At 65.4% G+C, this 55,774-nt stretch carries 52 protein-coding genes, 1 tRNA gene, 1 pseudogene and 1 riboswitch (2 of these 55 cut by a window edge); of the genes and pseudogenes, 26 read left to right on the top strand and 28 right to left on the bottom strand.

What is annotated here, in order from left to right:
• A protein-coding gene (locus tag AC3G88_RS24365; protein WP_488773910.1) for an SDR family oxidoreductase crosses the window boundary here: on the top strand, window positions 1-370 show its final stretch. It extends 389 nt beyond the left edge of the window; only the last 370 of its 759 coding nucleotides appear in the window; the start codon falls outside the window, past its left edge; the stop codon is at window positions 368-370.
• Between the two features lie 15 nt (window positions 371-385).
• On the opposite strand, the gene AC3G88_RS24370 is transcribed toward AC3G88_RS24365, so the two are convergent.
• Both AC3G88_RS24370 and AC3G88_RS24375 read right to left on the bottom strand, forming a co-directional pair.
• A complete protein-coding gene (locus AC3G88_RS24370) occupies window positions 386-877 on the bottom strand; it encodes an ankyrin repeat domain-containing protein (RefSeq protein ID WP_400393579.1) in 492 nt (163 codons plus the stop codon).
• A gap of 122 nt (window positions 878-999) precedes the next feature.
• The gene (locus AC3G88_RS24375; RefSeq protein ID WP_488773911.1) at window positions 1,000-2,445 is read right to left on the bottom strand and encodes a catalase; all 1,446 of its coding nucleotides are present in this window, start codon (window positions 2,443-2,445) and stop codon (window positions 1,000-1,002) included.
• Between the two features lie 338 nt (window positions 2,446-2,783).
• Here AC3G88_RS24375 and AC3G88_RS24380 point away from each other — a divergent pair, with 338 nt between their 5' ends.
• Window positions 2,784-2,957: a hypothetical protein gene (locus AC3G88_RS24380; RefSeq protein WP_488773912.1), complete on the top strand. Its 174-nt coding sequence runs from the start codon at window positions 2,784-2,786 to the stop codon at window positions 2,955-2,957.
• Here the strand turns inward: AC3G88_RS24380 and AC3G88_RS24385 are convergent.
• A complete protein-coding gene (locus AC3G88_RS24385; RefSeq protein WP_488773913.1) occupies window positions 2,927-4,099 on the bottom strand; it encodes a diguanylate cyclase domain-containing protein in 1,173 nt (390 codons plus the stop codon). The genes AC3G88_RS24380 and AC3G88_RS24385 overlap by 31 nt on opposite strands.
• A gap of 247 nt (window positions 4,100-4,346) precedes the next feature.
• On the opposite strand from AC3G88_RS24385, the gene AC3G88_RS24390 reads away from it, so the two are divergent.
• Both AC3G88_RS24390 and AC3G88_RS24395 read left to right on the top strand, forming a co-directional pair.
• Complete coding sequence (locus AC3G88_RS24390; RefSeq protein WP_153946971.1) at window positions 4,347-4,658, top strand: hypothetical protein; 312 nt, start codon at window positions 4,347-4,349, stop codon at window positions 4,656-4,658.
• Window positions 4,659-4,795: 137 nt separating this feature from the next.
• Window positions 4,796-5,461, top strand: coding sequence for an alpha/beta hydrolase (locus tag AC3G88_RS24395; RefSeq protein ID WP_153946972.1), 666 nt, complete (start codon window positions 4,796-4,798; stop codon window positions 5,459-5,461).
• 18 nt (window positions 5,462-5,479) lie between these two features.
• On the opposite strand, the gene AC3G88_RS24400 is transcribed toward AC3G88_RS24395, so the two are convergent.
• Window positions 5,480-6,271 (bottom strand): MipA/OmpV family protein, encoded by a 792-nt coding sequence (locus tag AC3G88_RS24400; RefSeq protein ID WP_488773983.1) that lies wholly within the window; start codon window positions 6,269-6,271, stop codon window positions 5,480-5,482.
• 333 nt (window positions 6,272-6,604) lie between these two features.
• Complete coding sequence (locus AC3G88_RS24405; RefSeq protein WP_488773914.1) at window positions 6,605-7,066, bottom strand: ion channel; 462 nt, start codon at window positions 7,064-7,066, stop codon at window positions 6,605-6,607.
• Window positions 7,067-7,246: 180 nt separating this feature from the next.
• Here AC3G88_RS24405 and AC3G88_RS24410 point away from each other — a divergent pair, with 180 nt between their 5' ends.
• A complete protein-coding gene (locus AC3G88_RS24410; RefSeq protein WP_488773915.1) occupies window positions 7,247-11,563 on the top strand; it encodes a response regulator in 4,317 nt (1,438 codons plus the stop codon).
• Window positions 11,564-11,753: 190 nt separating this feature from the next.
• Here AC3G88_RS24410 and AC3G88_RS24415 read toward each other — a convergent pair whose 3' ends face one another.
• On the bottom strand, window positions 11,754-12,173 hold the full coding sequence (locus tag AC3G88_RS24415) for a copper resistance protein CopQ (RefSeq protein WP_400396217.1): 420 nt from the start codon (window positions 12,171-12,173) through the stop codon (window positions 11,754-11,756).
• Window positions 12,174-12,567: 394 nt separating this feature from the next.
• Window positions 12,568-13,284, bottom strand: a complete 717-nt coding sequence (locus tag AC3G88_RS24420; RefSeq protein WP_488773916.1) for a CerR family C-terminal domain-containing protein — start codon at window positions 13,282-13,284, stop codon at window positions 12,568-12,570.
• 114 nt (window positions 13,285-13,398) lie between these two features.
• On the opposite strand from AC3G88_RS24420, the gene AC3G88_RS24425 reads away from it, so the two are divergent.
• The 5 genes from AC3G88_RS24425 to AC3G88_RS24445 all read left to right on the top strand — a co-directional run bounded on the left by AC3G88_RS24425 (window position 13,399) and on the right by AC3G88_RS24445 (window position 20,587).
• Window positions 13,399-14,547, top strand: a complete 1,149-nt coding sequence (locus AC3G88_RS24425) for an HlyD family secretion protein (RefSeq protein WP_488773917.1) — start codon at window positions 13,399-13,401, stop codon at window positions 14,545-14,547.
• Window positions 14,540-16,141: an MDR family MFS transporter gene (locus tag AC3G88_RS24430; RefSeq protein ID WP_488773918.1), complete on the top strand. Its 1,602-nt coding sequence runs from the start codon at window positions 14,540-14,542 to the stop codon at window positions 16,139-16,141. Before AC3G88_RS24425 ends, AC3G88_RS24430 begins: the two co-directional genes overlap by 8 nt.
• A 2-nt stretch (window positions 16,142-16,143) precedes the next feature.
• A complete protein-coding gene (locus AC3G88_RS24435; RefSeq protein WP_488773919.1) occupies window positions 16,144-17,682 on the top strand; it encodes an efflux transporter outer membrane subunit in 1,539 nt (512 codons plus the stop codon).
• Window positions 17,683-18,000: 318 nt separating this feature from the next.
• A complete protein-coding gene (locus AC3G88_RS24440) occupies window positions 18,001-18,867 on the top strand; it encodes a mechanosensitive ion channel domain-containing protein (protein WP_488773920.1) in 867 nt (288 codons plus the stop codon).
• Between the two features lie 73 nt (window positions 18,868-18,940).
• Window positions 18,941-20,587 (top strand): phospholipase D family protein, encoded by a 1,647-nt coding sequence (locus tag AC3G88_RS24445; protein ID WP_488773921.1) that lies wholly within the window; start codon window positions 18,941-18,943, stop codon window positions 20,585-20,587.
• Between the two features lie 30 nt (window positions 20,588-20,617).
• On the opposite strand, the gene AC3G88_RS24450 is transcribed toward AC3G88_RS24445, so the two are convergent.
• A complete protein-coding gene (locus AC3G88_RS24450) occupies window positions 20,618-21,013 on the bottom strand; it encodes a hypothetical protein (protein ID WP_488773922.1) in 396 nt (131 codons plus the stop codon).
• A gap of 220 nt (window positions 21,014-21,233) precedes the next feature.
• Between AC3G88_RS24450 and AC3G88_RS24455 the strand changes: the two genes are divergently transcribed.
• The gene (locus tag AC3G88_RS24455) at window positions 21,234-21,500 is read left to right on the top strand and encodes a DUF2917 domain-containing protein (RefSeq protein ID WP_153946981.1); all 267 of its coding nucleotides are present in this window, start codon (window positions 21,234-21,236) and stop codon (window positions 21,498-21,500) included.
• Here AC3G88_RS24455 and AC3G88_RS24460 read toward each other — a convergent pair.
• A complete protein-coding gene (locus tag AC3G88_RS24460) occupies window positions 21,457-22,398 on the bottom strand; it encodes a LysR substrate-binding domain-containing protein (protein ID WP_488773923.1) in 942 nt (313 codons plus the stop codon). The two genes, AC3G88_RS24455 and AC3G88_RS24460, sit on opposite strands and share 44 nt — an antisense overlap.
• 162 nt (window positions 22,399-22,560) lie before the next feature.
• Here AC3G88_RS24460 and AC3G88_RS24465 point away from each other — a divergent pair, with 162 nt between their 5' ends.
• The 3 genes from AC3G88_RS24465 to AC3G88_RS24475 all read left to right on the top strand — a co-directional run bounded on the left by AC3G88_RS24465 (window position 22,561) and on the right by AC3G88_RS24475 (window position 26,909).
• On the top strand, window positions 22,561-23,826 hold the full coding sequence (locus tag AC3G88_RS24465; protein ID WP_488773924.1) for an MFS transporter: 1,266 nt from the start codon (window positions 22,561-22,563) through the stop codon (window positions 23,824-23,826).
• A gap of 123 nt (window positions 23,827-23,949) precedes the next feature.
• Window positions 23,950-24,465 (top strand): hypothetical protein, encoded by a 516-nt coding sequence (locus tag AC3G88_RS24470; RefSeq protein WP_488773925.1) that lies wholly within the window; start codon window positions 23,950-23,952, stop codon window positions 24,463-24,465.
• Window positions 24,466-24,707: 242 nt separating this feature from the next.
• Window positions 24,708-26,909, top strand: a complete 2,202-nt coding sequence (locus AC3G88_RS24475; RefSeq protein WP_488773926.1) for a TonB-dependent siderophore receptor — start codon at window positions 24,708-24,710, stop codon at window positions 26,907-26,909.
• Window positions 26,910-26,947: 38 nt separating this feature from the next.
• Here AC3G88_RS24475 and AC3G88_RS24480 read toward each other — a convergent pair whose 3' ends face one another.
• Window positions 26,948-27,298: a hypothetical protein gene (locus AC3G88_RS24480; protein ID WP_488773927.1), complete on the bottom strand. Its 351-nt coding sequence runs from the start codon at window positions 27,296-27,298 to the stop codon at window positions 26,948-26,950.
• Window positions 27,299-27,350: 52 nt separating this feature from the next.
• The gene (locus AC3G88_RS24485) at window positions 27,351-28,307 is read right to left on the bottom strand and encodes a LysR family transcriptional regulator (RefSeq protein WP_153946987.1); all 957 of its coding nucleotides are present in this window, start codon (window positions 28,305-28,307) and stop codon (window positions 27,351-27,353) included.
• 152 nt (window positions 28,308-28,459) lie between these two features.
• Between AC3G88_RS24485 and AC3G88_RS24490 the strand changes: the two genes are divergently transcribed.
• Together AC3G88_RS24490 and AC3G88_RS24495 are read left to right on the top strand one after the other, a co-directional pair.
• A complete protein-coding gene (locus AC3G88_RS24490) occupies window positions 28,460-29,779 on the top strand; it encodes an MFS transporter (protein ID WP_488773928.1) in 1,320 nt (439 codons plus the stop codon).
• 25 nt (window positions 29,780-29,804) lie between these two features.
• On the top strand, window positions 29,805-31,301 hold the full coding sequence (locus tag AC3G88_RS24495) for a M81 family metallopeptidase (protein WP_488773929.1): 1,497 nt from the start codon (window positions 29,805-29,807) through the stop codon (window positions 31,299-31,301).
• 59 nt (window positions 31,302-31,360) lie between these two features.
• On the opposite strand, the gene AC3G88_RS24500 is transcribed toward AC3G88_RS24495, so the two are convergent.
• Window positions 31,361-31,828: a hypothetical protein gene (locus AC3G88_RS24500; RefSeq protein ID WP_488773930.1), complete on the bottom strand. Its 468-nt coding sequence runs from the start codon at window positions 31,826-31,828 to the stop codon at window positions 31,361-31,363.
• A 147-nt stretch (window positions 31,829-31,975) separates the two neighbouring features.
• Between AC3G88_RS24500 and AC3G88_RS24505 the strand changes: the two genes are divergently transcribed.
• Together AC3G88_RS24505 and AC3G88_RS24510 are read left to right on the top strand one after the other, a co-directional pair.
• Window positions 31,976-33,553 carry a diguanylate cyclase domain-containing protein gene (locus AC3G88_RS24505; RefSeq protein ID WP_488773931.1) on the top strand — a complete coding sequence of 526 codons (1,578 nt, stop codon included), beginning with the start codon at window positions 31,976-31,978 and terminating at the stop codon, window positions 33,551-33,553.
• Between the two features lie 91 nt (window positions 33,554-33,644).
• Window positions 33,645-33,731 (top strand) — tRNA-Leu (locus tag AC3G88_RS24510).
• 203 nt (window positions 33,732-33,934) lie between these two features.
• Here AC3G88_RS24510 and AC3G88_RS24515 read toward each other — a convergent pair.
• From AC3G88_RS24515 to AC3G88_RS24525, 3 genes are all read right to left on the bottom strand, one after another.
• Window positions 33,935-35,203 carry a D-amino acid dehydrogenase gene (locus AC3G88_RS24515; protein WP_488773932.1) on the bottom strand — a complete coding sequence of 423 codons (1,269 nt, stop codon included), beginning with the start codon at window positions 35,201-35,203 and terminating at the stop codon, window positions 33,935-33,937.
• A 163-nt stretch (window positions 35,204-35,366) separates the two neighbouring features.
• A riboswitch (glycine riboswitch) is annotated at window positions 35,367-35,465 on the bottom strand.
• A 59-nt stretch (window positions 35,466-35,524) separates the two neighbouring features.
• Window positions 35,525-36,736 (bottom strand): M20 aminoacylase family protein, encoded by a 1,212-nt coding sequence (locus AC3G88_RS24520; protein WP_488773933.1) that lies wholly within the window; start codon window positions 36,734-36,736, stop codon window positions 35,525-35,527.
• A gap of 53 nt (window positions 36,737-36,789) precedes the next feature.
• Entirely contained in the window at window positions 36,790-38,118 is a 1,329-nt protein-coding gene (locus tag AC3G88_RS24525) for an MFS transporter (protein ID WP_488773934.1), read from the bottom strand.
• Window positions 38,119-38,397: 279 nt separating this feature from the next.
• Between AC3G88_RS24525 and AC3G88_RS24530 the strand changes: the two genes are divergently transcribed.
• Window positions 38,398-39,312, top strand: a complete 915-nt coding sequence (locus tag AC3G88_RS24530) for a LysR family transcriptional regulator (RefSeq protein WP_153946994.1) — start codon at window positions 38,398-38,400, stop codon at window positions 39,310-39,312.
• 35 nt (window positions 39,313-39,347) lie between these two features.
• Here AC3G88_RS24530 and AC3G88_RS24535 read toward each other — a convergent pair whose 3' ends face one another.
• The 3 genes from AC3G88_RS24535 to AC3G88_RS24545 form a co-directional block, all read right to left on the bottom strand.
• Entirely contained in the window at window positions 39,348-40,028 is a 681-nt protein-coding gene (locus tag AC3G88_RS24535) for a type 1 glutamine amidotransferase domain-containing protein (protein WP_488773935.1), read from the bottom strand.
• A 105-nt stretch (window positions 40,029-40,133) separates the two neighbouring features.
• Window positions 40,134-40,694: a cytochrome b/b6 domain-containing protein gene (locus tag AC3G88_RS24540; protein WP_488773936.1), complete on the bottom strand. Its 561-nt coding sequence runs from the start codon at window positions 40,692-40,694 to the stop codon at window positions 40,134-40,136.
• A 2-nt stretch (window positions 40,695-40,696) separates the two neighbouring features.
• On the bottom strand, window positions 40,697-40,963 hold the full coding sequence (locus tag AC3G88_RS24545) for a PepSY domain-containing protein (protein ID WP_488773937.1): 267 nt from the start codon (window positions 40,961-40,963) through the stop codon (window positions 40,697-40,699).
• Between the two features lie 254 nt (window positions 40,964-41,217).
• On the opposite strand from AC3G88_RS24545, the gene AC3G88_RS24550 reads away from it, so the two are divergent.
• A complete protein-coding gene (locus tag AC3G88_RS24550; protein ID WP_488773938.1) occupies window positions 41,218-42,216 on the top strand; it encodes a LysR family transcriptional regulator in 999 nt (332 codons plus the stop codon).
• Between the two features lie 16 nt (window positions 42,217-42,232).
• On the opposite strand, the gene AC3G88_RS24555 is transcribed toward AC3G88_RS24550, so the two are convergent.
• From AC3G88_RS24555 to AC3G88_RS24570, 4 genes are all read right to left on the bottom strand, one after another.
• Entirely contained in the window at window positions 42,233-42,739 is a 507-nt protein-coding gene (locus AC3G88_RS24555) for a DUF6630 family protein (RefSeq protein ID WP_400396325.1), read from the bottom strand.
• A gap of 31 nt (window positions 42,740-42,770) precedes the next feature.
• Complete coding sequence (locus AC3G88_RS24560; RefSeq protein WP_488773939.1) at window positions 42,771-43,460, bottom strand: ArsR/SmtB family transcription factor; 690 nt, start codon at window positions 43,458-43,460, stop codon at window positions 42,771-42,773.
• A 735-nt stretch (window positions 43,461-44,195) separates the two neighbouring features.
• On the bottom strand, window positions 44,196-44,318 hold the full coding sequence (locus tag AC3G88_RS24565; protein WP_488773940.1) for an H-NS family nucleoid-associated regulatory protein: 123 nt from the start codon (window positions 44,316-44,318) through the stop codon (window positions 44,196-44,198).
• 254 nt (window positions 44,319-44,572) lie between these two features.
• Window positions 44,573-44,863 (bottom strand): helix-turn-helix domain-containing protein, encoded by a 291-nt coding sequence (locus tag AC3G88_RS24570; RefSeq protein ID WP_488773941.1) that lies wholly within the window; start codon window positions 44,861-44,863, stop codon window positions 44,573-44,575.
• Window positions 44,864-46,049: 1,186 nt separating this feature from the next.
• Here AC3G88_RS24570 and AC3G88_RS24575 point away from each other — a divergent pair.
• The 3 genes from AC3G88_RS24575 (at window position 46,050) to AC3G88_RS24585 (ending at window position 47,972) form a co-directional block, all read left to right on the top strand.
• On the top strand, window positions 46,050-46,397 hold the full coding sequence (locus AC3G88_RS24575) for a hypothetical protein (protein ID WP_488773942.1): 348 nt from the start codon (window positions 46,050-46,052) through the stop codon (window positions 46,395-46,397).
• Window positions 46,398-46,735: 338 nt separating this feature from the next.
• Window positions 46,736-47,224 (top strand): hypothetical protein, encoded by a 489-nt coding sequence (locus AC3G88_RS24580; protein WP_488894070.1) that lies wholly within the window; start codon window positions 46,736-46,738, stop codon window positions 47,222-47,224.
• A 418-nt stretch (window positions 47,225-47,642) separates the two neighbouring features.
• Window positions 47,643-47,972, top strand: coding sequence for a DUF2442 domain-containing protein (locus tag AC3G88_RS24585; protein ID WP_488773943.1), 330 nt, complete (start codon window positions 47,643-47,645; stop codon window positions 47,970-47,972).
• On the opposite strand, the gene AC3G88_RS24590 is transcribed toward AC3G88_RS24585, so the two are convergent.
• The gene (locus AC3G88_RS24590) at window positions 47,969-48,145 is read right to left on the bottom strand and encodes a hypothetical protein (RefSeq protein ID WP_488773944.1); all 177 of its coding nucleotides are present in this window, start codon (window positions 48,143-48,145) and stop codon (window positions 47,969-47,971) included. The two genes, AC3G88_RS24585 and AC3G88_RS24590, sit on opposite strands and share 4 nt — an antisense overlap.
• On the opposite strand from AC3G88_RS24590, the gene AC3G88_RS24595 reads away from it, so the two are divergent.
• A complete protein-coding gene (locus AC3G88_RS24595; RefSeq protein WP_488773986.1) occupies window positions 48,068-48,223 on the top strand; it encodes a hypothetical protein in 156 nt (51 codons plus the stop codon). The two genes, AC3G88_RS24590 and AC3G88_RS24595, sit on opposite strands and share 78 nt — an antisense overlap.
• Before the next feature lie 58 nt (window positions 48,224-48,281).
• Here AC3G88_RS24595 and AC3G88_RS24600 read toward each other — a convergent pair.
• A pseudogene (locus AC3G88_RS24600) lies at window positions 48,282-48,488 on the bottom strand (HAD domain-containing protein); the annotation flags it as partial.
• A gap of 330 nt (window positions 48,489-48,818) precedes the next feature.
• On the opposite strand from AC3G88_RS24600, the gene AC3G88_RS24605 reads away from it, so the two are divergent.
• Complete coding sequence (locus tag AC3G88_RS24605; RefSeq protein ID WP_488773945.1) at window positions 48,819-49,157, top strand: hypothetical protein; 339 nt, start codon at window positions 48,819-48,821, stop codon at window positions 49,155-49,157.
• Window positions 49,158-50,139: 982 nt separating this feature from the next.
• Here AC3G88_RS24605 and AC3G88_RS24610 read toward each other — a convergent pair.
• From AC3G88_RS24610 to AC3G88_RS24625, 4 genes are all read right to left on the bottom strand, one after another.
• The gene (locus AC3G88_RS24610; protein WP_488894071.1) at window positions 50,140-52,446 is read right to left on the bottom strand and encodes a xanthine dehydrogenase family protein molybdopterin-binding subunit; all 2,307 of its coding nucleotides are present in this window, start codon (window positions 52,444-52,446) and stop codon (window positions 50,140-50,142) included.
• The gene (locus AC3G88_RS24615) at window positions 52,443-52,925 is read right to left on the bottom strand and encodes a (2Fe-2S)-binding protein (RefSeq protein ID WP_488894072.1); all 483 of its coding nucleotides are present in this window, start codon (window positions 52,923-52,925) and stop codon (window positions 52,443-52,445) included. The genes AC3G88_RS24610 and AC3G88_RS24615 overlap by 4 nt, the downstream gene beginning before the upstream one ends.
• A 451-nt stretch (window positions 52,926-53,376) precedes the next feature.
• The gene (locus tag AC3G88_RS24620) at window positions 53,377-54,111 is read right to left on the bottom strand and encodes an SDR family oxidoreductase (RefSeq protein WP_488894073.1); all 735 of its coding nucleotides are present in this window, start codon (window positions 54,109-54,111) and stop codon (window positions 53,377-53,379) included.
• A 54-nt stretch (window positions 54,112-54,165) separates the two neighbouring features.
• Window positions 54,166-55,365, bottom strand: coding sequence for an arabinose transporter (locus AC3G88_RS24625; protein WP_488894074.1), 1,200 nt, complete (start codon window positions 55,363-55,365; stop codon window positions 54,166-54,168).
• 96 nt (window positions 55,366-55,461) lie between these two features.
• On the opposite strand from AC3G88_RS24625, the gene AC3G88_RS24630 reads away from it, so the two are divergent.
• Window positions 55,462-55,774: the beginning of a LysR family transcriptional regulator gene (locus tag AC3G88_RS24630; RefSeq protein ID WP_488894075.1), read on the top strand. The gene runs 581 nt beyond the window's last position; only the first 313 of its 894 coding nucleotides appear in the window; the start codon lies at window positions 55,462-55,464; its stop codon lies off the right edge, out of view.

Raw genomic sequence — 55,774 nt, forward strand, 5'->3', positions numbered from 1 at the left:
GGCGCAGGACCCGCGCGGCGGCCGGATCATCAACAACGGGTCGATCTCGGCCCATGCGCCGCGTCCGAACACGGTGCCCTATACCGCCACCAAGCACGCCATCACGGGGCTGACCAAGAGCCTGTCGCTCGATGGCCGTGCCTATGACATTGCCTGCGGCCAGATCGACATCGGCAACGCCGGCACCGACATGGCCAACCGTATGGCGCGCGGCGTGCCGCAGGCCAATGGCGAAATTCGTCCGGAACCGCTGATGGACGTGGCCCATATTGCCAGTTCGGTGCTGCACATGGCCAACCTGCCGCTCGACGCCAACGTGCAATTCATGACCGTGATGGCGACGAAGATGCCGTTTGTCGGGCGCGGCTGAGCGCGGATCGGCCGATCAGTGTGCCGGCCGGCCCGTGCGGCCGGCCATGAACGCGGCGGCGTCGGCCGCCGTCATGCCGCGCGCGTCGCGCGCTTCGGGATTGGCGCCGTGTTGCGTGAGCAGTTCGACGATTTCCGTACGCTGGAACATCGCCGCAACCATCAGCGCCGTGCGGCCGTCGGGCGAAGCGCCTTCGACGTCCGCGCCGTGTTCCAGCAGGATGCCGATGATCTCCCGGTAGCCCTTGTACGCGGCACCGGCAATCGGCGTCTGTCCCATCGCATTGCGTGTATCCGGCGACGCGCCGGCGGCCAGCAGCGTGCGGAGCGCATCGGCATGACCGTGATAGGCGGCCAGCATCACCAGGCTGTCGCCTTTTTCGTTGCGCAGGTTCGGCGGCATGCCGCGTTCGATCAGCGCCGCCAGCGCGGCCGCCTCGCCATTGCGTGCCAGGTCGAACACCTGGCCCAGCGCAGCGATCATGCGGGCTTCTTCATCGGCGGTCATGGTGGGGGCTTGGGTCTGGTCCATTTGATGCGCTCGTCTTGCTTTCGTGGAGAGGGCGGGACACGCCCGCCCTCTGCCCAGGGGGCCTCTCCCGTGGCGGGAGAGGCAAACACCGAGGGCGCTTATTTTGCTTCGATCTTCTCGATCGCCGCCGCGACACCGGCACCGTAGGCGGGGTCAGCCTGCGTGCAATGCAGGATATGGCGCTGCTGCACCGGCTTGGACACGCCCTGGATGGCGCGGGCGGTATTGTCGAACAGCGCCTGCTGCTGCGCCGGCGACATCAGGCGGAACAGGTCGCCCGCCTGCGAGAAGTAGTCGTCGTCCACGCGGTGATTCCAGTGGTCGGCGGCGCCTTCCACCGACAGCGGCGGCTCACGGAAGTCGGGCTGCTCGGTCCACTCGCCACGGGTGTTCGGCTCGTAGGCAATGGTGCCGCCTGCGTTGCCGTCGGTGCGGCCACGGCCGTCGCGGTGATAGCTGTTGACGTACCGGGCGGCCTTCGGCGCGTTCACCGGAATCAGGTGGTGGTTCACGCCCAGGCGGTAACGCTCGGCGTCGCCGTACGAGAACAGGCGGCCATGCAGCATCTTGTCCGGCGAGAAGCCGATGCCCGGGACGATCGTCGACGGCGCGAACGCGGCCTGTTCCACCTCGGCGAAATGGTTCTCCGGATTGCGGTTCAACTCCAGCACGCCCACTTCGATCAGCGGATAGTCCTTCTTGGACCAGATCTTGGTCAGGTCGAACGGGTTGTGGCGATACTTGCTGGCGTCGGCCTCGGGCATGATCTGCACGAACAGCTTCCAGCGCGGAAAGTCGCCGCGCTCGATGGCTTCGTACAGGTCGCGCTGATGGTATTCGCGGTCGCGGCCGGTGACTTCCGCCGCCTCGGCGTCGGTCAGGTTCTGGATGCCCTGCTGGGTCACGAAGTGGAACTTCACCCAGTGGCGCTGCATGTCCTTGCTAATGAAGCTGTACGCATGGCTGCCAAAGCCGTGCATATGGCGCCAGCTACGCGGAATGCCCCGGTCGCTCATGGTGATGGTGACCTGATGGAACGACTCGGGCAGGCTGGTCCAGAAATCCCAGTTGTTCTCGGCGCTACGCATGCCCGTGCGCGGATCGCGCTTCACGGCGTGGTTCAGGTCGGGGAACTTGAGCGGATCGCGCAGGAAGAAGACCGGCGTGTTGTTGCCCACCAGATCCCAGTTGCCTTCCTCGGTATAGAACTTGATGGCGAAGCCGCGAATATCGCGCTCGGCATCGGCCGCGCCGCGCTCGCCGGCCACCGACGAGAAACGCATGAAGAGTTCGGTCTTCTTGCCGATCTCCGAAAACAGGTTGGCGCGCGTGTACTGGGTGATGTCGTGCGTGACGGTGAAGGTGCCGTAGGCGCCCGAGCCCTTGGCGTGCATGCGACGCTCGGGAATGACTTCGCGGTCGAAGTGGGCGAGCTTTTCCAGGAACCAGACATCCTGGAGCAGGGCCGGGCCACGCGGGCCGGCGGTCTGGATGTTGTTGTTGTCGACGACGGGCGCGCCGAAAGCGGTCGTGAGCTTGTTCATGGGATTCCTTGATGCAGACGGCCGGGCCTCGTGGGCCTGGCCTGGACGTTTGTGGGTCTGACTAGCAGGCTGACACCGATGGCGCGAAGCACCGGCGGAAGTCGATTTAACTATCGCAGATGGGCTAAGACAAGTCATATCGTATTGATCAATGACTGCGATAGGCCATCAGACTTTTGGGTTACTGAATTAAGAGTTTTGCTATGGACGGCATGCTTGGGTTCAAGCACGGCCCACCCTTTTGACGCGAATTTGATATTGCCGAGTTCGATCTTTTCAGTAACTGGACAGCGAAATCCTTAGGCTGAAGGCGTAATCAGACAGCCAGGGAGCTTGCCATGACGATGTGGATGGCCTATCGGATCGGGATCGCGGTGATCGCCCTGGCGGCGTTGATCGCGCTGTTCGCATGCCAGTACCGGCTGTCGTCCCGCGTATCGCGCCGATGGCCCGCGCGCGGCAGCCAAGAGGACGATGCCCTTCAGTCGTCGGACGTGGCGAACTGGAACTGACCCTTGCCCTGGGCCTTGGCCCGGTACAGCGCACGGTCGGCCAGATGCAGGATGTCGTCGGCGGTCAGGCCTTCGGGGCGAACGTGGGCAATGCCGATGCTGACGCCGAGCCGGGCCTGGTGGCCTGTGGAAAGCAGATAGGGCGCGCTCACTTCGCGCAGCAGGTCCTGCGCCAGCGTCTGCACGCTCTGCGTGCTTTCGTTGCGTAGCACGATGACGAATTCGTCGCCGCCAATGCGGTAGACCAGGCCCCGGCCCGGCACCGCGCCACGCAGGCGCTCGCCGACCCGCACCAGCAATTCGTCGCCGCTGCCGTGGCCGAACGAGTCATTGACCGGCTTGAAGCCGTCCAGATCCATATAGAGCAGCGTCAGGTATCGGCCCGCCGCCATGCGATGCGCGCTGGCCTCGCGGATTTCGGCAAGCAGGCTGGACCGGTTCAACAGGCCGGTCAGGGAATCGTGGCGGGCCCGGTGGGCGTTTTCGCGCTCGGACCGCATGGTGGCCACCACCATCGCATTCATGCGAAACGATGCGCTGGTCATGCTGATGACATAGACCGGCAGTTGCAGCAGCGTCAGCAGGAACAGCGGTTCGTGGGCCACCAGCGCGCCCGCGCAGATCGGGCCCAGGCTCAGCAGGATCATCAGGGCGGTCATGCGCGGTGTGCCGTAGTTGCGGAAGCAGATGCCGCCACACATGGCCGCCGCCGACAGGCATGCCATGGCCGCGCTGAGCCAGTCGCCGCTGACGACGCTCAGGTACGCGCCCAGGCCGACGCTGGCGGCCCAGGCCAGCGTCAGGCACATGTGCCAGTCGGTAGGGGTGGGGCGCCCTGCGCGCGAGGCGCGGCGGGCCAGCCACAGCACGGTCACGCGCGACAGGCAGATGGCCACTTCAAGCCCGAGCCAGACCAGAAATTCGGGGCGGCGCAGATGGAGCGTGATGACCGTGGCCACCATCAGCGTATTGAGAATGCCGCCGAAAAAGATCGACAGCGTGCCGAACAGGCTGCCGACCAGTGCGTCGCGGATTTCGGCTGGCACGTCCCGGCCCGGCTCCGCCAGCCAGCGCGTGAATCCCCAGCGCGGCGCGCTGTAGACCTGGCCCGGCAGGAACATTGGGGAATAGCGTTGGGTCATTGCCCAGGCATTTTGCCAGACCGACGTTACGCCGCATGCACCTGGCAGGGGGTACTTGAGCGGGGTTGTGCGTCCGCGGGCGCCGGCCGAAGCGTGCGAAGTCCAATGTGCATCGCAATGTGACGATATCGTTGCACCAGCGAAAGTGCCTCATGCGGCGTGTATTCGCCACCCCGTGGCAGGTTTACCGTGCCTTTTCGGACCGCGCTTATATCCTTACAGGGAAAACAACCAGCAGGAGACGACGATGCAAGCGAGGTTTGCGCGCGGCATTGCGCAGACGCCACTGACCGTGGCGGCCCGGGAATATCCGCTGGCGGAGGAGGCCGCCATGCCCGAGGTCGGCGATCTGGTGACCGTCTTTAGCCAGGACCTGGAGACCGAGTTCAATGTCCGCCTGAACGCCGTGGCGGGGCCAGACCTGTGGTACGGCGTGATCTATGCCATCAATCGCGGCGCCGAAATGCTGGTGGTGGCCGAGGGGCTGGAACTGGACGATGTGGTCAGCGTGCGGCGCCAGGAAATCGCGTCGGTCATCCGGGCGGATCATCCGCATTGAGGCTGGCCACGGGGCTGGCCCGCGCAGCCCACCGGCACCGGACGTTGCCGGCCAGGTCTGGCCGCGGGTATGCTGCGCCTGCACAAGCGTCCGCTTGCATCGCGGGCATGCCCACATCCAGCCTGTCACCGTCTTTCATGTCATCGTCATTCACCACCGCCGCCTCTTCCCGCCTGTTCATCGCCGGCCCCGCCGGGCAACTTGAAGTCCTGGCCGATACCCCCGACGGCGCGCCACGGGGGATTGCCGTGGTCGCGCATCCGCACCCCAGCCAGGGTGGAACCGCCGAGCACAAGATTCCGCAACTGCTGGCCCGCGTGCTGCAGGCGCATGGCTTCCTGACGCTGCGGCCGAACTACCGTGGGGTGGGGCAAAGCGAGGGCCAGTACGACGATGGCAATGGCGAGACCGACGATGTGCTGGCCGTGATCCGCCACTTGCGGGCCGAACATCCGGATCTGCCGCTCGCGCTGGCCGGTTTCTCGTTCGGCGGCTTTATCCAGGCCCGCGCCGCCGCGCAGCTGGCGGCCGACGGCGAGCCGGTTGCCCACCTGATCCTGACCGGCATGCCGGCGGGCGCGCTGTCTGAAACGCTGTCCTATGACACGCCCGCCGTGGCGGCCCACGCACTGATCGTGCACGGCGAGCGCGACGAGCGCGTGCCGCTGGCCAATGTCTTCAACTGGGCGCGGCCTCAGGAACTGCCGGTGGTGGTGCTGCCGGGGGCAGGCCATTTCTTTACCGGCAAGCTGCCGGGGCTGCGCCAGGTAGTGGATGAATACCTGAGTCGGCCGCAAGCCTGACGGCCACGGCCGGCGGGGTCAGAACTGGTAATTGATCGAAATATCGCCAGTCCAGCTGGTGGAGCGCGACGTCACCGGGCTGTTGCGGGCATCGCCCACCAGCGCGGACACGCCCACGTCGGCCGTGGTGAACCAGTGCTTGCTGAAGAACCACATGGCCGAGATGCCGCCGCCGTAGGACTTGATGCCCGCGCCGGCGTGGTGCTGCGGCAGGCCCGATCGCGCCGACTGCTCGGCCGTGACGCCGTACCAGCGGCTCATGTAGGCGGAGTCGGCAAAGGTCATGGTGGGGCCCGCGAACCAGAAGAAGTTCTCGTTGCTGCCCGGCAGCGGCATGTAGGCGCCGATGTCACCGATCACGCCGTTGGCGCCGCCGAACTGGCGCCGCACGTTGGCGCGGATCACCAGCGGGAATTCCTTCGACACCACGTATTCGGCAAACAGCTTCGTCTCCGCCGCCATGCCGATATTGCCCAGCCCGCCCAGATGGTCATGGTCGTGCTTCTCGCGGCGCCCGAAATCGTAGGTCAGGGCGATGCCGGCGCGCAGGTTGTTGGTGTGGATGATGTTCCAGCCCAGGCCTTCGCCGGTGGACAGGAACGCCAGGTCGCGGTAGCGGATGTCGATGACCGGGCCGGCCAGCACGAAGTAGTTGGTGGTGCCCTCGTAATACGGCCGGACGCTGGCGGCGGCGCCGACGCGCACTTCCCATTTCTCGGGCTCTCCCTCGAACAGCTTTTCCAGCGGAACCCCCACGGAATACTGCCATTCGGCCAGCGGCGCCGGGGTCTGGGCCTGGGCGCGGGGCATCCACAGCAGGGCCAGGACGATGAGCAGCGCAAGGATCGGCCAATGGCGCAAGGGGTGGCGGACAGCCAGGGACGGCAGGGGGGGAAACGGGACGCGCCACGACGGCTGGCTATCCGGGATGATCGACACTTGATTCTCCGGTCTTCTTGTTACCCCGGGGCCGGGGCGGAATCGACATCTAACGGGACAACGGGCCGTCTGGATGACGGCAACTTATCTTTTCACCGGACACTGCCGCCGGTAACTTCCCGCAATCCCACAACCGTGTAGGAAGGACGCCGATTTCGGCGTCAGCCGATGGCGCCTACCATGCAGCAGGGGCAATGCGCGCGCCTAGTCGTTGACGTCCAGCTCGTCGCCGCGCCAGTCGCGACGCATGATCAGAAACGTGAACGAAGTCGACCATCCGATCAGGATCAGGCCCACCAGCGGTTGCACCGAAGCCAGCAGCCGCAAGGGCCCAACCGGGAAGATATCGCCAATACTCTGTGTCGTGAACGTTTCCAGCGAGAAATAGATATAGGCGATGGCACCATGTTGGCGCATGCCGGTCAATTTGCCGATGTTCAGCACGTCGGTACCGAGCCAATAACCGGCGCTGAACACCATGGCCTCGATGCAATGCGTCACGATGATCAGCACGATCACCGCGCCGATATTGAGCTTGCCGCTGAGCCGTTTGGGATGGAATTCCGAGATCAGCCGCAGCGCCTCGTAGTGGATGCCCACGCTGAGCACGGTCAGGACGCCGGTGAGCGCGATGGCAATCAGGAACTGGAGTGGCGTGTCATCCATGGCCGACATGGCGCGTGAGAGAAGGCCAGACTATACGGCGGCTCGCCCCGTGTAAATGGATCGGCCGCGATGCCGGGCGCGGGCCAACGGATACAAGGCGGGTTTCCGGCTGCCAGATGCGCCGGAGAAGTTCGGGGTGGCGGGCGGGCACGGACCGGTGGGAACGGGGGAGAAACTGGAATGACCAAAGCGGACGGCAGCGTGCCGTCGACAGATTTCGATGGAGGGGGGCCTGGGTTCCTGGCCGGTGCCGGCGAGATGGCGGCGCTGATCCGCCAGTTCCCCTGGAACACCACGCCGCTGGGGCCGCCCGCACAATGGCCGCAGAGCCTGAAGACCGCCATACGCATCATGCTGACGTCGCGCCAGCCCATCTGGATTGGCTGGGGCGCGGATCTCCTCTTCTTCTACAACGACCCGTACAAGGCGATCATCGGCGGCAGGCACCCGGTGGCGCTGGGCCGGCCGACGGCCGAGGTCTGGCATGAGATCTGGCCGGAAATCGGCCCCCTGCTGGCCACGGCCATGGCGGGCACGGAAGGCACCTTCGTCGAGCAGAAGCTGCTGATCATGGAGCGCAACGGGTATCCCGAGGAAACGTACTACACGTTCTCGTACAGCCCGGTGCCAGACGACCACGGCGGCACCGGGGGCATCATCTGCGCCAACAGCGAGGACACCGAGCGCGTGGTGGCCGAGCGGCAACTGAAACTGCTGCGGGAGCTGGCGGCGTCGGCCACCAACGCACGCAGCGGCATCGATGCCAGCCGGCTGGCCTTCGCGGCGCTACACGTGAACCGCTGGGACATTCCGTTCGCGCTGCTGTACATGGGCGGGCGCGGCGAGCAGACGCTGGCGCTCGCGGCCAGCGCCGGCATCGCCGGGGACCATCCGGCCGCGCCGCAGAGCCTGGACGCCGCCGATCCGCTGGCAGCCTGGCCTGCCGGCGAGGCGATACGCAGGGGCGTGGCGGTACACGTTGACGACCTTGCCAGCCGCTTTGCCGCGCCCTTGCCCGGCGGCGCCTGGCACATGGCGCCGCGCGCGGCCGTGGTGTTGCCGGTGCAGCTGTCGGGCGAAAGCGTGCCCAGCGGCGTGCTGGTGGTCGGGCTTAACCCTTGCCGACTGTTCGGTGAGCGTTATCGGGCGTTCCTGGACCTGGTGGTCGGACAGATCAGCCAGGCCATCAGCTATGCGAATGCCTATGAGGAAGAACGGCAACGCGCCGAGGCGCTGGCCGAAATCGACCGCGCCAAGACCACGTTCTTTTCCAATATCAGCCACGAGTTCCGTACGCCGCTGACCCTGATGCTGGGGCCGCTCGAAGAAATGCTCCATCGCGACGGCGTGGCCGATGGGGATCGTGCGCTGGCGGAGGTCGCCCATCGCAATGGCCAGCGGCTGCTGAAGCTGGTGAACGGGCTGCTGGATTTCTCGCGGATCGAGGCCGGGCGCGTGCAGATGTCTGCGCAGCCGACCGACCTGCCCGCCTTCACGGCCGACCTGGCATCGCTGTTCCGCTCGGCGGTGGATTCGGCCGGCATGCGCCTGGAGGTCGACTGCGCGCCGCTGCCCGCGGCCGTGGCGGTGGATCGCGAGATGTGGGAATCGGTGGTGCTCAACCTGCTGTCGAACGCGTTCAAGTACACCTACACGGGCGAGATCGCGGTGAAGCTGGAGCGGCTCGATACCGGCGAGGTGGCGCTGTGCGTCAGCGACACCGGTATCGGCATTGCCGCCGAAGAGCTGCCGCGTCTGTTCGAGCGGTTCCACAGGGTGGAGGGCGCGGTCGGGCGGTCCATCGAAGGCAGCGGCATCGGCCTGGCCATGGTCCAGGAACTGGTGCGGCTGCACGGCGGACGGATCGATGTGCAGAGTACCCCTGGCAAGGGCTCGTGCTTCTGCGTGACGCTGCCGCGGGAGGCCGTGGTGGCGGAGCCGGCGCCCATTCCGGCGGCCACCAGCGCGCGGGCGCTGGCCTACGTCGATGTCGCCCGGCGCTGGGTGCCGGGCGCCGACGATGTGCCGGCGCCGCTGATGGTCGAGCACATGTCCGGACCGGGCCCGCAAGGCGCCGAGGTGCGCGGCCGGCTGGTGGTGGCGGACGACAATGCCGACCTGCGCCACTACATGCATCGCATCCTGCAGTCGGCGGGGCATCAGGTGCATGTGGCGGCGGACGGCCAGCAGGCGCTGGAGATGGCGCGGCGCATCGCGCCGGACCTGATCGTCTCCGACGTGATGATGCCCCGGCTCGATGGCTTCGGGCTGTTGCGCGGCGTACGCGATGACGCGGCGCTGCGCCAGACGCCGGTACTGCTGCTGTCGGCCCGCGCGGGCGAGGAGGCGCGTGTCAGCGGCCTGGCGTCGGGCGCGGACGACTACCTGATCAAGCCGTTCAACGCGCGCGAACTGCTGGCGCGCGTGGCCAGCAACCTGCGGCTGTCGCAACTGCGCCGGCAGGCCCAGCGCGAATTGCAGGACATGAACGCGTCGCTCGAACGGCGCGTGGGCGAGACCGTGGCCGACCGCGACCGGCTCTGGGAACTGAGCGAAGACCTGCTGATGGTGATTGGCGCGGACGGCATGCTGGAGCGCGTCAGTCCGTCATGGGAGCGGGTGCTGGGCCATGCGGCGAGCGTGGTGATCGGCCGCTCGTGCATGGTGCTGGTGCATCCCGAAGACCTGGTGCCGGTGACCGAACAGATGCTCGCCCTGCGGCGGGAAGGCGTGCCGGTGCGCTACGAATGCCGGATGCTCGGTGCCGATGGGGCCGAACGGTGGATGGCCTGGCGGCTGTCGATCGATCCTGCGAACGGCCGCATCCATGGCGTGGGCCGCGACGTGACCGGTGACAAGGCGGCGGCGCAGGCGCTGCGGCATGCCGACGAGGCGCTGCGCATGGCGCAGAAGATGGAGGCCATTGGCAAGCTGACCGGCGGCGTGGCCCACGACTTCAACAACCTGCTGCAGGTGATCGGCGGCAACCTGCACCTGCTGTCGCGCGACGTGGCGGGCGATGATCGCTCGGAGGCGCGCGTACGCAATGCGCTGGCCGGCGTGGCGCGCGGCGCCAAGCTGGCGTCGCAACTGCTGGCATTCGGCCGCCGCCAGCCGCTGGCGCCGAAGGTGGTCAACCTGGGGCGCTTCGTGCGCGGCCTGGACGACATGCTGCGGCGGGCGCTGGGCGATGGCGTCGAGATCGAAACGGTGATCGGGGCAGGTTTGTGGAATACGCTGATCGATCCGTTCCAGGTGGAAAACGCGCTGCTGAACCTGGCGATCAACGCGCGTGACGCCATGAATGGCCATGGCTGCCTGACGGTGGAAGCCGGCAATGCGTCGATCGATGACGCCTACGCGCGCCGCAATGCCGACGTGGCGCCGGGCCAGTACGTGATGCTGGCCGTGACCGATACCGGCGCGGGCATGCCGCCCGAGATCCAGGAGCAGGTGTTCGAGCCGTTCTTCACGACCAAGCCCGAAGGCCAGGGCACGGGCCTGGGCCTGAGCATGGTGTATGGCTTCGTGCGGCAGTCGGGCGGCCATGTGAAGATCTATAGCGAGGTGGGCGTGGGCACCACGGTGCGGCTCTACCTGCCGCGTGCCGACGAGCCGGAAGACCTGGAAGTCGAGATCGACAGCGGGCCGGCCGGCGGGGGCACCGAAACCGTGCTGGTGGTGGAAGACGACGAGGATGTCCGGGCGACGGTGGTCGAGATGCTGTCAGGGCTCGGCTACCGCGTGCTGAAGGCGCGCGACGCGATGAGCGCGCTGGCTATCGTCGAAAGCGGCGTGCCGATCGACCTGCTGTTCAGCGACGTGGTCATGCCGGGGCCGCTGCGCAGCCCGGAGATGGCACGCAAGGTGCGCGAGCGGCTGCCGGGCATCGCGGTACTGTTCACGTCCGGCTATACGGATAACGCCATCGTGCATACCGGCCGGCTCGATGCCGGCATCGAACTGCTGAGCAAGCCATACACGCACGAGGCCTTGGCGCGCAAGGTGCGGCAGATGCTGGTGAGCGGCGGCGCGAAGCTGGCGCCAGTGGACGCGGCGCCAGCATTGCTGGTGGATGGCGCGCCGGCGCAGGCGGCGGCCGTCCCGGACGGCGTGGGCATCGAAGTGCCGCGCCCCCAGCGCGTGGTCTTTGTCGAGGATGACGATCTGCTGCGGGCCAGTACGGCGGAACTGATGCGCACGCTCGGCATCGACGTGATCGAGGCGCGCAACGACGCCGAGGCCATGGTCGCGCTGGGCGGCGACGATATCGATGTCCTGCTGACGGATGTGGGGCTGGGCGGCGTGTCGGGCGTGGACCTGGCGATCCATGCCTGCCGGCTGTTGCCGGCGCTGCGGGTGATCTTCGTGAGCGGCTACGAAGTGGTGCTGACGCCCGCGCAGCGCGACGCGTTGCCGAACGCGGTCATGCTGCGCAAGCCGTATGCGTTGACCGATTTCATCAACGTACTGCAAGCCCGCCCGGAGGGCGGGTAACACTTGCTGGGGCGGTTCAGAGGGCCGAGGCGACGAGTGCCGCCGCGGCACCGCTGGCGGCACTCAGTGCCAGCCATCCGCCCAGGATCAGGGCGCTGTTGCGGAAAGACATGATGGGCTCCGTGGAGAGAGTGCCGGAACCCGTCGGGGCTCCGGCTACAACTGGTGGGCCGCCTGCATCGGGCGGGGATCAGGCGTTGGCGCCGTCGGTGTAGATGTCGCGGGCGCGGGCACCGTCATAGAACGGGTTGCGCGGCTGGTTCACGCTGCGGGCGCCGTCGTAGTACGGGTCAACCTTGCGGGCCGGGCTGGCCGACACGCCAACGCGGTCCAGGCCTGCGACGATGCGTGCGCCGTCGGTGTACGGATCGGCCTTGCCGACCTTGGCACCGTCGGTGAACGGGTCAGCCTTGCCAACGCGTGCGCCTTCGGTGAACGGGTCGAACTTGCCCTGGCGGGCGCCGTCGGTGAATGCGCTGCGTTGATCCTGCACGCGGTAGGTGTAGCCGTAGACTTCGCCGGCCTTCTGGGCGGCGGGGGCGGCTTGCACGGCACCGGTCACGAAAGCGGCTGCGAGGGCGGCGGCGGTAACGATGGTCTTGGCATTCATGGTGGCTCTCCTTGCTGGGTGGCCGGGCGATCACGTCGTGGATTCGCGCAGGCCGGATAACTGTGGCGATGTCGGCGGTGTCTTCTTTTGCTATCTACTGGTAGGTAGATTTGATCGGCTAAAAAAAGAACCGTCTCCGGTGCTGATTCACTGCCTGGTGTTGCTTGGAAGGTGCCTGGCTGTCTGCTTCTTGCTGCGAGGCGTCGTCCATGGCTTGAATATTATCTACTACTAGATAGATAAGCAAGGGGTTTTTGCAAAGCACAATCGTAGAAGTCCGAAATATGGATCACTACGACGTGACGGGCAGTGCGTGGTGGCGGAATAAGCCGTTGAATTTCAAGAGGAAAGATCGATCTCTATCGGTCTTTCCTTCTCGATTAGAGTGTTTGCTCTAATTTCTCGAAGGGGTCTGATCCCGCAATGCGACCAGCCCCAGGAGCAGGATGCGCGTGTGTTCCTGCAACACATCGTGCACCTGGCGTGTTTCGGGCTCGCCAAAGCCGTCCCATTCCAGGGCACGCAGCACGTGACGCCGCATGATCTTGAAGGCGGCGATCTGGCTATCGATCGCCACGGTGCGGATGCGCGTGGTTTCGTCGGTGGCCGGCTGGCCGGTCAATCGGCCGATCAGCGCGGAGGTCAGGGAAAAAATCCGCCGGTTGATGCCGGCATCGATGCGTTCGAAGGCCGTCGGCGGCCCCATCCCGGCCCGCTCACGGGCCATGAACTGGCGCCAGTGGTCGGTCTCGGGGCATTCATACAGGAAGTTCGCAAAGCGTGACTGCAACGCCAGGTAGGCGTCGATCACGTCGGCATCGGCCACGTCGGGGCGGGCAAGCAAGCCTTCGGCCGCTGCCACTACGTCCTGCAGCATGGCCCAGGCGCGCTCGACAAAATACTCGATGCAGGCCAGGTACACGCCTTCCTTGTTGTCGAAGTAGTACTGCAGGGCTGGCGCGTTGACGTTGGCCTCGCGCGCAATATCGCGCGTCGATGCGCCGTCGAAGCCGTGCGCGGCGAACAGCCGCATCGCCGCTTCAATGATCCGTGCGCGGGTTTCTTCCCCGCGCTGGTAGCCGCCTTCGGCCGCTGGCCTGTGTCGCGCCATGTCGACTTGTCTCCCCGAGTGAACAGGCTGAAATATATCAGTTGACAGATTTATTCCGAGTGGAATAATTGCGCAGCATTCCCGACTCTTGCCGCCCCCGCCCCATTCCGCCCCATGTCAGTCCCCTCTTCCCAAGCGCCGGCCATGCCGGTGGATGTTGCGTCGCAACATAACCCAGGCTCGCGCGCCAGCCGCCGCCGCACCGTGCTGATCGGCATTGGCGGCGCGCTGGTGTTGATCGCCCTGGTCATCGGCGTACGCTGGTGGCTCTATGGCCGTTTCATTGAAAGTACCGACGACGCCTATATCCAGGCCGACAGCGTGACCGTGGCGCCCAAGGTCAGCGGCTACGTGGCCGAAGTCTATGTACGCGACAACCAGCAGGTGGTGGCCGGGCAGGCGCTGGTGCGGCTAGACAACCGCCAGTACCAGGCGGCGTTCGACGAGGCGCAGGCCACCGTGGCGTCGCGCCAGGCCGATGTGGCGCGCGCCGATGCCGACCTGCAGCAGCAGAAGGCCCGCATCGCCCAGGCTGCCGCCGAAGTGGATGGTGCCCGTGCCAACGCGCGTTACGCGGCATCGCAGGTCGAACGCTACGCGCCGCTGGTCAGGACCGGGGCCGAAACCGAGGAGCGCACCGCCGAACTGCGCAACGCGCAGACGCGCGCATCGACCACGCTGGCCGCCAATGAGGCCGCGCTGAAGGTGGAGCAGAGCCAGATCGTGACGCTGCAGACCCGCCTGCAACAGGCGCGTGCCCAGCTGGAAGTGGCCGAGGCCAGTGCGCGCAAGTCGAAGCTCGATCTGGAAGACACCACCGTGCGCGCCACCACGGCCGGACGCGTGGCCGACAAGGGCGTGCGCGTGGGCCAGTTCGCCCAGCCCGGCACGCGGCTGCTGACCGTGGTGCCGGTGCAAGACCTCTATCTGACCGCCAACTTCAAGGAAACGCAGGTCGGCCGCATGCGCGCGGGCCAGCCCGTGTCGCTGCATGTCGATGCGTTGTCGGGCGAAGCCCTGCATGGCGTGATCGACAGCCTGTCGCCGGGCACCGGCTCGCAGTTCGCGCTGCTGCCGGCGCAGAACGCCACCGGCAACTTCACCAAAATCGTCCAGCGCGTGCCGGTGCGCATTCACGTGGACGTGCCAAACGCGGCGCGGCCGGTGCTGGTGCCGGGTCTGTCGGTGACGGTCGATGTCGATACCCGCGAGCTGAATCCCGCGCAGGTGCGGGCGCCGGCCGCTGGCGCCAGCCATGGCTGATGCCATGACGCCAGGCCAGGCGTCCCCGGCACCCGTGGCCGCGCCGCAGCCGAACGCCACGGCGGCCGACTGGATCGCCGTGGCCGCCGGTTCGCTCGGCGCGCTGCTGGCCACGCTGGACATTTCGATCACCAACTCGGCGCTGCCGCAGATCCAGGGGCAGATCGGCGCGGCGGGCACCGAGGGCACGTGGGTGTCCACCGGCTATCTGATGGCCGAAATCGTGATCATCCCGCTGACCGCATGGCTTACGCGGGTGTTCGGCCTGCGCCGCTTCCTGATGTGGAACGCGCTGCTGTTCACGGCGTTTTCGATGGTGTGCGGCATGTCGCACAGCCTGCCGCAGATGGTCATCGGCCGCATCGGGCAGGGCCTGGCCGGCGGCGCAATGATCCCGACCGCGCAGACCATCGTGCGCACCCGCCTGCCGCGCCACCAGATGCCCATCGGCATGTCGATGTTCGGCCTGATCGTGCTGCTGGGGCCCTTGCTGGGCCCGGTGGTGGGCGGCTGGCTGGCCGAGAACATCAACTGGCGCTGGTGCTTCTTCCTGAACGTGCCGATCACGGCCGTGCTGGTGCCGCTGCTGTATTTCGGCCTGAAGGCCGAGCGCGCCAACGTGGAGGCGTTCTTCAAGGCCGACTGGCTGGGCATCGTCGGCCTGACCATCGGGCTCAGTTCGCTGACCGTGGTGCTGGAAGAGGGCCAGCGCGAGCAGTGGTTCGAGTCGCAGTTCATCGTCTACCTGTCGATGCTGTCGGCCGTCGGGCTGACGATGATGCTGGTCAGCCAGTTCACGGCGAAGCAGCCCATCGTGCGGCTGCGGCTGCTGCTGAACAAGAACTACGCCAGCGTGATTCTGATCGTGACCACGGTGGGCGCGGGCCTGTACGGCGTGTCGTACCTGTTGCCGCAGTTCCTGTCGCTGATTGCCGGCTACAACGCCGAGCAGGCTGGCGGCATCATGCTGCTGTCGGGGCTGCCGGCGTTCCTGCTGATGCCGGTGCTGCCGCGCATCCTGGGCAAGTTCGACAGCCGCTGGCTGGTGATCAGCGGGCTGGTGTGCTTCTTTGCCAGCTGCATGCTCGATATCGGCCTGACCGTGGACAGCGTCGGTCACGACTTCACCGTGTCGCAGATCCTGCGCGGCTTTGGCCAGATCCTGGCGATGATGCCGCTGAACCAGGCGTCGATGGCGGCCGTGGCCACCCACGAGGCCGGCGACGCCGCCGGGCTCTACAACATGGCGCGCAACCTGGGCGGGTCGATTGGCCTGGCCTTGCTGGGCACGCTGATCGACCGCCGCAATGCCTATCACGACTCGGTCATCCGCGAATCGGTCACGGCCAACAGCAGCATCGGCCAGGACCATATGACGTCGACCATCGCCGGGTTCGTGGCCCAGGGCGGCGACTTCGCCCATGCGCAACTCCAGGCCGCGGCCCAGCTCAGTGGCGAGATCGCGCGGCAGGCCGCCGTGATGACGTTCTCCGAAACCTTCTTTGCCCTTGGCATCGCGCTGCTGTGCTGCGTGCCGCTGGCCCTGCTGCTCAAGCCGCCCCGCCCGGGCGCGCCTGTTTCCTCCGGTCATTGATCATGTCTGTCTTTTCACCTGCCAGGCGGCCACGCCTGCTGACCCTTGCCGCCGCCTCGCTCGCTGCCGGATGGCTGGTGGCCGGCTGCACGGTGGGCCCCGACTACCGCAGCGCGCCCGAAGTGGCCGGCAACGCCATCGACGCGGGACGCTTCCCGCACGCGCCGGCAGAGGCCCAGCCCGTAGCGCCGCGCGCCGCGGACTGGTGGCACGCCTTGGGCGATACCCAGCTCGATACGCTGATCGAGACCGCGCTCCAGGACAGCCCCGATATCGACGTGGCGCGCGCCCGCGTGCGCCAGGCCCGGGCCGGGCTCGATAGCAACAAGGCCAATCTGCTGCCGAAAGTGGGCTTCGATGCGGCGATGCTGCGCACCCGCTCGCCGGACCTGTCGGCGCTGTCCGGCAATGGATCGTCGGGTGGCGGGCGCGGGCCGCTGTCGCTGTATATCGCCAGCTTCGATGCCAGCTGGGAGATCGATCTGTTCGGCGGCACGCGCCGGTCGATCGAGGCGGCCTCGGCCGAAGCCGATGCGGCCTCGGCGCAGTTGGCGGACGCGCATGTGCAGCTGGCCGCCGAGGTGGCGCAGGCCTATATCACGCTGCGCGAACAGCAGGCCAGCCTGGCGCACCTGCAGGATTCCGAGAAGCTGGAGGCCGACATGCTCGACCTGACGCAGCAGCGGCGCGCACGCGGCGTGGCGTCGCAGCTCGAAGTGGAGCGCCTGCTGACACAGCTCGACAACACACGGGCGCAGATGTCACCGGTGCAGGCCAGCATCGCGGAACAGTTCGACCAGCTGGCGCTGCTGACCGGCCGTGCCCCGGGGACGCTCGATGCGGCGCTGTCGGCCGCCCGGCCGTTGCCCCGCGTGCCCGAGACCGTGGCGGTGGGCGATCCGGCGGCGCTGCTCAAGGCCCGGCCCGATATCCGCGCGGCCGAACGCCGGCTGGCGTCGAGCACGGCGCAGATCGGCGTGCGCAAGGCCGACTGGTTCCCGAAGCTGTCGCTGCTGGGTTCGCTCGGGTTCAGCGCGATGGACCCCGGCCACCTGGCCCGCAAGGACAACGGCACGTGGCTGACGCTGCCGCGCCTGCAATGGAATATCCTCGATTTCGGCCGTGTGGCCGCCGGGGTGGATAGCGCAGAGGGCGGACGCGACGAGGCCGACGCCAACTATCGCAGCACGGTGCTGAAGGCCCTGCGCGATGCCGATGTGGCGCTCTCGCGCTACGGCCATCAGCGCGAACACGTGGTCGTGCTGCGCCGCGTGGAGGCATCGTCCGAACGGGCATCGACGCTGCAGCAGCAACGTTACCGTGCCGGCACGGCCAGCATGCTGGAATGGCTCGATGTGGAACGCACGCGCGTGGTGGCGCAGCAGAACCGCATCTCGGGCGATGCGGACCTGCTCAAGGACTATGTGTCGCTGCAGAAGTCGCTGGGGCTGGGATGGCAGACGGCGGCCGCCGCCGAAGGTGCCCACGCCGCGTCTGCGCCAACTGCCACACCGGCCAAAGCGCCCACACCGGCTTCCTGACCAGGAACGCGCGTGCGGCCGTGACGGCCGCATTTGCTGCGCCGCACGGCAACGCCAGCACGGCGGCCCCGGCGCGGCGGGCCGATTCCGCCCCGGCTTTGCGATTCGGTTTTGGCTTTCGCATGGAAAGTGCGGGTGCAGCAATTGCAAGAGAAACGCCGACAGCCGAACCGGACGACGCCGACTTTTGGACAAACAGCCAGCACCGCAGACTGCCAAGTGGATAGAATCGCCGTGGGCATTCTCCCTGCGGCGCCGATTGCAACAATGTGTTACGGGCGGCGGAGGACGGGATGCAGAACAACAGACAAATCGCCCATGCACTTCAACGCCAACGACAGCATCCTGGTCAACATCGTCACCAGCGTGGTGGTGATTCTTGCCGGCACGCTGGTGGTCAAGCTGATCAACCGCTTTTTCTCGGCGCGCCTGCAGGCCGACAACCGGGGCAGCTATCGCGCCTGGACCGTGGCGTCGCGCAATCTGGTGGCGGCGGTGGTGTTCCTGTTGCTGCTGGGCATCTGGGTGTCCGAGCTCAAGAGCGTGGCGATCTCGCTGGCGGCGTTCGCGGCGGCCTTGCTGCTGGTCGGCAAGGAACTGGTGATGTGCTTCCTGGGTGCGTTCATGCGCATGATCACGCGCCCGTTCCAGCTTGGCGACCTGGTGGAGATCGGCCCGTTCGGCGGCGAAGTCATCGACATGGACGTGATGTCCACCACGCTGGTGGAAGTGGCCGCCGCGCGCCAGTACACCGGCTTTACCGTGCAGGTGCCGAACAGCATGCTGCTGACGACGGCCGTGCGCAACCATTCGCAGGCCGGCGCCTATACGCTGGACATGGTGCGGATTCCGCTGGCCGTGGGCGACGATCCCGAAGTGGTGGAGGCGCTGCTGGTGCAGGTGGCGCGCCGCGCGTGCGAAGGCTTCATGGAAGAAGCGGGCCGCACGCTGCGGCGCTACGGGGACATGCGCTTTGTGGACCTGTCGCAGTTCGAGCCACGGGTGATATTCGAACCGTTCGACGTGACCCGCTTCGACGCCGTGGTGCGCTTTCCGGTGCCGGTCAGCGCACGGCTGGCGGTGGCGCAGCAGATCGTGCGCGGCTATTACCGCGAGCGGGCGCAGGGCCGGCCGGTGGATTCCGGGACGGCGCCCCCACCGGAAGCGCCCGTGGCGCAACCGTAGCGCGGGACGGGGTGGCCACCGGGTCCATGGCATCCGGCAGGCCGCAGGCGGCAGGACCGTCGAGGAGAACACCATGGCGCAGGCCCTGATTCGATGGCATGGAGATGGCGCGAACCCCGGCCCGGCGCCCGTGCCGGGGTGGCGGCATGTGCGGTCGCTGGCGTGGCTGGTCGCCATCTCGGTCTGGCTGGCGCTGGCAGGCGGCTGTGCGAGCCTGCCCGCCAATGCCGGGCGCACGCCCAGCTACGCCGCGACGGATACCGGCACGACGCTGCTGGCAAGGTCGCTGGCGCCACGGCTGGGGCAGAATCCCGGGCAGTCGATCTTCTATCCGCTGGGCGCGGGGCCCGATGCGCTGACGGCGCGCATGGCACTGGCGCGGGCCGCGCAGAAGACGCTGGACCTGCAGTACTACATCTATGACGTCGATACCACGGGCAGTGCGCTGCTGGGCGAGGTGATCGACGCCGCCGATCGCGGCGTACGCGTGCGCGTGCTGCTGGACGACATCCATACCGGCAAGCAGGACAAGATCTGGGCGGCGGTGGATTCGCATCCGAACATCGAGGTGCGCATCTTCAATCCGTTTGCCAACCGCAACGCCCGATGGCTGGAGCTGCTGTTCGATTTCGGCCGCCTGAACCGCCGCATGCACAACAAGCAGATGACGGTGGACAACCTGGTGTCGATCATGGGCGGCCGCAATATCGGCGACGCGTACTTCTCGGCCAAGTCCGACATGGCGTTCAGCGACCTCGACGTGATGGTGGCCGGCCCAGTGGTGCCGGCCGCCAGCAAGGTTTTCGACGAATACTGGAACAGCGAGAACGCCTATCCCGTGGCCACGCTGACCCCCGAAGGCAAGGAGGCACCCGACGAACTGCGCGCCTTCCGCAAGCAGATCGAGGCCAAGGGCGACACGGCCCGCGCCAGCCCGTTCGTGCAGGAACTGCTGGATTCGGGCCTGGCGCGCGGCATCGAGTCGGGCCGCCTGCCCGGCTACATGGGCGCGGCGCGCGTGATTGCCGACAAGGCCGACAAGATCGAGGAATCCGCCGACGACCCCTCCACGCACGCCATTCCGCAGCTGCGCGCGATGATGGAAAAGGCCCGGACCGAGCTGGTGCTGGTTTCCCCGTACTTCGTGCCCAACAAGAAGGGCGAGGCGTGGTTGGCCGCCATGGTCAAACGGGGCGTCAAGGTGCGTGTGCTGACCAATTCCTTCGCCGCCACCGACGTTGCGGCGGTGCATGCCGGGTACGCGCCCACGCGCAAGCGGCTGCTGGAGGCCGGCGTGGAACTCTACGAGCTGAAACCCACGGCCAATGCCGAACTGGTGCGCAGCCGGGCGAGCAAGTCGCGCATGTTTGCGTCGAGCCGCGCAAGCCTGCATGCCAAGGCCTACGTGGTGGACCGCCAGACGCTGTTCATCGGGTCGATGAATCTGGACCCGCGCTCGATCAAGCTCAATACCGAAATGGGGGTGGTGCTGGACAGTCCGGCGCTGGCCAGGCTGCTGGTGGAGGACATGGACCGCCGGCTGCTCGATATCGCCTACCGCGTGGGCCTGAAAACGAGCGACAGCGGTGCGCAGTCGCTGACGTGGACCACGCGCGACAACGGCAAGGAAACCACCTACGATCAGGAGCCGGACATGAGCATGTGGCAGCACATGGGCATCGACGTCCTGCAGCTGCTGCCCGTGGAGGATCAACTGTAGCCAAGCGGCCACGGGGCGGGCCTGGCCAGGCTAGGGCACGGTGGTCTCGCCGCCGTCGGGCTGCAGCAGTTGCAGCAGGTAGGCCTGCAGGCGCGACAGTTCGCCGGCGATGCCACCCGGAAAACCCTGCCGGTCGCCGCGCTTGTCGATCAGCAGTTCGGCGACGAAGGCGGATACGGCGGCGGCATTGCCCAGTGCGGCCAGCTGGTTGCCAATGCGCGGATACGCGTAGAACAGCTCCAGCGGACGGACTTCACGCGGCAACTGGGCCAGCCACCTGAGCGCCACTGGCGTCAGCGACAGGTTGATCGGGTCCGGCGCGTGGCGCAGTTCGCTCCAGTTGACGTGCGCCGAGGCAGGCGGGTCGCCGTCCAGTACCTTCCTGGCTTCTTCGACCGTGACGAATTCGAATGACAGGGGATCCATGATGGGTGGCTCGATGTGGGCAGGGCGCGCGGGTATCCACCCGTTCGGGTCAGATTTCGTGCTGCCGCCCATGTTAACGGATCGGTGAAGCGTTTCGTTAGCGGCAAGGTACGACCCGGGCCCGGCCCGGCGCGGGCGCGGATCTCATGGCAGGCTGCCCGATGTCTCATGGCAGGCAAACGCCCGTTTGCCACACTGCAGGCATGAACCGGAGCCTGCCATGACCTGGGATTTGCTGATCGAATCGGACTGCGTACCCGTGCCACTGCGCGCGGGCGCCCGTGTGACCTGCCGCGCCGGCCAGTTGTGGATCACCGTCGAGCACCGGCGCGCCCGGCCGTCGGCGGATATCGTGCTGTCGGCCGGCCAGCAGTGCCGTGTGGAGGAGGACGGCGTCTATTTCCTGAGCGCACTGCGTGCGCTGGGCGCGGTGCAATGCCACATCACGCCGGCCGCCAGCCAGCAGTTGGCGCTGCGCCCGGCCTGACGCGCGCCGCTTCCTCGGCAATCCAGTCGGCCACGTGGCGCACGTCGTCGCGCGGAGTCTCGGTGGCATGGATCAGCCAGAACGCGTTGGGGCTGGGCATGACCGCGCCTGCCGTGGTGACCACGTTCAGCTGGCCGCCTTCGATCAGCGACTGGATCAGTTCCAGGCGTCCGAGCGCCACGCCTTGTCCGGCAAGTGCCGCATGAATTACCTGGTCATACTGATTGAAGCGCAGGATGCCGCGCCGGGCGGCCTGCCGGTAGCCTTGCGCGCCAAGCCAGTTGCGCCAGTGCAGCCATGGGCGCGGATCGTCGAATTCGAGCAATGGCAGTGCCGCCAGGGCTTCGGCCGAGGTCACGCGCGTGGCGCCCAGCGCCGGATTGGCCACCGGTGCGATGGTTTCGTCGAACAGCCGCAGGGCGTGGGGCGGCGCGGCCGATGCCGGGCAATAGCGGATGGCCAAGTCGATGCCATCGGCGCGCAGGTCGCTGATCTGGTTGCTGGCGGACAGCCGCACGTCGAGCTTCGGATACCGGCGCTGCAGGCTGCCCAGCCGTGGCAGCAGCCACAGGCCGGCCACGCCGATGCTGGCCGTGACCGTGACGGGCTGGCTTCCATCGCGCTTGCGCAGTTCCGCGGCCACGTCCTGCAACTGCTGCACCGCGCCGTCGGCGCTGCGGAACAGGCGTTCGCCTTCGGGCGTGAACGCCACGCCGCGATGCTGGCGCACGAACAGGCGTACCTGTAGCTGGTCTTCCAGCGCGCGGATCTGGCGGCTGACGGCCGACTGGGTCAGGCACAGGTCGTCGGCGGCCTGGGTGATGCTCATGCGCCGGCCCACGGCCACAAAGCCCTTGAGCAGATCGAGCGGAAACAGGCGGACGAGCGGGACGGACATGGCAAAGCCTCACGGGGGCGCTGGCGAGCCCCATTACAGCACGGAAATCCGCTCGGCTGCCATGCGCGGATGGAATGGCAGAACGCCTGAAATCTCGTTTGAACCGGCGCCCGGAATCGCTTGAAATAAAGCCGATCCGAACCGCCGCCACTGGAGCCCGCCATGTCGCTTCGCCAGTCTTCGCATGATGTCCGTGCATTGCAACCGGACGCGGCGCCGCCCTGGTGGCGCGGCACCGTCTTTCTGCTGCTGGCGGCCGGGCTCGTGATGGGCCTGGCGCTGGGGGTACGCCACGTGCAGGGCCTGTTCCTGCTGCCGGTGATCGCCGAACGGGGCTGGACCCGCGAGACATTCGGCTTTGCGATGGCCGTGCAGAACCTGGTGTGGGGCATCGCTCAGCCGCTGACGGGCATGGTGGCCGACCGCTTCGGGTCGTGGAAGGTGATGCTGGCCGGGCTGTTGCTGTACGCGGCCGGACTGTGGGGCATGGCACTGGCGCCGTCGTCGATGGCCTTCGTGCTGGCGGGCGGCATCTGTATCGGCATCGCGCAGTCCGGGACGACGTTCGGCGTGGCCTATGGCGCGCTGAGCCGCATGGTGCCGCCGGAACAGCGCAGTCGCACGCTGGGCATTGCCGGGGCGTGCGGGGGCATCGGGCAGTTCCTGATGGTGCCGTCGGCGCAGGCGCTGCTGTCGGCGGCGGGGTGGCAGCTGACGTTGATGATCTTTGCCGGGGCGGCCCTGTTGCTGGTGCCGTTGGCGCTGCCGTTCCAGGATCGCGCGACGGGCGGCGATGCCAGGGGCGACCAGCCTTCGATGCGGGCCGCCATCGGCGAGGCCTTCCGGCATCCGGGGTTCTGGCTGCTCAACCTGGGCTTTCTGGCATGCGGCTTCCAGCTGGCGTTCATCGCCAACCATCTGCCGGCCTACCTGCGCGACCAGGGCATGCAGCCGGCCAGCGCGATGATTGCGCTGGCCCTGATCGCACTGGCCAATATCGCGGGCACCTACGCCTTCGGCTGGCTGGGCGGGCGGCACGTGAAGAAGTACCTGCTGGCCGGCATCTACCTGACGCGCACGTCGGCGATGGCGCTGTTCCTGCTGCTGCCGCTCAGCCCGCTCACGCTTTACGGGTTTGCGGCCGTGATGGGCTTCCTGTGGCTGGGCACGGTGCCATTGACCAGCGGCATCGTCTCGCAGGTGTTTGGCGTGCGGTACATCACCACGCTGTTCGGCTTTGTGTTCCTTGGCCATCAGCTGGGGTCTTTCCTGGGGGTGTGGCTGGGCGGGCTGGTGTTCGAACTGACGCATTCCTATGATCTGGTGTGGATGGGTGCGATGGCGCTGGGCGTGATCGCGGCGGCGTTGCATTGGCCCATCGACGACCGCGAGATTGTGCGCGCGCCATGGCAGGGGCTGCGGCCTTGAGCGCCTGCATGGAATAAAGGGCTGGCCTGGTGTGTTTACGCATCAGGCAGGCTGCGTGCCGGGCGCGGGAGGTGGAGTATGCTTGGCACGCACGTCCTGTCATTCCCGTATCCGGAGGCCGCCATGCCGTTTCGTTTTTCCGTTTGGACGGGTGCCGTCGCGGCAGCCCTTGTGCTGAGCGCATGCGCATCGCTGCAGCCGGTGGAGACCGGCCAAAAGCTGATCGGCAGCCCGCAGGCCGCCGTGCAGCAGGCGTTCGGCACCCCCACCGATACGTTCCAGATGGCCAACGGCACCCAGCGGTGGATTTATTCCAAACAGCCGTACGGCTACGAAATCTACGCGGCCGACTTCGATGCCAGCGGCAAGCTGACGAATTTCCGGCAGACGCTGACCGAAAACGAGATCTACACCGCGCGGCCCGGCCAGTGGACCAAGCAGGATGTGCTGGAACGCTGGGGCAAGCCCAAGGAGCCGATCCAGTACTACGCGCTGATGAAGCGCGAGGCGTGGTCGTACCGGATGTACCTGCCCGGCTACCTGCCGGCGCACTTCAGCGCCTATTTTGACGACAACGGCGTGCTGGACCGGACGATGATCATCCAGGACTCGCGCGGCGGCGAACGCAGCCGGAGATAGCCGAACGGCTATCAACGGCGCGCCGGGTGGGGCGGCCCGGCCATCCGCATTGCGCCACGCGGGTCCGCCCGAGTGGCGCCAATGCAACAATCCACATTGAAGACTCAACTAATTCCCGGGTGAACCGCTCGTCCATTGTATAAACACGAATTATTCGCATTACTATTTGTGTTGATGTGCGGCACACGCCGCATCGCGCACGTCGAGCCAGCACACCGCCCATAACAATCCCGGGAATTCCGATGTTCTTGCACCGTCTGTCCAACGGTCGCGCCAGCCTGCGCTCGCGCGTTTCTGTCCGTTCTTCGCTGCCAGCCACCGCGCTGTCACCTGTTGCCGCCGCAGTGCTGGGCCTGTCGCTGTCGCTGTCCGCGCCCGTCCACGCGCAGGTTCGGGCCCAGCCGGCCGATCCGGGCGCCACCGCCACGCTGCCCACGGCCACCGTGGTGGCCGACCGGTCCGGCGAGGCGGTCAAGGTCGAGCGTGTGAGCAACGGCGCGCTGGGCGACCGCAAGGCCGTGGATACGCCGTTCTCGGTCAACGCGGTGTCCAGCGACGAGATCCAGCAGCGCATGGCGCAGACCGCCAACGATGTGTTCAGGTACGACCCCGCCGTGCAGGTGCTGGGCGACAACGCACGCACCGAGAACTCGTACTTCTCCGTGCGCGGCATTCGCGTGGACATGCTCAACGGCACGAAGGTGGATGGCCAGAACTTCGTCACGTGGGACGCCGACATCCCGCTGGAGCCGTTCGAGCAGGTGGAGCTGCTCAAGGGCCTGTCTGGCTTCATGTACGGCTTTGGCTCGCCGGGCGGCATCATCAACTACGTGGCCAAGCGGCCCACCGCCACGCCGCTGCGCGAGGTGACCATCGGCTACCAGACCAACAACGTCTGGAGCGAGAAGGTCGATGTGGGCGGCCGCTTTGGCAACGACGACCGCTTCGGCTACCGCATCAACGCCGTGAACGAGGACGGCAACACCAGCGAACAGGGCGTGCACGTGCGCCGCCAGACGTTTTCGCTGGCCACCGACTTCCGCATCACGCCGGACCTGACGTGGAACGCCGACATCATGTACTGGAAGCGCAAGTCGCAGGGCACGATCTTCGGGCTGTCGTTCGGCACGGACACCATCCCCGCCGCCAGTAGCGTGGCGCGCAACCTGGCCCAGCCGTGGTCGTCGCACGAGACCGACACGCTGACCGTGGGCACCGGCGTGGACTACCGCATCAACAGCGACTGGAAGACCAGCTTCAAGTACCGCTTCGCACGCCAGAACCGCCTGAATGCCGACAGCTTCCTGTTTGTCACGGACGACGCAGGGAACTACTCGGACACCAACTACCGCTGGAAGACCGCCTACTACTATCAGGCGTACGACGCGATGGTGCAGGGCAAGTTCGACACAGGGGGCCTCAAGCACGAGATCGTGGCGGGCCTGGGCTACCTCTCGCAGGTGCGCGAGCTGGACAACGGCCTGGGCGGCAACGGCATCTTCATGGGGATGAACAACCTGTACAACCCCATCGCGCTGGACGAGCAGGCCGGCGTGGGCAAGGACTACATTCCGTACCGCGACTACAAGATCCAGCAGAAATCGGCCTACCTGAGCGACACGGTGCAGATCACGCCGCGCCTGTCGGTGCTGGCTGGCCTGCGCTACAACATGTTCTCGCAAGACAACTACAGCCCCGAAGCGGTCCGGACGTCGCGCTACAGCGCCAACCCGATCACGCCCACGGCAGCGGTGATGTTCAAGACGGACGATTTCTCGACCGCCTACGTGAGCTACGTGGAATCGCTGGAACCGGGCGGATCGGCCGGCCCGACCGCCGCGAACGCTGGCGAGACCTTCGGCCCGCTAAAGAGCCGCCAGTACGAGGTGGGCTTCAAGACCGACCGCGACAAGTGGGGCGCCAACCTGGCCCTGTTCCGCGTGGACAAGGGCTACGAGTACACCAACACGTCGAACGTCTTCGTGCAGAACGGCAAGCAGCAGTTCACGGGCGTGGATACCAGCGGCTGGTGGCGCGTGGCGCGTGACATTCGCCTGATGGGCGGCGTGCTGTGGCTGCACACCAAAACCACGGACGTCGACGATCCGCAGGTCAACGGCAACCGGGTCTTCGCCACGCCGAACTACATCGTGACCGGCCGCGTCGAGTACGACACGCCGTTCGTCCCCGGCCTGACGCTGTGGACGGGCGCCAAGGTGACCGGCTCGATGTACGTGAACTCGGCCAATACGCAGCAGATTCCGTCGTACACCACGGCCGACGTCGGCGCGCGCTATACCACCCGTGTGGCCGGCAAGCAGGTGACCGTGCGCGCGGTGCTGAACAACGTGTTCAACCGCCGCTACTGGACCACCACCTATGACGGCTTCGTGCTGCCGGCGGCCACGCGCACGTTCCTGATGAACGCCTCGCTGCAGTTCTGATGGATTGAAATGCAGGCGGCCGGCAGGGGCCGCCGTTTTCAGCCTCGGCGCACCGCCGTGACCTTGCCGCCCATCACGTCGATGGTGCGCCGCTGCGGGTTGTAGTCCATCGTGCCCGGCATATGCTGGCCTTCGCGATTGCCGAAGCGCCATGCGCAGCCTTCGAGCAGTTTGGCCGCGTCCGCCTCGGTCTTGCCGATCAGCGCGTCGTCGCCGAGCTTGTCGGCCTGGCAGCCCTCGGGCGTGCCACGGCCGCCTTGGGGGCCCGGATTGGCCACGCCGGCAGTCGGCGGCTGCGGCGCCTGCGGCTGCGCGGCGCAGCCTGCCATCATCGTGGCCATTGCCACGGTGCCCGTGAGGGCCATCCCTTTCCAGTTCGGTGCAGTCATGCAGAGGCTCCTTGGCCGTATGAGGGAGCCCCGATTCTAGCGGACCCTGCGTTCACGGCGACTTGCGCGCCGTGGACCGTCCGCGCCCGCGCGGTGCCGGGGCCGCGAACATCGACATGTCGCGAACGATGCAGCCCAGCAGCGTGTCGGCGGCCACGCCCAGCGGGCGGCCCGCCTTGACCAGCAACCGCGCCTTGGCCGCCTCGAACAGCGGGTGGGCGATCGGCAGGGTCACCAGTTCGCCCGAGCCCAGTTCCCGATACGCGGCAAACGCGCCGATCAGCGTGATGCCGTGGTGGCGCTTGACGAAGTGCCGCAGCACGGCCAGCGAATTGGTGGTCAGCGTGGGCCGGATCTGGATGTTCTCGGCGTACGCCAGCATCTGCACGATCTGCCCGAGCCCGAACGCCGGCGGCATCATCGCCAGCGGGTAGTCGGCAAGCTCGCGCACGTCCACGGTGGTGCCGCGCAGCGCCAGCGGATGCCCGGCATGCACCAGCAGCACCACCGGCTGCGACGACGTGGCCACCCAGCGCACATCGGCATGCGACGGCGGGTTGTAGGCCAGGCCGATATGCGCGCGGCTTTCGGCCACCTCCTGCAGCACGTTGTTGACGGGCAGGATGTCCACCGTGACGTCGAGCCGGGGGTATTGCGCGCAGAAGTCGGTGAGCACCTCGTCCATCAGGCCATCGACATAGCCCTCGCTGGTGGCAATGCGGATCTGGCCGTGCTGCAGGCCACGCAGCGCCTGCAAGCGGTCTTCGAACAGCTCCTGCTGCGCCCGGCAGCCCTGCCAGTATTCCAGCAGGTGCAGCGCCACTTCGGTGGGCTGCACGCCGCGTGCGTGGCGGTCGAACAGCGGCGCGCCGACTTCGTCCTCCAGCAGTCGGATCTGGCGCGTGATGACCGACGGCGATGTGTTGATGCTGTCGGCCGCGCCCCGGATCGATCCGTGCGTGAGCACCTCGTGGAAATAGCGCAGCCTGCGCTGGTTCAGTTCTCGCATGTCGAATGCCAAGCTGTTGCCGATTGGGCAACGATAGCCGACTTAAGTTGCTCTTGCTCTGCTTTTTCATCTGACCGACGATCCTTCGACAACAAGAAAAAGCGACAGCACAACGTTCATCGCATCCAAAGGACGACCACGGGAGAGACCGCATGTCCACCACACTGCCCCCACGCACCACGCCGGCGCACGACCGCGCCGCGCAACAGGCGCTGTACCGCAAACTGAACTGGCGCCTGCTGCCCTTCCTGCTGCTCTGCTATACGTTCGCCTACCTGGACCGCGTCAATATCGGCTTCGCCAAGCTGCAGATGCAGAGCGACCTGGGCTTCTCCGACGCTGTGTACGGCCTGGGCGCCGGCATCTTCTTCTTCGGCTATGTGCTGTTCGAGATCCCCAGCAACCTGCTGCTGCCCCGCATCGGGGCGCGCAAGACCATCAGCCGCATCCTGGTGCTATGGGGGCTGACGTCGGCCGGCATGATGTTCGTGCGCGACGAAACCACGTTCTATGTGATGCGCTTCCTGCTGGGCGTGTTCGAGGCGGGGTTTGCGCCGGGCATGATCTTCTACCTGACGTACTGGTACGGCCAGCAGCGCATGGCGCGCGTGATGGCCGTGGTGATGCTGGCGGGCCCGCTTGGCGGCATCTTCGGCTCGCCGCTGTCCACGTGGCTGATGACTGGCCTGTCGGGCACGCATGGCCTGGCAGGCTGGCAGTGGATGTTCCTGGTGGAAGGCCTGCCGTGCGTGCTGCTGGGCGTGCTGGCGCTGCGCGTGCTGGCGGACCGGCCGGCCGATGCAAAGTGGCTGACCGATACCGAAAAGCGCATGATTGCCGCTGAACTGCACACGCCCGGCGCGGGCCACCATTCGTTTGGCCAGGTGGCGCGCGATCCGCGCGTGTACCTGCTGGCCTTCGCCTACTTCACGATGATCTGCGGCATCTACGCGGTCAGCTTCTGGCTGCCGTCGATCATCAAGGCCGATGGCGTGACCGACACCATGCAGATCGGCCTGTATTCGATGATCCCGTATATCGCGGCCGCCATTGCGATGGTCGTGATCGGCCGGCGCTCGGACCGGCGCGGCGAGCGGCGCCTGCATAGCGCCGTGCCCGCCTTCATCGGGGCCGTGGCGCTGGCGGTGGCCACGCTGTCCAGCGGCAACCTGGCGGTGTCGCTGTTGTGCATGACGATCGCCACGGCGATGATGTGGACGGCCTATACGGTGTTCTGGGCCATACCGTCGCAATACCTGAAGGGCGATGCCGCCGCGGGCGGTATCGCGCTGATCAACACGATCGGCCTGATCGGCGGCTTCCTGAGCCCGACCATCATTGGCTGGGTGCGCACGGCAACCGGCAGCATGCAGGCCGGCCTGCTGGTGATGGTGGCGCTGCTGGTGGCCGGCGCGGTGACGCTGGTGGCCAACCGCATGCCCGCGCCGCACGGCCGTCCGGCCACGGTTTGACGACAACATGAACATGGAGAGGCCCTTGGCACCCCGAATCCTGATCGCCGGTTTCCAGCACGAAACCAATACGTTTGCGCCATCGAAGGCCACCTACGCCAGTTTCGAGCGCGGCGAGGGCTTCCCGGCGATGGCGCGCGGCGACGATGTGCTGGCGCTGCGCGATGTGAATATCCCCGTGGGCGGATTCATCCAGGCCGCGCAGCGCAACGGCTGGGCCCTGCGCCCGGTGATCTGGGCCGGCGCCAGCCCGTCGGCCCATGTGACCCGGGATGCGTTCGAGCGCATCGCCGGCGAAATCGTCGCGGCTGCCCGCGCGGGCGGTTTCGATGCCATCTACCTGGACCTGCACGGCGCGATGGTGGCCGAGCATGCCGACGATGGCGAGGGCGAATTGCTGGCCCGCCTGCGCGAGGTGATCGGCCCGGCGGTGCCGCTGGTGGCGTCGCTGGACCTCCACGCCAATGTCACGCAGCGCATGCTCGACGCCGCCGATGCGCTGGTGGCCTATCGCACGTATCCGCACGTCGACATGGCCGAAACCGGCGTGCGCGCCGCCGAACTGCTGCAGCCGCTGCTGGCCGGCCCGCGCCGCTGGCGTGCCGCCGCCCGCCGCCTGCCGTTCCTGATTCCGATCAACGGCATGTGCACGATGCTGGAGCCCGCGCGCGGCCTGTACGCGGCGCTGGCCGAGCTGGAAGCGGGCGGGGTGGTGTCGCTGTCGTTCGCGCCCGGCTTCCCGGCCGCCGACTTTCCGGAGTGCGGGCCGGTGATCTGGGGCTATGGCGACGATGACGCCGCCGCCGAAGCCGCCGTGCAGGCGCTCTACGACCGGATGCTGGCCGAGGAGGCCGCGTGGGAGGTGCCGTTCCTGTCCCCCGACGACGCGGTGCGCCAAGCCATGCGGATGGCCGAAGGCGCCACGCGCCCGGTGGTCATCGCCGATACCCAGGACAACCCCGGTGCCGGCGGCGATTCGAACACGATGGGCATGCTGCGCGCGCTGCTGCGCAACGGCGCGCAGGGCGCGGCCATCGGCCTGATATGGGACCCGGCCGTGGCGGCTGCCGCGCATCGCGCCGGCGTGGGCGCGGTGATCGACGTGGCGCTGGGGGGCGTGTCCGGCGTGCCCGGCGACGAGCCGCTGCAGGGGCGCTTCGAGGTGCTCGGGCTGTCGGACGGCGTCTGCCGCTTTGGCGGCCCGATGATGCACGGCATGCTGGCCGATGTCGGGCCCGTGGCGCTGCTGGGTATCGGCGGCGTGCAGGTGGTGGTCAGCGGCGGCAAGGCGCAGATGCTCGATCGCAACCTGTATCGCGTGGGCGGGGTCGAGCCCGAGGCGATGAAGATCCTGGTGAACAAGAGCTCGGTACATTTTCGCGCGGACTTCCAGGGCATCGCCCATGCCGTGCTGGTGGCCAAGGCCCCGGGGCCGATGACGGCCGACCCGGCCGACCTGCCGTGGACGCGCCTGGCGCCCGGCATCCGCCTGAAGCCGATGGGCGAGCCGTTCCGGGCCTGACGCCTGACGCCTGACGCCTGAAGCCTGAAGCCTGACGCCGGGCGACCACGCGCCGGCGCTCAGAGCTTCTGCAATGCGGCCAGCCGGAAGATCTTCGCCCACAGGTTGGCGGCGTCCCGGTCGGCTACCGGTATCACCCATTCGCCCGGCTTGCCGTGGCGCAGGCCGACGACCACATACCAGCGGCCCTGGCGCGCCTCGGGCCGGGCCGCCTCGATGTCCGCGAAGATCAGCACCTGGCGCTGACCGTTCATCTGCAGCACGCAGTTCTTGCGTTCGGCGTCGACCTTGAGCGTCCCCCATTCTCCCCTCAGGGCCAGGATGCGCTCGCCTTTGACGCGCCGGCCATGGATGGCCCGGTAGCGGCGCAGCGCCGCCACGCACAGCGCCGCCAGTATCGCCAGTATGAGAATGTCGGCGGTGGCGCCGGCCAGCATGCCGGAAGCGGCCGTCACCAGCTGGTAGAGCCGGACCAGGCCATAAACGAAGGCAACGAGGATCGCGATGCCTAGGAGGATGAAGGGCACGTCCTGATTCCTGAAGGGTGGCGGGTAGGGCGGTGGATGCGGGCAGCGTCGGGGTATGCCCCGGCGCCAGTGTCGGACCGTGCGGGCCTATAATGGTTCGCCCCGCATCGCCGGACGGGGTTTGCCATCCGGTTCGGCCCATCGTCAATGCCATCGTATCCTCTCGTCCTTTGCCTGACCATTGCCGTGGTGTGCAGTGTGGGCATGGCCGTCGCGGCCTGGCCGCGCCGCGATGACCCTACCGTCCGTGCATTCCTGGTGCTGGCGGCGGGCGTCACCATCTGGAGCGGCGGCCGGTTGCTGGAAATCAGCGAGACGGCGCTGCCAGGCCGGATCTTCTGGGCCAAGTTCCAGTATGCGGGCATCGTGGCCGTGCCGATCGGCTGGCTGGTGGCGATGGTTCACCTGAGCCGGCCACGCTTTGTCGTGCCGTGGTCGATGCTCTGGGTGCCGGTGTTCTTCGCGGTGCTGACGCTGGCGCTAGTATTCACCAACGAACGCCACCACCTGATCTGGACGTCGATCGAACTGATGCCGCCGGGCGTGTCGCCGGGCGCGGTGTTTCACCACGGCATCGGCTACACCGCGGTGGCCGCCTGGACCTACGCGATGCTGGGCCTCAGCATGTATTTCCTGGCCACCGCCGAGGTGCCGAACGCGGCGCTGTCGGTGCGCGGCCGCAACGTGCTGATGGCGGGGCTGCTCCTGCCGCTGGTGACGCACATCGCCTACCTGTACCGCTGGACCGGCCCGCTGGGCGGCGACCTGACACCGGCCACCTTTTCGCTGATGACCCTGCTGGTGTGGGTCTGCGCGCTGCGCAAGCACCTGGACGATACCGGCCACTACGCGCGGCTGCGCGTGTTCGACGCGATCCGCGAGGGCTGCGCGATCCTGGGCGCCGACGGACGCATCGTCGAGTTCAATCCCGCCGCTGCCCGGCTGGTGCCCGACCTGCGCCGTGGCCAGATGCCGCCGCCGGCCTGGCACCACGCGCTGAGCGACCCCGACGAGGTGGCGCCCTTCATTCCCGATGGCCTGGGCTACGAACTGACGGTGGAGCCCGTGTGCCGGATGGACGGCAAGCAGATCGGCCTGCTGGTGTTCATGCGCGATATCAGCCGCTACCAGTCGCGCGAACAGGCGCTGGCTACGCAGCTTGGCGAAACGGCGGAGCAGCTGTCGCGCGTGCAGGCCGACCTCGATATCGACGCGCTGACCGGCATCCCCAACCGGCGTTACTTCCAGCGCGAATCGCTGGCCGCCGTGGCACGCGCCCATGAGCGCGACAAGGAAATCGGCCTGCTGATCCTGGATGTCGACCTGTTCAAGCAATTCAACGACCTGTACGGGCACCCCTGCGGCGACGACTGCCTGCGCCAGGTGGCCGAAGCCCTGACTGGCGTGCTGCGGGGCCCGCAGTTCTGCGCCCGGCTGGGCGGCGAGGAATTCGCGGTGGTACTGCCGGATTCGTCGGCGGACGAAACGCGAGCCATCGCCCGCAGCATGGTGGCGGTGGTGCGGGACCTTGCCATTCCGCACAACGGCACGCCCGTGCAGCCCTACGTGACGATCAGCGTGGGCGCGGTATGCGCGGTGCCCGAAGCCCCGCGCCTGGAGCCGCTGCTGCACCGCGCCGACAGCGCGATGTACCGCGCCAAGCGGGCGGGGCGCAACCGCTACGTGGTTGACGGCAGCCTGTACCTTGGGGTGCAGAACAGCTGATTTTGACGATCCCGTGAAAAAGGGCTTGCAAATCGCCAGAGCTTATGTAGAATTCGCGTCTCGCTTCAACGCAGCAATGCAGCGAAACGAAGCCCAGATGGCGGAATTGGTAGACGCACTAGGTTCAGGTCCTAGCGGTGGCAACACTGTGGAGGTTCGAGTCCTCTTCTGGGCACCAATTTTGAAAGCCCTGCTCAACGAGCAGGGCTTTTTCATTTCCGGCCCAGAAAGGGCAGTCCCGGGCTTTCGCCGGGCTGGCCCTCTCCCCCGACCCCTCTCCCGCGAAGCGGGAGAGGGGAGAACACCAACGGCATATCGACGGCGGCGGTTTGCTCCCCTCTCCCGCACGGCGGGAGAGGGGCGGGGGAGAGGGCGGGCGTATCAAGCTGCCACGCCGCCCACGCCCTGGCCCACCGCAACGCGCGCGTCCTGCGTCGCGGCCTGCCGGACCACATCCCCCACCATCTCGGCCGTCACGGCCGATAGCGTCCAGCCCAGGTGTCCGTGCCCCGTGTTGTAGAACACGTTGGCGGCGTGGCCACGGCCTACGCGCGGCATCATGTTTGGCATCATCGGACGCAGGCCGGCCCAGGGCACCACGCTGCGCGTGCTGACGCCGGGGAAGCAGGCATGCACCCAGTCGACCAGCGGACGGATGCGGTCGGCGCGGATGTCGCGGTTGATGCCGTTGAACTCCGCCGTGCCGGCCACGCGGAAGCGGTCTGGGCCCAGGCGGCTGGTCACGAGCTTGGTTTCGTCGTCGAGCAGGCTGACCGTCGGCGCGCTGGCCTGGCTTTGCGCATCGTTCAGGTTCACCGTGATCGAATAGCCCTTCACCGGATAGATGTTGACGCGGTCGCCCAGCTGCCGGGCGAAGGCGCGGCTGGCCACGCCAGCGCACACCACCACGCCATCGAATTCGCGCGATGTGGGCAGGTTGTCTTCCGCCGACACCACGGTGGCGCGCCGCCCCGTGGTGGCCACCGCGCGCACATCCTGGTTGTACAGCGTGTGCACGCCCAGGCGCTGGATCGCCGCGGCCAGGCCGCTGGTGAACTTGTGGATGTCGCCCGTGGCGTCGCTCTCGGTGTAGTAGCCGCCGTAGTAGTCGCCGGCCAGCGTGGGCTCGATGTCGCGCATCTCGGCCGGCGTGACCGCGTGGCGCTCCAGCCCGCCTTCGGCCAGCAGCTTCGACACCCGGCCGGCATGCTCGAATCCCGCCTTGTTGCGATAGATATGCAGGATGCCGCGCCGCTTCAGGTCGAAGTCGATGCCTTCAGCGTCGGCCCAGGCGAACAGGTGCTGGCGCGCGGCGATGGCCAGGCGCGCGGTCTCGACCGTGTTGGCGCGGTAATGCGGAATCGACGCCATGAACTCGGCGAACCAGCTCAGCTTGTGCCAGGTGGGGCGCGGATTCACCAGCAGCGGCGCATCGGCGCGCAGCATCCATTTGAGGCCCTTGGCCAGCGTGGACCAGTGCGTCCAGACTTCGGCGTTCGAGGCCGACAACTGGCCGCCGTTGGCGAACGACGTTTCCATGGCCGCATAGCGATGTCGCTCGAACAGCGTGACGGAGAACCCGCGCCTGGCCAGCGCGTACGCGGTCGTGACGCCGGTAATACCGCCGCCGATCACTGCAATGGTTTTCATGTGGAAGGGTCTTTCAGGACGTCATGAGGTGGCAGTCCACGGCGCACCATGCGCTTCTCGCGGACGCCCCCTCTGTCCTTGACCTGAGAGATTCGCGAGCCGGGGCTCGCTTGCTCCTTCGGTACCGCCGGCCGACGTACAAGCCGGGGTTCTTCAGAGTTCCATGGCGATACCGGTCCTTTTGCCTGAGAGTTTCCGGGGCGGTTGCTCCTTCGGCGCCGTGCTGCCTGGCGGCAGCGACGGGCTCTCCCGATATCGCGGGGTACAACGGTGGCCACTATGCCATAGAAATTAAGGATTCGGCCATCAGGTTTGTTGCCGTCAGGCCGAAGGCACCAGAAAGCGTTGCGCCAGCCGCACCCAGGCCGCGGCGCCCAGCGGCAGCACCTGGTCGTTGAAGTCGTAGCCGGGGTTATGGACCATGCAGCCGCCGAATTCTCCTTCGCCGTTGCCCAGGATCAGGTAGCAGCCGGGCACCGCATCGAGCATCCAGGCGAAGTCCTCGCTGCCATTGAGGCCCTTGGGCGCCTGCGTCACCACGTGCTCGGCGCCCACCAGCTCCTGGCAGACCTCGGCAGCCAGTGCGGTAGGGCCGGCCGCGTTGACCATCGGCGGCGTCAGCTGGCGATAGTCGATCTGCGCCGTCACGCCGTGGGCCTGCGCGGTCAGGCTGACAATCTCGTGGATGCGGGCTTCCACCAGCGCGCGCGTTTCGGGCCGCGCCGCGCGCACATTGAGGCCGAGCTTGACCTCCTCCGGAATCACGTTGTGCGTGGCACCGGCGTGGATGAAGCCGACCGATACCACGGCGGTGTCGTCGGGCGCCACGCTGCGCGCCACCACCGTTTGCAGCGCGGTGATGATGGCGGCCGACGCGGCAATGGGGTCCTTCGAACGATGGGGCATCGCGCCATGGCCGCCGACGCCGCGGATCGTGACATCGGCCACGTCGGACGACAGGCTGACCGGCCCCTCCAGCACCCGAAACGAACCGGCCGGCACGCCGGGCATGTTGTGCAGCGCGAAGACCGCATCGCACGGAAAGCGCTCGAACAGGCCGTCTTCCATCATCGCGCGCGCGCCGCACAGGTTCTCTTCGTCGGGCTGGAAGATCAGGTTCAGCGTGCCGTCGAAGCTGCGCGACCTGGCCAGCGCGTGGGCGGCGGCCAGCAGGATGGCGGTATGGCCATCGTGCCCGCAGGCGTGCATGCGGCCGGGCGTCTTGCTGGCGTAGGGCAGGCCGGTGGCCTCGACGATCGGCAGGGCGTCCATGTCGGCCCGGATGCCCAGCCGTCGCGTGCCGTTGCCGAGCTTCAACTGGCCCACCACGCCGCTCTTGCCAATGCCGGTGTGCACGTCGTAGCCCCAGCTTTCCAGCAGCGTGGCCACCAGCCGGCTGGTGGCGCCAACCTCGAAGCCCAGTTCGGGCTGCGCATGGATCTGGCGGCGGATATTGACGAAGGTCTCGGTGTCGATGGCAGGCAACAGGTGCGGCAGCAGCTGAAACGGGGTCAGGGTCGGTTCTCGGGTCATGGTGAGGTCTCGGAAAGTCAGGCTCGCGGCGTCGCGACGGATATCGACAGGGATCAGTGTTCGCGTTTCTCGACGATGCGCAGCACGGCCACCAGGGCCAGCACGCCGCACGCCATCATGTAGAAGGCGGGGGCCATCGGGTTGCCAGTCTTCGCCAGCAGCCATGTGACGACGAACTGCGACGACCCGCCGAACACCGTCACGCCCACGCTGTAGATCACGGCCAGGCCCGTGGCGCGCACGCCGGCGGGCAGCATTTCCAGCAGCATCAGGAACAGCGGCGTGGTGCCCAGGTTGATGCTGGCGGTCAGCAGCGCGGACATGCCCAGTACCAGCGGCACGCTCGGGTAGTGGTTCATCAGCCAGAACGCGGGATAGACGGCCAGCAGGCTGAACAGCAGCGACCCGGCCACCAGCGGCTTGCGGCGGTCAAGGCGGTCCGCCAGCGTGCCCGCAATCAGCGACACCACGAGCAGCGTGACGCCCGTGACGCAGCCGGACAGGAACGACAGCGACGCCGGCATATGCAGCACGCGGATCATGTAGGTCGGCATGAAGAACACCACCAGGTACATCGTGGCCGTACCGGCGGTGCCGGCCAGGATGCCCAGCACCACCTTGCCGGCGTGACGGCGGAACAGTTCGCCGACCGGGCTCGGCGCATGCGCGTCGGCCTCGTGCGTCTCGTCGAGATTGGCGCGGATATAGAGACCTACCGGCGCGATCAGCAGCCCGAGCAGGAACGGCACGCGCCAGCCCCAGCTTTCCAGCGCGGCGGTGGGCAGCAAGGCATAGAGCGTGGCGCCCGTGGCCGCGCCCGCCAGCGCGGAAATGCCCTGGCTGCCGATCTGCCAGCTCACGCGCCAGCCGCGGCCCTTGACGTCGCCGCCTTCCATCAGCATCGCCGTGGAGGCGCCAATCTCGCCGCCCAGCGAAAAGCCCTGCAGCAGCCGGCCCGCCAGGATGGTCAGCGACCCGAACACGCCAGCGGTGGCGTAGGTAGGGGCCAGCGCGATGCACAGCGTGCCCAGCACCATCAGGCCGATGGTCAGCGTCATGGCGGCCTTGCGGCCATGACGGTCGGCATAGTTGCCGATCAGTACGCCGCCCAGCGGCCGCATGACAAAGCCGATGCCGAACGTGGCCACGGCCAGCAGCAGCGACCCGTACGGGCTATCCGACGGAAAGAAGAGCTTGCCGATCAGCAGCGAGAAGAAGCTGTAGACCGTGAAGTCGAACATTTCCAGCGCATTGCCGATGGAGCATGCGGCGATCAGCCGGAACTGGCTTTGCTTTGCCCTGGCCGGGGTGACGGAAGTGGCGGGGGCGGCGACGCTGGCAGCGGAGAGCGGCGTGCCGGCGGGCAAGGTGGCGTCGTTCATGTGGGGCTCCACGAACTGGGTTGCGGAAATCGTGGAGCCCTGGCGGGCATCCATCGCTCAGGTTGTACGTCCTTGGCGATGCAGTATTCCGGCAAACACGCCGCCCCGAAAATCATTTATTGTCATCGTGATAACGAAATGGCATCACCGGCACCATCACTGGCCACGTACCATCAGGACTAGTACCTACGCGGCGCATTCCGGTGTGCCATGCACGGCAATTGCGCAGGCGCGCACCATCGCAAGGCATCGGCGGCAAGCCGGTGGGGAGAAACCCTGATGAAGCTGCAACAACTGCGCGTGCTGCTGGCGGTGGCCCAGCACGGCAGCATCCACGAGGCTGCGCGTAGCCTGCATACCTCGCAGCCGGCGCTGTCGAAGGCCATTGCGGAGCTGGAGCGCGAACTGGGCGTGACGCTGATGTCGCGCTCGGTGCGGGGGGTGAGCCTGACGGCCTATGGGCTGGCGCTGGTACGGCGCGCCACGGTGGTGGAGCAGGAACTGCGGCACGCGCTGGAAGATATCGAGTCGATTCGCGGGCACGCCGAGGCGCAGCTGCATATCGGCTTTACCGCCGTGGCGTCGAGCGGCGCGCTGCCGGAGGCAATGGCCGCCTACCGGCAGAGTTATCCGAATGTGACGCTGCGCGCGCTGGAGTTACGTCCGCAGCAGATCCTGGAAGGGTTGCGCGAGGGGCGGCTCGATCTTGGCCTGATCTCGACCAACAGCGGCCCCGGTGGCGGCGGCATGCAGTGGGAGCCGCTGTTTTCGGTGGGCATGGGCCTGGCCGTGCGGCCCGGGCATCCGCTGCGCCGTGCGCGACGCCTGCGTGCGCTGCTCGATGCGGACTGGCTGACGCTCGACCCGCTGGACGATCCCGGCAGCCCCCTGGCAAGCCTGATGCGCCTGCACCGCCTGGACATGCCCAGGCGCATCGTGCAGAGCGCGTCGAACCTGCTGGGGCTGCAGCTGGCAACCAGGACCGACCTGATCAGCGTATGGTCGAACTACGTGTTCGACGGCACGGGGCCGCTGAAGCTGGACCCCGAGGCCCTGGTGCGCTTGCCGATTGCCGACGAGCTGCCCGACTTCCAGCTTTTTCTGGTCTATCGCTCCGAGGACCTGATGACGCACGCCTGCGCGCAATTCACGCGCGAGGTGCGGCATGCGGCCAAGCCGCGCCGCGCACGCTGAGTCAGGACGGGGCGCGCGGACGTGGCGGCCAAAGCCTACTTCTTCAGCAGTCTCAGCAGTTCGTGGGCGCCAGCTTCGGACGAAGCGGGGTTCTGGCCCGTGACCAGCTGACCATCGACCACGGCGTAGCTGCCCCAGTCATCGGTGCGCGAGAACTGCCCGCCGTTTGCCTTCAGTACGTCTTCCACCAGATACGGCACGACACTGGTCAGCTGCACGGCCTCTTCCTCGGTATTGGTGAAGCCCGTGACCTTGCGGCCCTTGACCAGCGGCTCGCCGTCGGCCCGCTTCACGTGGCGCAGCACCCCCGGTGCGTGGCACACCAGGGCCATGGGTTTGCCGGCGCGGTCGAAGGCTTCGATCAGCGCGATGGAGCGCTTGTCTTCGGTCAGGTCCCACAGCGGGCCGTGGCCGCCGGGATAGAAGACCGCGTCGAAGTCGTCGGCCTTGACCTGATCCAGCGTCAGCGTGGCTGCAAGCTGCTTCTGGGCGGCCGCGTCGCCCTGGAACCGGCGCGTGGCATCGGTCTTGAAGTCGGGTTCGTCGCTCTTGGGATCGATCGGCGGCTGGCCGCCCTTGGGTGTCGCCAGCGTGACGTCGACGCCGGCATCCTTGAACACGTAGTACGGTGCCGCGAATTCCTCGAGCCAGAAGCCGGTCTTCTTGCCCGTGTTGCCAAGCTGGTCATGCGAGGTGAGCACCATCAGGATCTTCATTGCCGTTCTCCGGGTTGGTTGGCGCCGCGGCCACGCACGCGCAGCGGCGTTGGCAACCATCGTAGGCAGCGCGCGGCAATTCCGAAAGCCCGACGTTTCCGGTTATCAGGGCGAGGGGTCGGCGTCGCGCTGCTTGCGTCCGGTAAGCATCGCGGCGATCAGGTTTTCGCGGCCCTTGAGGCTCATCGCGATGGCCGCCGCCACATGCAGCGCAATCAGGCCGAGCAGCGTATTCGACAGCCAGCGATGAATGTCGATGGGCCAGTCCTCGCCCCAGAACGGGTCGAGCCGCGACATCCAGCCTGTGACGGCCAGCGCCAGGATCAGCGCCCACATGGCCAGCATCGTCACGGCGCCCAGCGGGGTATGGCTGACGAAGCGCGGCGCGCGGCCGCGCATCAGTGCACGGCCATAGGCCAGTACGCCGGCGGGACGCGGCAACCAGGCCCGGAAGCGCGCATGCTCTGTGCCGACGAAGCCCCAGACGATGCGGAACAGCACCAGCCCGGCGGCCACGTAGCCCAGGATGCGGTGCAACGGGTCGCCGGAGTCGTCGATCAGGTCATAGCAGACGATGGCCGCCACGCTCCAGTGCGTGAAGCGGACGGCCACGTCCCAGACGCGAATCGTGTCGCGCGGATAAACGCGATCCGCCGGGGTGGCCATGCTTACTTCCCGATTTCCGATTTGACGACGTCCAGCGTCTTGGTATCGAAATAGATCTCGGCCTTCTTGCCGTCCTTCGTGGTGCCGTAGATTTCGTAGCAGTTGCCGTCGACCTTGAACTTCTTGATGTTGTAGCCCTGGGCCTCGATCTTGGCTTTCGCGTCGGCCTCGGGCATCCATTCGGACTTCGGATGCTTCTCGCATTTGGCGCCTGCGAACGCGGCAGTGGAAAACAGGCCGACAAAGGCTGCGGCGACGATCTTGTGCATGGCTCAACTCCTCGGACAAATAAGCCCATCTGGGCGGGGTGCAGGCATCGTAGAGCCTAATGAGATCGATTCTCAATATAGGTTTTCCCGATGCCCGTGGCCTGCCATCGCACACTCGCCGAAAATGTCACGTCGATGTCACGTTCTCGTAATATCCCTACATTGAACGTGGACTTCATCATTGTTCGTCTTGTGGGACAATCGCGGCCCATCGGGTAAGGGTTTTCCCGGTGCCGAGCTTCGAAAGGTTTCGCATGAAAACGATTGACTGGAAGGACTGGGAAATCTTCTGCCGCGTGGTGGAAGGGGGTGGCTTCACGCAAGGGGCCGAACTGGCCGAAGTTCCGAAGTCATCGGCAAGCGCCGCCGTGGCGCGGCTGGAAGGCCAGCTTGGCGTGCGACTGTTCGAGCGCACCACGCGCCGTGTACGCGTCACCCAGCGCGGCCAGCAGCTCTACGACCGCGTGGCGCCATTGTTCGGCGCGCTACGCGAGATCAGCGCCGAAGCGGCCTCGGTCAGCGCCGAAGTGAGCGGCTCGATCCGGATCGCCACGCCCTACGAGGTGGGTTCGCAGCATCTGTCGCCGACAGTGAACCGGTTGCTCAAGCAACACCCGTCGCTGCGCGTGCAACTGGACATGAACTGGGACCAGCCCGACCTCATCCGCCACGGCTACGACCTGGCCTTCGTGATGACCGATACGAGCCTGCATGACAGCTCGTTCGCCAGCAAGCGCGTGGTGCTGATCGAGCGCGCGTTCTACGCGGCGCCCTCGCTGATTCGCGAGCGCGGCCTGCCGCGCGCGCCGCAAGACCTGCAGGGCTGGCCGACCGTGGGCAACCTGGACGATTCGAACTGGGAATTCGTGCGCGATGGCGTGGAGACGTTTTCGCTGGATGTGGCACCGCGCATCTGCACGCACAACGCCGAGGTGCGGCTGAAGGCGGCGGTCGATGGCCTGGGCGTCACGCGCCTGTCGCCGCGCTTCGTCCACGAGCAACTGGTGCAGGGCCAGCTGGTGCGCGTGCTGCCCGGCTATTCGTCGTCGCCGCTCAAGGTGTATGTGCTGATGCCCGCGCGCAAGCTGATGCCGGCCAGCGTGCGCGCCTTCCTGAACGCGCTGGAAGAAACGCTGGGGGTGCCGGAGAACGCGCGCCGTCCCACTTCGCGCCTGGGAGCCACCTTGCTGCCGGACACCGCCGAGGCGCCGGACGGGGAAGACGCCGCGCCCACGATCCTGACGCTGGAGTGACCGGCCGGCGCGCGATTCAGTAAGGCTGGTCGCCGCTGCGCAGGTCGAAGCCGAGCGTGTCGGCAATCTCCAGCATTTCGTCGTCGTCCTCGCTGCGCGTGATCCAGCCTGCGTACGCGTCGCCGCCGGTATCCCAGTTCCACAGCGTGTAGCCGGCCACGCGCAGCTGGTCGGTGGCCAGCTCCATCAGCTCGGGCACGCTGGTGCCCTCCAGGAAATCCTCGTCCTCGGGGTCGTCGGTGCCCCAGTTGATCTCCAGGTCGATGCGCTCGCAAAGCTGGTTGAGACAGCCGATGAAGGATTCGACGTCCTTCCAGTCGACATGGAAGCCCGCTTCCCAGTCGATGATCTCCTTGATCTGGAAGAGCAGCATCTCGGCGTCGGCCTCGTCTTCCTCGGCGTCGTCCAGGGCTTCCTCGAACAGCGCCAGATGCCGCGTGGTCTGCTGGGTGTCTCCCAGATTGATCAGCGCAAACAGGCGGCTAACCGCGTCCTGCGCGTCGTCGTCCAGTTCTATTGCCATCTGTGGCTCCTTTGTGGTCCGGCTACGCCTGTCATGCGGCCACTTTCCCGATCTCGCGATGCCCCCGCGGCGTCACGCGCAATGCCCGTGACGCCTGGGTAGGCTCGATCCAGCCCTTCTCGAGCATGGTTTCCAGCAAGGCGGCACCCAGCGCGCCGCCCAGATGGGGCTTGCGCTCGCTCCAGTCGGGACAGGTGCAGGCGAACTGGCGGCGCTTGCGCCGCGTGGCGCCGAGGTCAATGCCCAACTGCGCCATGGCCTGCGTGCCGTCGCCGGTCAGGTCGATCCGCGTGCCGTCCACGGCCAGCCATCCCGCCTGCGACATTCGTTCGAACAGACCCACCGCAAGTTCCCCGGCCAGGTGGTCATAACAGGTGCGGGCCTGCCTGAGCGCCGGCGGCGTCCCGCGCGAAACGGGCACGGTCCGCATGCGTGGCGGCTGGCTGACCAGCGACGCCGTGGCCAGCGCCTCGATGGCCACGCCGATTTCCGGCGCGGCCAGACGGTAGTAGCGGTTGCGACCGCGCGATTCCACGGCCAGCAGGCCGCCATCGGACAGCCGTGCCAGATGGCCGCTGGTGGACGACGCCGACAGCCCGGCGATCAGCGCCAGCTCGCCCGCGGGCCGGGCACTGCCATCCATCAGCGCCCACAGCATCGCCGCGCGCCCGGGATCGGCAAGCAGGCCGGCCAGCTGGCTGATGCCTGGAGCGTATTCCATAGTTCATGCATGGGTGAAGGGACGGATGCAAGTATAGGCAATTCGTGGCGCAGCTGATCTCCGACAATTTTCGCCTTAAACGACATTTATCGTCTTAAATAACAATTATCGTCTTAAATATACAATTGCTGCCATAACAAATGTCTTCTTGAGGCCTAGGCTGTCGACAGCAAGGCCCAGCGCAGGGTCTGCCTGTAATTGGGGTACGGTGGCGCAGACGCCAAATTCCTGCTTCTCGCCCCGCCTTCATTGGTGAGTTACCGTCCGGCGAACGAAAGGATGGTTTTCCGACATGCAATCCACGACTGTAAAGTGCGATGGCGTGCGCTCCACAGTAGTCAATTCACAGCAGCCGCGCAGATCCGAAGGGCTGTCGGTGATCTACGGCCGACAGGCACCCGAGTAAGGAACTGCGATTGCTGTGTACTTTCGCCTTTAGACTACGCCCGAGAGGGTATCCAGTGGCCCGTGCGGATTCCAGGAATGAATCTGTTCGAGAATCCTCTGAAGGGGTGAAGGGGTGAAGGGCTGAAGGGGTTGTGCGCGCGGAATAAAGGTTGGGAGGGCGCTCCGGAAAAGACTGGGATAACGCCGGAAACCCAAGCTAGGACTGGCTTCCCAATCTTTAGGATCTCGTCCCTTGGACCGTCGGACGGCTTTGGGCTGACCTACGTTGCGCAGACATTGGCTGATCTTGTCGGGCAGAGGCTGCTCCCTCAGCGTCTACATTTTAGGTCAGATTTTTGGAGGCGTTAGAAGCCCACTACTCGGCAACGCTCCAGGTTTCCGGTCAGCCACTTTGGGCGTCTTCCCGCGCCCGCTCCAACTTTGACCCGTTTCCGGGTGAATGAAAAGCACGGGCGTCTTGAGTGAGTGTTTCGCTTTTCTAGACTGTTCACCGTGACATGGATAGCTGGTCGATCGTCGCTATCCAATAACTGCTTCAGATCTTCCGGTCCGCGATCCACACTTCTCAGCAATCTGAGAATCTCCTCAATCGCAAGCGCTCGTTTGCGTTCAATCTCGTCTAGGACCTGCTCTCGGCGGCGTTTCAGCGCCGGATATTGGAGTCTCATTCGCATTGCCTCCCCACTGTTCGACTTGAAGAGCGGTCATTCCTTCCTTGACGTCCTTGGCTTGTGAGAGCCAGCGTGGGGCCGTTCGATGAACAGTTCCTGCAGCGACACCTCAAGAGCGACTGCAAGCAACACAAGGTTGTCGAGCGACACGTTTACGAGCATTCGTTCAACCTGGCTCACATATGTGCGATGAAGCTTGGCTTCATCCGCGAGCGCTTCTTGCGACCACTTTCGTTGAGCGCGTAGTGCTTTGATGTTGGCCGATAGGTTTGCGCGTGCCTGCTGTTGAAGCGCTTGAGTGTCGTGGTGAGTGTCGTGGGCCATATGGCCGAAAGCATCACCTTCCTCTGGGGTTAGAATCTACAGCCTATGAATCGACAGTTGTTGAATCTACAGAGTTTACATCTCATTCTTGTAAGCCTAAACTTGCTAAGTGGGACACTGCGTTGAGACAACGTGCGTCGCGGTCAAGGATCAATTTTCTGGGTTTCCTTGAGGTCAAGGGCTGCGCTACACGTATGCCTCGGTTGATCGGCTTAGTCGAGTGCCGCGGACGATGAGGCAGTGATCTCTAATTTTCTTGGAATGTCGTGGGGATCGGGATGTTGCGCGTCAGCGTTGAGCACTGGCCGGAAGGCAAAAAGGAGCGAAGCACTACTATAGCTTTCGCCGATATCAAGCGGACCCGAGCGGGAGATCTATCCGATTACGAGGTCGTTTTGTTTGAGGATGGGATGTGGCGGGGCGCGTTTGGGACAGTAGAGAACTATCCGGGTTGGTCCGCCAGCGTGTGGGATCTGGTTGCCCGGTCCCTAGCGAGCGCGTTGTCCGGCGCAGAAGAGTTGCCCAAGCGACCGACACCAGTTGTGGCGCCGACCCACCGATTTGAAGGCGTCAGCTTCGTCCATCTGCGAGAGATTCCGGAGCCGGCACGCAGGCATTTTGAGCGAAGCATCCAAGGCAAGGCGCGTCCTGTAATCAGCGGGTTATCGGACCCATACGCTTGTGCCTGGGACTGGTTTGACTTCATAAATGGATAACCTGTGGCGCGGATGGCGTCGGCGAGATTGCTGCCACAGGTGGAGGCGCGGCTGCCGATTATCGGGTCTATTTGAGGAAGGCCTCCTGCCCGACACGAGACAGGCGACATGCGACCCGTGGTGGTCGGCAAGCATCTGGGATCCGGTCGCCCGCTCTAATGTGCCGCGTTGTCGGGCGGCAAGGAACTGCCTCCGCGACCGGCCGTTCCAGATGTGCCGATCCTCCGGCCCAGTGCGTCCAGTATTCCCTATGTCCGCCTGCGGGAGATCCCGGAGCCGGCACGCACGTTCTTCGCCGACAACATCCGGTACTCCACGGTGCCGGGAATCTGCGAGGATCGCTTTCCGATGGGACTGCGCCTATGCGTGGAACTGGAAGGATCTCTTGAGTGGAGATCGCTAAGAAAACGAGGGCGACAGCAGTTGCGTCTCGATTGTCCAGCGTTCGATGCTACATAGGAGACGCAAGCATGCTTTGGGGTACCGGTTCTCTGGTCAGTAAGCCGACATTTCATCTGGGTGGCTGGAGCATCGTGCAGACAGATGCCGGTGGGGAACACTTGGTAGGCATCGATCTTGATACCGGTGCAGGGCAGGTCAGTAGCGCCATCATTCGGTTCGACGCCAGCACCATGCGGTGCCAAACGGCAAGTGGACGCATCTATGTCTTACATGAAACGTCCGGTCTCTCGGCCCGGGAAGCCTGGTATGTGTGGGAAGCCTGGTGTCAGGTCAACGGCGTCGAGAGTTGGACCGATGTCACCGCCCGCTATCCTCATGACGCCGCGTCGGCAGGGCGGCGTTCGGAAGCACCGTGACGCAAAGGAAACGCATGGTAAATGTCCAATCAACGACATTCGTGAGGCGCGTCACGTCTGGAGTGCGGATGATCGAAACGTTGACGCTTGGCTGCACCAGCGGGTGGGGACCCCGCTTATGATGCGTTGCGCGTCGATCTCTCCAGGGCGAAGTCGGCAGATCAACTTCGCGCATCAGTGGCAACGCGGCTCGCAGGATTGGCATCTAAGTCGACCCACGAGGACTGACGCGATAGCAAAACTGTGCATGCAGATTCTACCGCGACGCGCAACACGTTTGTCGCGGTGCACGGGCTGTCCCTCGGCAAGCACCGGATGTTCTGACACGAGGAGGAGCGATGGAAGCCCCAGCGATGAACATCGCCTCAGCGCGCAATCGTCGACGTGCTCGGCGGCGACACGCAAGGCGCCTGCGATTACGCGTCAATTACATTCTGCACGCAATTGCCGATGTGCGCGCCGACGTGATCGAAGTCTGGATTGCGGCAACGCGAGCAAATGGCGGGCGGCTGCCGGCAGGGTTAGTTCCAGACACGGCGTTGGCTGCCGTCGGGAGAGCGATCGTGTTGCCCTGGCGGCTTATCCCATCCGTGCCGATACGGGAAACCCGCCGAGTCACGCGCGCCATGAGTACGCAGGGTGCCATCGCACTCGGGAAAGAGATCGCTCAAAAAGAACTGGAAGTCCGAGACCATGCTCAGCAACTCGAGCACAAGGAGAGGGGGCTCCTACTAATGCTACGCGACGCGGAGCAGGGCCTCACTGATGCTCTTGAAGGCCGTGTGAGGTCTTTGGATGGGTTACGGGAGTCGATGAAGCGACGCTGACGGCTCGGTGAAGCGCTTGGCATCTGGACAATAAGCTGCGAACGATGTTGGAGATTTCTATGGAATCGCAGTGTGTTGACGGGGAAACCTCCCATACAGCGGGGAACACGACTCACTCGAGGGCGTTCGTCCTGTTGACGATCCTGTTCCTGGGTCAAGCGCAGATTGAGCAAGGAAAATTTACTGACATTGCCGACGTTTTCGCAGAACTCGATGAACTGGACCGGCAGGAAAGGAATTGTAGATGAAACCTGCAGAAAATTAACGCAGCAATGCATGGTGGCGAGTGTGCTGCAGGCGCCAGCATACCGGTCGACACCCACGTCGCAAAGAATGCCACTGGCGACCCGAGCATCATGGACGGAAATTTGCTGCCAGCAGGTCGCGGCGCACAATCGTTGTTAGGAGGAATGCGACCATGGCCACTCGTCGAAAGACCGCGCCGCTGGACACGGACGTCTATCAGGTTTGCGCGCAATCGTCACCCAAACTTAGCGCGTTGGCGCTTGAGCACGTCCGGTATTTCATCAGGGATGAGACACCGTGGTTGAAATTGTCGTTTGTGGATCAAAGTTTGCCGCCCGTGGTCATTGCAGTGTCGACGATTGCGGAACTCGCTGAGGCAAGCGTCAAGGATTTGCTCGCGCTGCAGCTGAGCCCGGCGGGCGACACCATCATTTCCGATTCGCTGGACGTCCATCTAAGCGTGGAGGGCCTGTTCCGAGATCTTACGTGCCCACGCGCCTAAAGCTTGCTCAGGGCGGTGGCCTTGTCGAGCCAGCGCCGAGTTCTTCGTTGGGCCAGCTCGTCGCTGAGGCCGAGTGACGAATCCAGCAGTACAAAGTGATCATCGTCATCGTCATCGCCATCAGCACTGTCACTGCAGGCGTGTTCGCCATAGATGGAATCATCGATGGCCAACCAACTCGCGAGCCGATGCTCGTGGGCGCATTATGGCGATCACAGTTCCATCTTGGATGGCGCCGAAGCGCGGTCTGACCGCCGCCATGGTATCCACAACACGTTGTGATAGCACAGGTGGCAGGTGCGCAATGACCACTTCGCGTGGAAGACTGTCCAACCAGGACGTGGTCGGGACAATCTCGACGTCTGGGTATGCGCTAAGGAGACCGGCAAGGATTGGCGCAAATCCGAAGGGCGAGCGTCCGGAATCCAGACTGATGCCGCCTTCCCGGTCGAGATAGGCACTACCAGCGTAAAGAGTACCGTCGAAATCAACAAATAGGGTAGGGCCGTGGCTCACAAAAGACTGTTGTCGTGGGACAGCCGCCGCCGGCGCTTCAGAAGGGGCGCCGATCGGCCAACACGATGGCCCGGGGCCGCAACATCTAAGCCATACTGTATGTCACGACCGACGCTCCCAGAGCGGTTGCGATATCAGCGTTTATCACAATACCTACGCGTGCGATGCTAAACGGTGGTGGAAAGTTTTGCTGCAACACGAGGATTGTGAGGTCAGGTTCAAGAGGGGACGGGAGGCGCGACCGAAAAATAAGCGTTCCGATTTGTTGCGGCGGGGAAAAGCTACGGGAGAATTGTCCTGCGCCGATTGGGCGCGTCTAAGGAACGTTTGATGATTGCACCAAAGACCGAAGCCAAACCATTGCCCCCGTTTGTCGTCCTTACCGTTGAGGTCAGAGGCGGCTCCCGATGCGAACTGAATTTCGTTGCAGCGTGTGTCGCGGAAAGGAAAGTGCTCGAATTGTCCGGCGTGGCCACATGGCGGGGCAAGGCAGACGATGATTGGCATTGTGTCATTGATCAGCAAAGCAGGACGAAGGTTGCTCAGGCAGCGAACCATGGCGCAGATCTACCGGCACTTATCCGTAGTTGCGAAGAGCAAATCGGCAACGTGATGTTGCATGAGGATCCGTTCCGCCCGGAATTGGTCAGGGGCATGTGCTATCGCTAGAAGATGTTGCAATTGTAGGTGGCAGGGTCATGGCAGTCTGGAGTTTGGAGACTCCAAATGGAGGGAACGTAGTCTGTTCCTTACCCCTGCTTGACGAGGTTGGTAGGAGATACGATCGCGATGGCATGACGCGGACGCTTCAGTGGATTCTTCGCAATGATGATCCGCTTGAGAGCCTCTTCCCCCGGCTGCTGGCGTCCGCAGAGGCAGAAGGTCAGCGGCTTTTGGACGAGAAGCGAAGCGACGGATCAAAAGTCGTTTCCTTTTTCCACTGATAGACGGCCAACGAGAGCTACCAACTGCTTAGGGGTGGCGGCAATTTCGTGGGGATCAGCGGGCGGCGGGAGGGGGGCAACCGGCTTGTCTCGCCGGTTTGCGCTGGTTGCAGTCCATCCCAGGCGGTGATTCGCTACTCGGTAAAGAAACCTGCGCTTTGATACGTTCACCTCGCTCGACTGCCTGAGCCTAGTGGTGACCATGCCGCAGGTGCTGATGGCGCGCAGCGACATGCAGGTGAAGAACGTCGACACAGCTGGTGGCCTACCTGAAGGCGCCTCCAGGAGACGGATCGGCCGGCACAGCATCGGCGTGTCACGAGAACAGCGCCCATTGTTGAGTAGAGCAGTGCCTGCGCAACTTGGCTCTTGTAACCAGAATGGGTAGCGGCCGGGATCTACGAAAGGGGTCTCATACCGGTCCCTAGACTGTGAAGCGAAGTTCCGTGGCGACCTTTCATAGCATCTGAGCGGTTTTGCATCAGTGAAGGGCGCTCTCGCTCTGCCGCCGACTCCGGCCGACCGTCCCTGACCGACCCTTAGCGGACGGCTGTCCCTCTCTAAAGCGGTCATTCCATTCTAGATTTTTGCCGGACGGCGCAATTCGGGATCGCATTATAGTGCGACCTCAAAACAACTCTTCGGACCCGCGTCGCTACTTCATGTCATAGACGCCATCCGGCACCGGTCGGATGGCGTTGCCGCGATTAAACCTGCGTAAGCTGGTCACGGACAGGCAACGACCGGATCCGGGTTCCCGTTGCCGCAAAGATCGCGTTGCAAAGCGCCGGCGCGACGGGAGGAACGGGCGGCTCGCCGACACCGCCAGGCGGCACCGAGAGGTCGCCGCCGACCATCCAGGTATGGATAGCCCGTGGTGCCATGTGGGAGCGCAAGATCTCGAAGTCGTGGAAGTTACTTTGCTGGACGCGGCCGTCCTTGAACGAGATCTCTCCCAGCATTGCGAGACTGACCCCCATCACGCAGCCGCCTTCCACCTGCGAGCGGATGCGCTCGGGGTTGACTTGAGGTCCGCAATCGATCGCCACGTCCACGCGGGGGATGGTGATCTGGCCCTTGGCATCCACCGACACTTCAACCACGGTGGCCACATAGGTCACGAAGCTGTACGCCATGGCAATGCCAAGCCCATGGCCCTTCGGCAGCTTGCGCCCCCAGTTTGCTCTGCGCGCGGCCTCCTCGATTACCGAACGCATGCGGCCGGTATCAAGCGGATAAAGGTCTGGCGATTCGTTGTAGTTCCAGCTATCCGACAGCGTCGTGGGATCAATCTTGCGCGGCGGTCCGATGAGTTCAAGTAGATAGTCTTTCGGATCGCGCCCGGCGTGATGCGCTAGTTCGGCGACAAAGCTCTGAACCGCGAATGCGTGTGGGATGTTCGATACCGAGCGAAACCAGCCAATGCGGGTATGAGCCGGCACGTCGGCCGATTCGAGGCGGATCGACGGAATCTGGTACGGGATGTTGATGGCTGTCATCCCGGCCTCGAACGGCGCTTTGCCTTGGGCGCCGACTTTGAAGGTCGAAGCAATCGTGGGCGCAGCAGACCTGTGCAGCCATGCCGTGGGCTTGCCCTTGGCATCCACCATGGCCTCCATGCGCTCGACCGATACCGTGTGGTAGTAGTCGTGATGGATATCGTCGTCACGCGTCCATTGCAGCTTGACCGGCTTGCCGTCCATCGCCTTTGACACCAGCGCGGCTTCGGAAATGAAGTCTGCCATCGACTTGCGGCCGAAGCCTCCCCCCAGGAGCGTGACATGCAGCGTTACATTCTTGGCATCGAGACCAACATGCTTTGCCACGCTTTCCAACGCCCCCTGAGGCGCCTGCGAAGGCGCCCAGATCTCGCACTTCCCTTCGACGAAACGGGCCGTTGCCACAGGCGTTTCCATTGAGGCGTGTGCTAGATGCGGAATAAAATACTGGGCGGACACCTTACGCTGTTTGCTGGCAGCAGCCAGCGCGGACACTGCATCGCCAACATTGCGCAACGCCTTGCCGGACTGTTGCACTGCGGCTTCAAGCGTACGGCGGAAGGTGGCGGAGTCATAGCTGGAATTCGCACCATCGTCCCATTCGAGCTTGAGTGCCGCGCGGCCCTGCATCGCCGCCCACGTGTTCGTCGCCACCACGGCGACTCCTCCCACCGGATTGAACAGCGGCGGACCGTCGTAGCTTTTCAGTTCGACCACACGCAATACACCGGGAACTCTCAGTGCGTCGGTGCTATCCACCTTGCGTAGCTTGCCGCCATAGACGGGCGGACGGGCGATGACTGCGTAGACCATGCCCGACAGCCGCACGTCAATCCCGTACGTCGCCTTGCCTTGCACAATATCGCGGCTGTCGGTCGGCATGATCTTGCCCTTGCCGATATAGCGGAATGCGTCCGGCTGCTTGAGGCGTAGCTGATCATGCTTTGGCACCGGTTGTCGCATCGCAGCCTCGGCCAAGTCTCCATATCCGATCCGCCGAGCGGTGGATGCATGGATGACTTCGTGGTTGCGTGCCTCTACCTCTGCGACCGGTACCTTCCAGTTCGCCGCTGCAGCGGCTTCTAGCATTTGACGTGCCGAAGCCCCCATGCGACGCATAGGTTCCAGAAAATGCCGCATGCTGCGAGACCCGTCCACGTTCTGGCTGCCATAGCGCGCCTCGTTCGCGTCTGCCTGGACAATCTTGACTCGGCTCCAGTCCGCTTCCATTTCATCGGCGACGACCATCGGCAGGCTGGTCCGCACGCCTGTGCCCATCTCGGCACGATGCGCCACGATCGTCACGGTGCCGTCCCGAGCAATCGAGACGAACACCAGCGGATCGTCCACGACGCCACCGGGCATCGCTGCCCCGCCGTATTTCCTTTCGGGCTGCTCCGCCGCAGCCTTGCTGACAAGGCCGCCGAACTGGAGCGACAACGCGAATACCGCGCCTGCCTGGAGAATGCGGCGGCGGCCTGGTTTTTCGAGGGTTTTGAGATCGGTGCTCGTCATGCCTTGTTCCCGGTCTGGTTGGCAGCGAGGCGTGAGGATGCCAGCTTCACCGCAGCGTTGATGCGGGTGTACGTGCCGCATCGGCACAGATTGCCGCTCATCCCTGCGACGATTTGCTCGTCAGTGGGTTTTGGATTTGCCTTCAGCAGCGCGGTGGCAGTCATGATCTGTCCCGCTTGGCAGTAGCCGCATTGGGCCACGCCCAACTCTACCCATGCATCCTGGACGGCTCGCCCTACGCGATCGGAATCCATCGATTCAATTGTGTGCACTCGCTTGTCGCCAATTCCAGAGATCGGGGTGACGCAGGAGCGAACGGGCTGCCCGTCGACGTGCACGGTGCATGAACCGCAAAGCGCCATGCCGCAGCCAAACTTGGTTCCCGTGAAGCCGAGGGCATCACGCAGCGTCCACAGGAGCGGGGTTTCGGGGGAGAGGTCGACCTCGTGGACTTGGCCGTTGATACTTAACGTTGTCATGGATGGATTGGGGCAGGGGAGATCGCGGAATGGTATGGGATGCCGAAGGGTGACATTACCCCTACTGGCTCATTAGCCCAATGAATCAAATTCAGCCGATGATTCATGAGGCTGGCTCATCAAGGCAACAAGTATGGTGCGGCTAGTCAGCGGTAATTCCTCTTGGGAAGATAACGTAATCGAGGGTAGTAGCCGACCCACAAGGGACAATCGAGATCGCCAAAATCAGACATTCGGTCCAACGTCGGCGGCGGACGTAATCACGATAGTGCTGGTTCGCGACACCAAGCCTCGCGGCAGGGGTAGAAGGACACCGGCGGACCGCTTTTTGGTTTACGCCAGCAACCGCTGACCAGGACTGCTTTACGGCAACAGCGAGTGATCGAGTCTGGTCAACAGGCCAAAATGAGATTTGGCCACAGCAAGCTGCCGTCGGACGGGGAGGCTCATATCAATAGACTTGGTTGGTTGGTCGGAACAAGATTTCGTTGATGTCCACGTCCTCCGGTTGACTCATCGCGAAGACAACGGCCCGGGCAAAGGCGTCCGGACCGATGGCGTTCGCGTAGGTCTTGGCCATCCCCGCTGCGATGTCCGGGTCGGTGATGGTCTGTGTCAGCTCCGTAGCTACGGCGCCGGGCGAAAGGACGGTGGTGCGGATGTTGTACGGCTTGACCTCCTGCCGCAGACCCTCGGAGATGACTCTTACGGCGTGCTTGGTCGCCGCGTAGACAGTGCCGCCGGGACCGACCTTGTGGCCGGCCACCGATGACACGTTGATGATGTGCCCCACCTTCTGCTCCTTCATCACTGGTAGTGCCGCGGCAATGCCGTATAGGACACCCTTGATGTTGACGTCGACCATCCGCTCCCATTCGTCCACTTGCAGCCGCTCAAACATCGAGCTGGGCATGATCCCCGCGTTGTTCAAGAGCACGTCGAGTCGGCCATGCAGGCTGGTCGCGCGCTCGACCAGCTTCTGTACCTGGCTGCGGTCTGTGACGTCCGTCTTCAGGACCGCGTCCGTCCCGATTCCAAGCTCGGCCGCCAGCGCTTCCAGTCGGTTGACGCGTCGCGCGCCGAGGACAACCTTGGCGCCCGCTGCGACAAGGATCCGCGCGGTTGCCTCGCCGAGACCCGAGCTTGCGCCAGTGATGACGACCACCTTGTTCTCGATTCCAATCATGATTTGCTTCCTGATCTAGTAGTGAAAGATGGCCCGATGCTGTAACTGGTTGAATCAGCGGGCAGGTGTAGTTCGTGCAGCCATGCAGAGAGCGACGCCTGCTCCGACCACAGCGGCACCGGCGCTAACGAGGAAAACGCTAGGCAGGCCGGCGTGGCCGCCTACGACGCCGAGGAGCGGGCTGCCGACTCCCAGGGTGAGATCAAGGCACGCGGTGTAGCTACCCATAGCTAAGCCCTTGCTATCTGGTGGCGCCTTGCGGACGACCTCTGTGCCGAACGCCGGGTAGACGAGCGAGTAGCCGAGGCCCGTGAGGGCAGCGCCGAGGAGCGCGACAGTGGCCGAAGGCGCCCTCCAGAGCAGCAGTTGGCCAGCGCCTTCGACGAGGATGCTCACCATGGCCACCTTGGGGCCCCCCAACTTGTCCGGCAGATGGCCGAACAGCGCACGCATCAGAATGAGGGCCACGGCGAATGCCGTGAAGGCCTGCCAGCCGGCGCCCCAGCCGTTGCGCATGTAGAGAAGCGACACGAACGCGGTGATAGCTCCGAAGCCAAGGCTGCTTGCGGCAAGCCCAACTCCCGGCAGAAGGATGGACGTCAGCACCCGCGAGGCGGAGGCGCTTTTCGCCTGTCTGGCGGGAACCGCTGGCTTGCGCCTTAGCATGCCGAGTGTGACCATCGGCATCACCAACGTTGCTGCGGCTACCCCGAAGAAGCCAAAGTTTGCGTAGAGCACGTTGCCCATCGGTGCGCCGACCGCGAATGCCGCGAACATAGCCGAGCCAACCCAAGCGATGACCTTGCCGGTATGGTTCGCTCCTGCCAGGCCGAAGCCCCAGCCGAGAGCGCCGGTGATGATGAAGCTCTCGGCTGCTCCTAGCAGCGCACGCCCCGCCAGCAGGACGCCAACCGAGATCACCGGCGTGTCTCTGAGGGCGAGGGATAGCAGGTACAGGCCGCCTGAGGCAGTGGCGCCGATGAGCCCTATGGCGACAGCGCGCTTGGGCCCACGGGAATCAGAGAACTTGCCTGCGACGACGCGGGACAGCAGCGAAGCAACAAACTGGCTGCCTGCGACCAGACCGACGACGAACGAGTTCATGCCCAGTCCGTTGTGCACGTGCAGGGGAAGCACTGGCATCGCGAAACCAACGATGAGAAATCCGATAAAGACGACGGTGATGACGGGCCCGACGACCGAGAAGAACGATGGGTCCTCGGTGGGCGGATGAGTGGTTTGTAGAAGCGGCATGGCGAACTTATTGACTGGGAAGCCTGAAATTTAGGCTTTGCCCATTACCGTGACTAGGTGCGAGAATTCGCTTAGACTTATCGATTGGAGCCAAGAATGCCGCGCGAGAACCTTCACGACATCCTGGCGTTTATCGCCGTTGCGCGGGAGCGCAGCTTCACGCGGGCGGCAGCCCAGCTTCGCATCTCACAGTCGACGCTCAGCCATACGGTCAAATCGTTGGAAGCCCGAATGGGCGTACGTCTGCTGACTCGGACGACGCGCAGCGTTTCACCCACCGAAGCCGGCGAGCGGCTGCTTCGAAACCTATCTCCGCACTTCGAAGAGATTGAAGCCGAATTGGCCGCGTTGAGCGACCTACGCGACAGCCCCGCTGGCACCATCCGCATCACTGCCACCGACTATGCGG

The sequence above is a fragment of the Cupriavidus sp. 86D6 genome (genome assembly GCF_057815095.1).

Coding starts and splice junctions, on each gene's coding strand:
- AC3G88_RS24370 (WP_400393579.1), bottom strand. CDS start 877: ATGACCGCCGATGAAGAAGCCCGCATGATCGCTGCGCTGGGCCAGGTG.
- AC3G88_RS24375 (WP_488773911.1), bottom strand. CDS start 2,445: ATGAACAAGCTCACGACCGCTTTCGGCGCGCCCGTCGTCGACAACAAC.
- AC3G88_RS24380 (WP_488773912.1), top strand. CDS start 2,784: ATGACGATGTGGATGGCCTATCGGATCGGGATCGCGGTGATCGCCCTG.
- AC3G88_RS24385 (WP_488773913.1), bottom strand. CDS start 4,099: ATGACCCAACGCTATTCCCCAATGTTCCTGCCGGGCCAGGTCTACAGC.
- AC3G88_RS24390 (WP_153946971.1), top strand. CDS start 4,347: ATGCAAGCGAGGTTTGCGCGCGGCATTGCGCAGACGCCACTGACCGTG.
- AC3G88_RS24395 (WP_153946972.1), top strand. CDS start 4,796: ATGTCATCGTCATTCACCACCGCCGCCTCTTCCCGCCTGTTCATCGCC.
- AC3G88_RS24400 (WP_488773983.1), bottom strand. CDS start 6,271: ATGCCCCGCGCCCAGGCCCAGACCCCGGCGCCGCTGGCCGAATGGCAG.
- AC3G88_RS24405 (WP_488773914.1), bottom strand. CDS start 7,066: ATGGATGACACGCCACTCCAGTTCCTGATTGCCATCGCGCTCACCGGC.
- AC3G88_RS24410 (WP_488773915.1), top strand. CDS start 7,247: ATGACCAAAGCGGACGGCAGCGTGCCGTCGACAGATTTCGATGGAGGG.
- AC3G88_RS24415 (WP_400396217.1), bottom strand. CDS start 12,173: ATGAATGCCAAGACCATCGTTACCGCCGCCGCCCTCGCAGCCGCTTTC.
- AC3G88_RS24420 (WP_488773916.1), bottom strand. CDS start 13,284: ATGGCGCGACACAGGCCAGCGGCCGAAGGCGGCTACCAGCGCGGGGAA.
- AC3G88_RS24425 (WP_488773917.1), top strand. CDS start 13,399: ATGTCAGTCCCCTCTTCCCAAGCGCCGGCCATGCCGGTGGATGTTGCG.
- AC3G88_RS24430 (WP_488773918.1), top strand. CDS start 14,540: ATGGCTGATGCCATGACGCCAGGCCAGGCGTCCCCGGCACCCGTGGCC.
- AC3G88_RS24435 (WP_488773919.1), top strand. CDS start 16,144: ATGTCTGTCTTTTCACCTGCCAGGCGGCCACGCCTGCTGACCCTTGCC.
- AC3G88_RS24440 (WP_488773920.1), top strand. CDS start 18,001: ATGCACTTCAACGCCAACGACAGCATCCTGGTCAACATCGTCACCAGC.
- AC3G88_RS24445 (WP_488773921.1), top strand. CDS start 18,941: ATGGCGCAGGCCCTGATTCGATGGCATGGAGATGGCGCGAACCCCGGC.
- AC3G88_RS24450 (WP_488773922.1), bottom strand. CDS start 21,013: ATGGATCCCCTGTCATTCGAATTCGTCACGGTCGAAGAAGCCAGGAAG.
- AC3G88_RS24455 (WP_153946981.1), top strand. CDS start 21,234: ATGACCTGGGATTTGCTGATCGAATCGGACTGCGTACCCGTGCCACTG.
- AC3G88_RS24460 (WP_488773923.1), bottom strand. CDS start 22,398: ATGTCCGTCCCGCTCGTCCGCCTGTTTCCGCTCGATCTGCTCAAGGGC.
- AC3G88_RS24465 (WP_488773924.1), top strand. CDS start 22,561: ATGTCGCTTCGCCAGTCTTCGCATGATGTCCGTGCATTGCAACCGGAC.
- AC3G88_RS24470 (WP_488773925.1), top strand. CDS start 23,950: ATGCCGTTTCGTTTTTCCGTTTGGACGGGTGCCGTCGCGGCAGCCCTT.
- AC3G88_RS24475 (WP_488773926.1), top strand. CDS start 24,708: ATGTTCTTGCACCGTCTGTCCAACGGTCGCGCCAGCCTGCGCTCGCGC.
- AC3G88_RS24480 (WP_488773927.1), bottom strand. CDS start 27,298: ATGACTGCACCGAACTGGAAAGGGATGGCCCTCACGGGCACCGTGGCA.
- AC3G88_RS24485 (WP_153946987.1), bottom strand. CDS start 28,307: ATGCGAGAACTGAACCAGCGCAGGCTGCGCTATTTCCACGAGGTGCTC.
- AC3G88_RS24490 (WP_488773928.1), top strand. CDS start 28,460: ATGTCCACCACACTGCCCCCACGCACCACGCCGGCGCACGACCGCGCC.
- AC3G88_RS24505 (WP_488773931.1), top strand. CDS start 31,976: ATGCCATCGTATCCTCTCGTCCTTTGCCTGACCATTGCCGTGGTGTGC.
- AC3G88_RS24515 (WP_488773932.1), bottom strand. CDS start 35,203: ATGAAAACCATTGCAGTGATCGGCGGCGGTATTACCGGCGTCACGACC.
- AC3G88_RS24520 (WP_488773933.1), bottom strand. CDS start 36,736: ATGACCCGAGAACCGACCCTGACCCCGTTTCAGCTGCTGCCGCACCTG.
- AC3G88_RS24525 (WP_488773934.1), bottom strand. CDS start 38,118: ATGAACGACGCCACCTTGCCCGCCGGCACGCCGCTCTCCGCTGCCAGC.
- AC3G88_RS24530 (WP_153946994.1), top strand. CDS start 38,398: ATGAAGCTGCAACAACTGCGCGTGCTGCTGGCGGTGGCCCAGCACGGC.
- AC3G88_RS24535 (WP_488773935.1), bottom strand. CDS start 40,028: ATGAAGATCCTGATGGTGCTCACCTCGCATGACCAGCTTGGCAACACG.
- AC3G88_RS24540 (WP_488773936.1), bottom strand. CDS start 40,694: ATGGCCACCCCGGCGGATCGCGTTTATCCGCGCGACACGATTCGCGTC.
- AC3G88_RS24545 (WP_488773937.1), bottom strand. CDS start 40,963: ATGCACAAGATCGTCGCCGCAGCCTTTGTCGGCCTGTTTTCCACTGCC.
- AC3G88_RS24550 (WP_488773938.1), top strand. CDS start 41,218: ATGAAAACGATTGACTGGAAGGACTGGGAAATCTTCTGCCGCGTGGTG.
- AC3G88_RS24555 (WP_400396325.1), bottom strand. CDS start 42,739: ATGGCAATAGAACTGGACGACGACGCGCAGGACGCGGTTAGCCGCCTG.
- AC3G88_RS24560 (WP_488773939.1), bottom strand. CDS start 43,460: ATGGAATACGCTCCAGGCATCAGCCAGCTGGCCGGCCTGCTTGCCGAT.
- AC3G88_RS24570 (WP_488773941.1), bottom strand. CDS start 44,863: ATGGCCCACGACACTCACCACGACACTCAAGCGCTTCAACAGCAGGCA.
- AC3G88_RS24575 (WP_488773942.1), top strand. CDS start 46,050: ATGCTTTGGGGTACCGGTTCTCTGGTCAGTAAGCCGACATTTCATCTG.
- AC3G88_RS24580 (WP_488894070.1), top strand. CDS start 46,736: ATGGAAGCCCCAGCGATGAACATCGCCTCAGCGCGCAATCGTCGACGT.
- AC3G88_RS24585 (WP_488773943.1), top strand. CDS start 47,643: ATGGCCACTCGTCGAAAGACCGCGCCGCTGGACACGGACGTCTATCAG.
- AC3G88_RS24605 (WP_488773945.1), top strand. CDS start 48,819: ATGATTGCACCAAAGACCGAAGCCAAACCATTGCCCCCGTTTGTCGTC.
- AC3G88_RS24610 (WP_488894071.1), bottom strand. CDS start 52,446: ATGACGAGCACCGATCTCAAAACCCTCGAAAAACCAGGCCGCCGCCGC.
- AC3G88_RS24615 (WP_488894072.1), bottom strand. CDS start 52,925: ATGACAACGTTAAGTATCAACGGCCAAGTCCACGAGGTCGACCTCTCC.
- AC3G88_RS24620 (WP_488894073.1), bottom strand. CDS start 54,111: ATGATTGGAATCGAGAACAAGGTGGTCGTCATCACTGGCGCAAGCTCG.
- AC3G88_RS24625 (WP_488894074.1), bottom strand. CDS start 55,365: ATGCCGCTTCTACAAACCACTCATCCGCCCACCGAGGACCCATCGTTC.